We start from the raw sequence: 57,671 nt of genomic DNA, 5'->3' as shown, positions 1-57,671 counted from the left end.
AAGAAATCCGCGTCGTATGCGCCCTGAATGCTGATGAACGATGAGGTGTTGACCAGCGTCAGGAGCATGCCGAGGTAGAAGCGCGGTTGCACCGTCAGGGTGCCGACACAGATGAACGGAATCGCAAACGCCAGCACCAGCATCGGGAAGTCGTGCAGGTTCGGCAGAATCAGAAACAGATAGAGGCTGGCGAACAGCACCGACATCCCGGTCCAGAAAAAGAACCGGTATATCTGCGGCGCCGGGTCGTCCATCGAGGCGAAGAAACTGCAGGCCACCGCCGCCAGAATCACCGCACTGCCGCCGTCCGGCCAACCGAGCAGAATCCACAGCACCGAGGCGACGATGATCGCCAGAATGGTCGATGTCACCGAATACAGCATCATCCCCCGGTCGAGAAATGGCGTCAGCCGTCCAAGGCGCCAGTGCCGGTAGACCGCGCGCCAGCTGTCCTGACGATCGCAGAGAATCGCATCCTGCAGGCTGCGGCAGTCCTGCCACAGATCGATGAATTCGCCGAGGCGATAAATCGCGTTGGAGAACAGCAATTGCTTGCGATCTTCCAGCGCCTCGCAGCTCGGCTGCAAGGCCTGAAGCTGATCCTTGAGGGCCTGCCAACGCGCCAGGTCGGCGTCGTTATGGCCCAGCCATTGCTGGGTCGCGGTCAGCAGCGGGGCAAACTTTTCCACCAGCTCCGGCGTGCGCCGTTCAAGGGCGTAGAGCGAGTCTTCAAGGGCGTCGATCACCGGCAACAGGTGGATCATCCGCCCGCGCAATTCCTTGGTGTTGCGCACGGTTTGCGGCCGGGCGCCTTCGTGAGGCAGCTGGCCGATCATCAATTCGAGACTGTTGAAATTCGCAACCATGGCCATGCGCAGGGCCGTGACCTGTTCCGGCTGCACATCGCGGCTGAGAAATTTCAGGCTGTAAGTCGTGGCGTCGGCGAACCATTTGCCCACCGCGTCGTTGAACACTGGCGCCAGGCGACGCGGCCAGAACATCGCGCCGATCACCGCCGCGACGGCAATGCCGAGAAAAATCTCTTCGGTCCGTGCTTCCGCCACGTCCCACACCGCCAGCGGGTTATCCACCGTCGGCAAGGCAATCAGCGGCAGGGTGTAGCCGGCCAGCATCAGCGCGTAGTTATTGGCGGTACGCAGGTGCAGCGAGAGGAACAGCAAAATCCCCGTCCACAAGGCAATCACCACCACCAGCACATACGGACTCTGCACGAACATCGGCACGAACAGCACCGCCGCCGCGGCCCCGAGGAAGGTGCCGATGGCGCGGTACAACGCCTTGGAACTGGTCGGCCCGAGAAACGGGCTGGAGACGATATACACCGTAGCCATCGCCCAATACGGACGCGGCATTTGCATGAGCAAGGCGATGTACAGCGCAATCATCGACGCTGCAAAGGTACGGACCCCGTAGAACCAGTCCCGGGCCGGGGGAATGCCAGAGAAAAAACCGTTCAAGAATTGATCACCACAGGTGGATTGGCCGCCTCAAAAGCTCTCAGTACCCGAAGCGTAGCTTCCAGATCACTCTGGTCGATGCCTTCGAGCACTTCATGACGCAGACGTACCAGTTCGATTTCCACCGCTTGCACCAGCTCGCGGCCGGTGTCGGTCAGGCTCAGGCATTTGGCCCGGCGGTCCTGCGCATCTTCGGTGCGACAGACATACCCGGCGTGGCACAACTGATCGAGCAGACGCACCAGCGACGGACTTTCCATCCCGGCCGCCTGCGCCACCTGCACCTGCCGCACGCCCTCGCCCAGCCGCCCGATCATCAAGAGCGGAACGGCGCAGGCTTCAGAGATGCCGTAGTTGACAAGCGTGGTCTGGCAGATCTTCCGCCAATGCCTGGCGGCCACCACCATGGCACTGCTGATGTTCATCTGGAGAGCGTCGAGGGAGTTCGGCACGGGAAAATGCACACTGTTAGTTTGCTAACTATCAATATCGCATTGGCGGGGAATTTCAGTCAAGTTTTGAAACAAATATCCCCGTTGGTCGCCCCGTGAGTCAGCGGGTTCCTCTTGAAGGAATTACGATGTATATACCTCGTAAGTACATCGCCTGTTAAAGGAACACGACAATGTCAAAACAAGCTGTTTTTACAATGAAGCTTGAACCGGAGTTGCGTGAGCAGTTCATGGCCGAAGCTGAAGCCTCGCATCGTCCTGCATCACAGATCGTCCGCGAGATGATGCGACAGTTTGTTCAGACTCAACGGGAAGCCCGTGAGTACGAGATGTTTTTGCAACGAAAGGTCGATCTTGCACGGATATCAATAGCCGCCGGTGACGGGTTGTCCAACGAGGAAGTTGAAGCACGGTTCGCCGCAAGGCGCAGGCGGGCAGACAATCAAGGATGAAGATTATCTGGACTAAAAATGCTGTACATGATCGTGAGAAAATTTGGGACTACCTGCACGACGTAAATCCAAAAGCGGCCATCGAAATGGATAGCCGCTTCACTGAAGCGGTTTCCCGAATATCCCAACATCCCGAAGTCGGCCCCATCGGCATGATCGCGGGCACTCGAGAGATTATTCCGCACCCCAGTTATCGTCTTGTTTACCAACTGGAACAAGATGTGGTGTGGATCATGGCGATTGTTCATACAGCACGGATGTGGCCTTTCCCAAAATAGCAGTTACCCCTCCCGCCCCTTTCGCAACAACACATTCAACTGATCCACCACCTCCGCCCAATCCGCATCATCAAGAATCTCGCCGCGCAAGAAATCCGCCTGACTTTTGCTCCAGAAGAACGCATCCGCCAGGTGCAGCTCGGGCTTGAGCGGTGAATGGGCGGCGATGAATTGGTCGATGCTGGTCGGGTCGTTATCCAGACCCAGTTGTTTGAACAAGGACGGGAGACTGTGGGTTGGCTGTTCCATGAAGCACTCCTTCGTTGTACCTGCTCTGCTGAGTCTAGTTCGGCACGCTGCCGGCAAAGGGAAATCCGCTCACCGGACACATCTGTTCATTGATCAAAATTCATCCAGCGTCAGGCTCAACTAGACTCAAAGAACCACCTCATGACTCTCCCGGAGGGTCACGTGAACAGCCGATGTTGTGTGTATGTCTTTTTACTGCTGCTCAGCGGCTCGGCCTTCGCGGCTGATGTGCCGCTGACAGCGGTCAGTCCGGTCGGCCTGTGGCTGATCACGCTCGGCATTGCCTTTCTGATCGCTGAAGCCGCGTTGCCCAACTACGGGGTGATCGGCCTCGGCGGGATCATCATGTTCGTGATCGGCGCGCTGATTCTGGGCAACGCCGAGTTGCCGGTGCCGATGATCATCGGCCTTGGCCTGCTAAGCGCCCTGCTGCTGATCGGATTAATCGTCCGCGCCTTGAAAACCCGGCCACGCCACGCCGTCAGCGGCGAGGCCGGGCTGGTTGGCAGTGTGACGGCGGTGACCACCGTGCAAGCGGAAAACACCCACAACGGCTGGGTGCAATTGCAGGGCGAACATTGGCAGGTGCACAGCACGACACCGCTGCACACCGGGCAATCGGTGCGCGTGGTCGGGCGTAAAGGCTTATTGCTGAAAGTCGCCGCGACTGACGCGGTGCGACACGGAGAGTGATCATGGGTCTGCAAATCGGTTTTGTTGCACTGCTGCTGTTGGTGATCGCCCTGGCCGGGTCGACGTTCCGCATTCTGCGCGAGTACGAGCGCGGCGTGGTGTTCCAGCTCGGGCGTTTCTGGCAGGTCAAAGGCCCGGGGCTGATCCTGCTGATCCCGGTGGTGCAGCAAATGGTCCGGGTCGATCTGCGCACCGTCGTCCTCGATGTGCCGCCGCAGGATGTGATCACCCGCGACAACGTCTCGGTGAAGGTCAATGCGGTGCTGTACTTCCGCGTCCTCGATCCGCAGAAGGCGATCATTCAGGTTGAAGACTTTCTCTCGGCCACCAGCCAGCTGGCGCAGACCACCTTGCGCGCGGTGCTCGGCAAACATGAACTGGATGAGCTGCTGGCCGAGCGCGAGCAGTTGAACATCGACATCCAGCAAGTGCTCGATGCCCAGACCGACGCCTGGGGCATCAAGGTCGCCAACGTCGAGATCAAGCACGTCGACCTCAACGAATCGATGGTCCGCGCCATCGCCAAGCAGGCCGAAGCCGAACGCGAGCGCCGGGCCAAGGTGATTCACGCCGAAGGCGAACTGCAGGCCTCGGAAAAACTCATGCAGGCCGCAGAAATGCTGGGCCGCCAGCCCGGCGCCATGCAACTGCGCTACATGCAGACCTTGAGTTCGATTGCCGGCGACAAGAGCTCGACGATTGTCTTTCCGCTACCGATTGAGTTGCTTAAAGGGATGGCGGATTTGTCGGGCAAGTCTTGAACCTGCGCAAGCTGGTGATCATTCGCCCGGTTTGTCGGCGCCTGGCCCCCTGACATACAGGCGTGCAAAGGCTTCGCCTGCATGGACATCGCTGTGCCGCTGCCAGCCTTCGGGCAACGCCGCAAATTCATTGGGCTCATCCAGCGTCCCGATCAGCCACGCCCGCGTGCTGCCCTTGGACAAATCGCCAAGCCGATCGAGGTACACCTCTTCATTGACCAGTGTGCCGAAACCGTAAGCGTTGGGACGCGTGGAACGCCCGTCCGCCGCCGGTGGCGTGTACAGGCGAATCTGTGCGTCGGTACGGTTGTAGTAGATGTAACTGAGGTACCACATCATGTCGCTGGTGACGATCCGGTCTCCCTCGACGAAGTGCCGGTTGACGTAGTCGACCAACACGCTGAACTGATCATTGCTGTCGACCGTGGCATTGTTCTTCACACCCACCAGCTCGACCCCGACAAACAGCACCAGAATCGCCAGCGCCAGCACGCGAGAGCCTGCGTACAAGCGATCAACCGCCAGCGCCACCAGCATCGGCAAACCCAGCGCATAAGCCGTCACGTAACGCTCGATGAACACCGGCGAGATGAACGACACGCCATACACCAGCAGGATCGGCAGCACGCTGTAGAACAGCAACAGCACGCTGCCGCGAAACACACTGCGATCACGGCGCAGGGCAACGCCGATCACTGCCACCAACGCCACCGGCAGGAGCAAAAACAGCCAACCCGGCAAGGTCATGCCGTCGTCCTGAATCAGCAACGACCAGACCATCGACGGCAAGGAGCTGAGGCTGACCGGGTCTTCCCAGCCAATATCGTTACTGGCCTTGAGTTCCGGCAGGTGCTGCAACAGATCAAGCAGATTGGGCACCCACGGCAGGTACAGCAACGCGATACCCAGGTTGGCCAGCCACCAGGCCGGGCGCTGGATATGCCGCAACCGATACCCCGGCTGCAGGCGGACGGCCGCCAGATAGAACCAGTGACTGATCACGCACAGCGCAGTGAAGTAATGGGTATAGAACGCCGCCGTCATCAGCAGCGCATAGGCCACCAGGTAGCGATGGCGCCGGGGTTGCCTGACCCAGTAGACCAGCGCAATGGTCGCGCCGATCAGCCACATGCCGAGCAACGAATACATGCGCACTTCCTGGCTGTAGCGCACCGCCGTGGGCAACAACGCCAGCAACAGCCCGGCCAGCAGCGCGGCGCGGCGGGTGGCGAGCAGATCCACCAGCCATACCCCGAGCCCGACGGTGATGATCCCCGGCACGGCGCTCATCAGGCGAATCGACAGCATGCCGTCACCGAACAGGCCGATCCAGCCGTGCAGCAACATGAAATACAGCGGCGGATGCACGTCATGGGCCGCGTGCCTCCAGATCTCAGACAGCGAAAACTGGCTGAGCAGGACACTGGACCCTTCATCGAACCAGATCGACGCCGCCGTCAGATCGTAAAAACGCACCACCGCCGCCAGCAGCATGATCGGTAACAGCCAGTGTTCCCGGGCCCAACGAATCAGGCGCAAGGCAACGAACCATGCCCCGGGGGCCGCGCGTGGATCCTGCGTGTCGCCAACTGGCGTTTCTCTGTGTGCCGCCATTGCGTCCTCTTGTTGCGGATTTTCTCGAACGGAAGGTCCCGTACCTGCCCATCACTTTAGGTCAGCCATGGGAGGGCCGTCGATGACGGTGTGCGGTTTCACGACATCCGGCAATCCGCTCGGCACGCCCCCTGCAATCTGCAATTGGATTATTTCAAATCACCTTCAACCGAAAATCCTGCGTTTCCACGGCTCGGTTAATGTGTATCTGCAATTTGGGAAGCGTCTGACATCATTTCTTCGGCGGCCTTGTTAGCGTTGCACGAAACTGGCTCCGAGACGTTTGTTTCGCGCAAGACCACGGAAGGTCGGCGCGCAAGCGTTGCATCGACGTCCGAGAGCCTGTGCCCCGTCACAGGACAAGGAATAAAGGATGTCGACCACCCGTGCCCGCTTCAGCCTTTCGCTCACCGACGTTAAACACGACCTGCAAGTCCTCTCCTTCACCGGCCACGAATCCATCAGCCAGCCCTACAGGTTCGAGGTCGAGCTGGTCAGCGAGCGCGCGAACCTGCGCCTTGAAAGCCTCATGCACCAACAGGCGTTCCTGGCATTCGACCTCGAAGGCCGTGGCATCCATGGCGTGGTCAATCGCGTCGCCCGCGGTGATAGCGGCAAACGCCTGACGCGCTACAGCCTGACACTGGTTCCGCGCCTTGCGTATCTGCAGCATCGTTTCAATCAGCGAATGTTCCAGCAGATGAGCGTGCCGCAGATCATCACCCGGATTCTGGGGAACAACGGCATTCAACCTGACCTGCACCGGTTTCATCTCGGTGCCGACTATCCGCCGCGCGAATACTGCGTCCAGGCGGAGTCGGACCTGCACTTCATCCAGCGCCTGTGTCAGGAAGAAGGCATTCACTACCACTTCCAGCACAGCCGGGAAAAACACCTGCTGGTGCTGGGCGACGACCAGACGGTCTTCCCGTGTCTGGACCGCCCCACACCCTACCGTCAGGACAACGGCATGGTCGCCGAAACGCCCGCGATCCAACAATTGCAGGTACGTGTAGAAACCCGCCCCACGGCGACCGCGCGCCGCGATCATGATTTTCGCAAGGCCCGCTTCATGCTGGAGGCGACCCACCAGCCCGACAGCGACGCGGCACGGCCGGTGCTTGAGGACTATCGCTATCCGGGGCGCTTCACCGATGGCGCGCGGGGCAAGCAACTGACCCACCGCGCCCTGGAACGTCATCGCGCCGACTATCTGCAGGCCCGTGGCCACAGCAATCAGCCAAGCCTGGTGACCGGGCATTTCCTGTCGATCACCGAGCACGCCTGCGAGGAAAACAACGGACTGTGGCTGCTGACCGCAGTCAATCACCGCGGCAAACAGCCCGCGGTACTGGAAGAAACGCTGGGCGAGGCGACCGCCGCCGCTGACGACGGCTTCGTTGAAGGCTACCGGAACGACTTTGTCGCCACGCCATGGGACGTGATCTACCGCCCGCCGCAATCATTCGTGAAGCCGCGAATTTTCGGCAGCCAGACTGCCGTGGTTACCGGGCCGGTCGGCGAAGAGATCCACTGCGACGCGTTCGGGCGGGTCAAGGTCCACTTCTACTGGGATCGCGAGAGCAGCCACGACGACCACAGCAGTTGCTGGCTGCGGCTGGCCTCGAATTGGGCCGGCAACGCCCATGGCAGCGTGACGCTGCCCCGGGTCGGCATGGAAGTGCTGGTCAGTTTTCTCGACGGCGACCCGGACCACCCGGTCGTCAGCGGCTGCCTGATCAACAGCGCCAACCCGGCCCCTTACGAACTGCCGGAACACAAAACCCGCAGCGTGTTTCGCTCGCGCAGTTCACCGGACAACGGCGGCTTCAACGAATTGCACGTGGAAGATCGCGCCGGTCGCGAGCTGATTTACCTGCGCGCCCAGCGCGACCTTGAACACAAGGTGGAAAACGACAGCCGCCTGAACGTCGGCAACGAACGCCACGAGACCATCAAGGGCCACAGCATCAGCGTGTTGCACGCCGAAGAACACCGCACTGTACACGGCGACCGCAAAACCCGGCTCCACGCCAGCGACCACCTGCATGTCAGCGGTGACAGCCATAGCCGTGTCGATCAGTTGCAGACGATCGAAGCCGGTCGGCAAATCCACCTCAATGCCGGTGATCATCTGGTACTCAACGCCGGCAACAGCATCAGCCTCACGGTCGGCGGCGAGCATCTGGTGATCGGTCACGGCGGCATTTTCAGCAGCAGTGCCATCCAGGTCGGCGGCAGTCCCAAGGCGGTCGCGCCGGCGCGGGTCTCGATGCCCGATGGCGTCGACGACCTGGCGGCCCCACCTCCATTGCCACCCGTGCTGGCGTCCACGCAACTCGCACTGCTGGCGGACAACAACGCAATGGGAGCGACGTTCTGCGCGCTTTGCGAAGCCTGCCGTGATGGCGTCTGCCTGCCACGGGAGAACGTCGCATGAACGACGCATTCCCGCGCCACTGGATGAACCGCCAATTCGCATCAGGGCATGGCCTGTATGTGCTGCTCGATTCGCAACAACAGGACGTTCGTCGGCTATTGCTGCAGACCAGCGACTTCGAGCATTACCGCATCCTCTACAAAGACACGCCCGCCGCCGAACTGGCGGACAACGGGCCGTTTGTTTTCGCCCTTGAACGGTACGACGACAAGCGCATTGCGCCGCTGCTCGCCCGCCCGCAGGACAACTGGGGCTGGCTGTTCAGCCTGCCTCAAAATTCCCTGTCCGCGTGGGTCGAGCACTGGCAGCAACGGCTGATCATCGGTGCCCGCCCACATCAGGCGCTGTATCGCTTTCACGACAACCGCGTGCTGACCCGGACATTGGCGTATCTGCCCACCGAAGACATCCCGGCCTACCTCGGCCCGACCCTTAGCGTGTGCTATTGGCAGGGCGCGAGCTGGGAGAGCAGCGACAACCCGGCGCCCGGCCGCCACCCGTTGCCGGAGTCTCCACCGTGGCTACAAACACCCGCACCTGCGGCGCAAACCCGCGAGATTCGCCAGCTCAATGCTCACCGTTTTCTGCTGGCCGAACACGAACAGGCCTACGCCGACCTCGCGCGAACACAGCCACCGGATATCTGGCTGCGTGAACGTCTCGAGCAGGCAGATGAATGGGGTTGGCAGACAGCGCAGCAGTTGGAGTTTTTGCTGATCCACAGCTTGCGAAGGCCTGCTCGCGGCGTTGATGCGCAATGGCAAGTGCGCCCCGGGGAAACGCCGCAGGAGCATTTCGAACGGGTGAGCCATTGGGTGCAAACGATGGGTGGAGAGGGCGCGCAGTGAAACGATTTCTTCGACATGCCGGGTGGGTGGGCTGCATGGGGATGTTGTTGGGTTGTGTGGCGAGTGCTCCTGACAGCTTCACCTTCACGGCTGATTTGCCGCCGGGGTTTGTTTATCAGGCTGTCGCCAAATACGAACCCGACATAGGTGAAACCTGCAGCGTTCCGGACGGCCGGAATACCGCTGTGGGGTACAACCTGCAGTGGCGTGAGAACTATGTGGCCGCCTCCGAAATAGCTATTCGCAGAACCGTGCGCGGCTGCCCGTTGGTGATTCGCAAAATTGATCTGGAAATCTACTTCGCCTATGGGAAAGACCGGGGTGACTTCGCGTCGGACTATGCCGCCGTCGCCATACGCGGTGAGCTGGAAGAAAAGTACAAGGGCACTTTCAACGAAACCGGTGAAAGCCGCTTTTACGGCCAATGTCAGTGGCTTTTCCGCACTTCGGGCAAACCACGCATCCTGCGAAAACTCCTCGACTGCAAAAAAACCGATGAGCTTGGCACGCTTGCACGTGGTCGCCCGTTTGCCGCCTACACCCTCGACCAACTGCCGGGAAAAACCGTGCGGATGAAGATCGAGTTGGCGGCGGAAGAAAGACCTGGTTGGGGAGACACCTGGGTCAAGGTACCCAACGGCTGGAAGCGCTGCATGGGCGAAAGCTTTGAAGACCAGCGTGCTTACTGCAACGGCAATTACACCGATTTCAGCACCTTCCAGATGGTCGATGGCCGCATCTGCACCATCTATCCCGGCTGCACGGAATAAGGAGCGTTCCACATGACGTCACTTGAAAAGACTTTGCACAACGGCCCCACCGGACCTCGCTTGCGATGCATGGCGGTGCTGGGTGGTTGCTTCGCTCTTATGGTCGGCTGCAAGAGCAGTCCGCCCAACAGCTTCACCTTCACGGCTGATTTGCCGCCGGGGTTTGCTTATGAAGCCATCGCCAAATACGTGCCCGCGAAGGGCGAAACCTGCACCGTCCCGGACGGGCGGAATACTGCGGTTGGCTACAACTTGAAGTGGCGTGAGCACTACGAGCCTGTTTCAGAAATTGCCATCTACAGGACGGTCAAAGGGTGCCCGTTGGTGATCCGGAAGATCGATCTGGTTATCCGGACTGCCTACGGAAAAGACTGGGGGGACAAGAGTGGAGACTTTGCAGCGGTCGTTGTACGCGAAGAGCTGGAGGCTCGTTACAAGGGTGTCTTCAATGCTGAGGCTGAAAGCCGCTTTTACGGCCGGTGTCAGTGGCTTTTCCGCACGATGGGACCTTACCGCCGCATCGTAAAACTCCTCGACTGCAAAAAAACCGATGAGCTTGGCGCGCTCGCACGTGGTCGCCCGTTTGCCGCCTACACCCTCGACCAACTGCCGGGAAAAACCGTGCGGATGAAAATCGATTTGGCGGCGGAAGAAAGGCCTGCCATCGGCAAGACCTGGATCAAAGTTCCTAACGGCTGGAAGCGCTGCATGGGCGACAACTTCGAAGACCAGTACGCCTTCTGCTTCGGCAACCACACCGATTTCAGCACCTTCCAGATGGTCGATGGCCGTATCTGCACCATCTATCCCGGCTGCACGGAATAAGGAGTGTTCCACATGACGTCAATTGAAAAGGACCTGCAATCACCGCTCAACAGCCGCCTGCTGAGTTGCCCCGCACAAGGTAACTGGAGCAGTTTTCAACTGGTCGATGAGTTTGGCTCGGGGGAAGCTTATGGGGGATTGGCCTATGTTGCGGTCGACTCAGAGGGACAAACATTCAATGGGTATCTGGATATCAACGGGATCGGCAAAGTCGACAGCTATTGTGCCGGGCCGATTGCCTTATGTTTCGATCAAGCTTACGAAGGTCAAGACAAGTTCTATAACTATTTGCAGGCTAGAACCCACTACCCCCTGAAAATCACCGAACTCCAGGTTCGCGCCGAACAAACCCGTTACCGCAATCCGGACGCCACCCGTAACCGCGAACAACCCGTACCGGACGGCGACGAATACATCCAGGTGGAGGTGCGCCATCTGGTCCGGCATGTCGCTCATCTGCCACCCGAGGTCTACCGCCACTACCCCGCCAACAGCGGCCTGTCAGCGATCATGGGCAAGCACGCAGAAGTCGGCGTCGCCCTGGCGTCGCGCAAACACACGGTGCTGGAAGTGCGTGCGTTGCGAGCCTTGCGCCCGATGCTGTCGACGGCGCCGGAGTTCTGCGCACTCAACCTCTACCAACTGGCGTTGATGGCCACCCTGAGTTACTGCCCTTTTGGCCAGAAACCCGCTACCGCGCCGATCAAGGAACCCTGGGTGACCTTCCCCGAACAACCCAGCGTGGGCAACTGGTTCGCCGATGCCTTGGCCAAATCCGACGAGTTGTGGCGCGTCGACGCCGCGCAAAGCAAAGCCTATTACCCCTTGTATGAAGACGTGGCGTATTCCAGAAGGCTGGAAATCGTGCCGTTCGACCCGACGCTGTATGAGGTCAATGATCCGGCCCTTGGGGAGGATCAGGAGCACCCCGAGAAGGTCCACTTTCTCGACGACAGGCACCTCGGGAAAGAAGCGACCGACACCCAGGCATTCATCACTCACACTGATGAGCTGATCCTGATCGCAGTACGCGGAACCTTCGAGATCATTCCTGATGGTTTGCGCGATGCCGATGCTTTCCAAGTGCCCTTTGAAGAAGGTGATGGCAACGTCCATCGCGGCTTTTATGAAGCAGCCAAAAAAGCAGCCGCTTTCGCTACTGACTATTTGGACAGATTCTACGCCGGCCAAAAACTACTGATCTGCGGCCACAGCCTCGGCGGCGCAATCACCCTGCTGCTCGCGGAAATGCTGCGCCGCCGATCAAATTTCACTTACAACATCCAGCTCTACACCTACGGCGCCCCCCGCGCCGGCGACACCGTCTTCACCAAAGCCGCCGCCCCACTGGTGCATTACCGCATGGTCAACCACAACGACCCGGTGCCCAGCGTGCCGGGCAGCTGGATGAACACCAAGGCCGGGGTTTACGGGCCTGGCGCGGCGTTGATGTTTACCAATGTGCCGGTCGGGCTGTCGGTGTTCGTCGCGGGGATTACCAACTGGACGGGGGAAGCCTACGATCACCATGGCACCCTGCATCACGCCATGCCGGTGGATTTCGGGCGTCAGCAGTCGTCTTCGATTCTGTGGGAGCCGGGCTGCGACACCATCGCCCAGCACGCGGCGTGCACCGTCGCACTACAGCAGAAAAACGGCCTGCCGGATCGTCCGGGATTGTTGCGGCAGCTCTTCAATGCCGGGCATCACTCGATGGTCGGCGGCTATGTCCCGGCGTGCTGGGCAGCCTTGCGCCGCTGGCAACAGGCCCATGAGGCGAATCACACGCGGGTCACTGACCGCGAGTTTGAATGGGTGGAGCAAGCGCTGGTGCGCATCACCCGACAATTGCGCGCCGCCCGCCAGGATCTTCTGGCCCGGCCAGAGGCCTACGTGCGCACCCAGGAGCGCACGATCGAGGCGATCAGCCACGAAGTCAGCCGCATCGAGATCACCCATGCGCGCCTCAGTGTGCTGCGGCATAAACGGGTCAGGGCAACGGACGTCTATGGCCTGCTCGCCGAACAGCCGGAGCTGCTCGCCGAAAGCGTGCAACGCTGGCACGCGCACCCGGAAAACCTCAAGGAAGAACAACTGGCGCAGGCACCGGACAACGCCAGCAACGATGCGCTGATGACCTCACTTTACGGGCACCCGATCGGCGCGCCGCACACGCTCGATATCGACTCGATCATCTAGCACACCCTCGCCTTCAGCTGACTGCACATCACACCTGTGGGAGCGAGCCTGCTCGCGAACGCGCTGGTTCATCCAGCGTCGTTGTTGGCTGACAGGACGCCTTCGCGAGCAGGCTCGCTCCCACAGAACTTGAAATCATCGCGACCTTTACTGACGGACAAATCAAAATCGAACACTTCGCAGGTTGAACAGGTATTGCCTATTTCAACCTGTGAAACTTCCCATTGACTGAATAGCCGCTGCTGCAGCAAATCGAATTCGCTGATCTGCTCCCGCTCGTGCAATCTCAGCGTTGCGCCATCTCCCCCGCCGGATACACCGACTCCCATCCCCCACCCAATGCCTTGTACAACCCGACCATCGCCAGCGACACCCCGGTCGAACTCTCTACCCACTGCTCCTGCGTCGCCAGCAACGCGCTCTGGACGGTGAGGACGTTGACGAAATCGACCACGCCTTCGACGTATTGCTGTTGCGCGGTGCGCAGGGCGATCTGGTTCTGGCGTACGGCTTCGGCGAGGCTGTCACGGCGGCGCTGGCTGGCGTTGTAGGCCGTCAGTTGGTCGTCGATTTCATGCCAGGCGCGCAGCACGGTTTGCTGGTAGGCGATGGCCGCTTCCTGTTGCTGGGCTTCGCGCAGTTGCAACATGCCACGCAGGCGTCCGCCGTCGAACAACGGCAGGCTGAATTGCGGGCCGATACCGAACGCGCGTGAGCCCCAGGAGCCGAAATCGCTGAGTTGCAGCGCCTGCGATCCGAGGTTGCCGGACAGGGTGATGCGCGGATAGAAATCGCCCTTGGCCACGCCGATGTTGGCGGTGGCGGCATGCAAGTGCGCCTCGGCCTGACGGATATCCGGACGGCGTTCAGCCAGTTGCGACGGCAGGCCGATGGCGACTTGCAGCGGCGACTGCGGTACCGCGGCGTCTGTGGATAACTCGTTGGCCAAGGCTTGCGGCGGTTCGCCCATCAGCAGGCTGATCGCGTTGATCAGTTGCGACTGACGTTGTTCGAGCGCTGGCAGACGCGATTCAATGGCCGCGACTTGCGCGGCGGCCTCGGCGACGTCCAGATCGGTCGCCACACCATCGTTGAGGCGCAACTGCGACAGCTTGAGGCTGTGGCGGGCGACATCGAGGTTCTGCTCGGTGACCGCCCGCGTGTTCTGCACGCCGCGCAGTTGAATGTAGTTCTGCGCGGTGTCGGCCAGGACCGCCAGCAACACGCCGCGACGATCGTTTTCCGCGACTTCGAGGTTGGCGTCGGCGGCTTCGGTTTCCCGGCGCACACGGCCCCAGAAATCCAGTTCCCACGAGGCCGAGAAACCGGCGTCCCACAGGTTGAAGGCGGAATCGCCGTTGTGCCCGGACGGGTCGCTCAAGCCTTTGCCGCTGTTGCGTTGGCGGGCGTAGCTGCCGGTGGCGGCGGTGTTTGGATAGCGATCTGCGGTGATCACCTGGCGTGCCGCGCGACTTTGTTCCAAGCGGCTGCTGGCCCGTTGCAGGTCAAGGTTGCTCCTCATCGCCCGCTGGGTGAGGGCCGAGAGCTGCGCATCGTGGAACACGTCCCACCAGCGTTCGTTCAGGGGTTCACTGACCACTTGGCTGGGGGCGGACTTGGCGGGTTTGGCCCATTCGGCGATTTGCGTGGCTTCGGGCTTGTGGAAGTCCGGGCCGACGGTGCAGGCGCTGAGGCCAAACAAGCTCACCACAACAAGTGCATGAAACAGACTTTTGTGGCCAGGGAGCTTGCTCCCGCTCGAGTGCGTGGCGCTCGCGATTTTCAGGGTCGCTGCGCAACCCAGCGGCAGCCAGCGCCCTCGCCACAGGTTTTTACGCGGAATCATCGCTGCGTCACCTCACGCACCGCCGGCGCCGAGCGCCGGGTATCAATGCTCGCCTCCACCGACATGCCCACCCGCAGCCGCTCGGCCAAAGGCTGGCCCGGTTCAAGCAGGATCTTCACCGGAATCCGCTGCACGACCTTGGTGAAGTTACCGGTGGCGTTGTCCGGTTTCACGGCGGCGAAGGTCACCCCGGTCGCCGGCGCGATACTTTCGACGCGACCGCTCAAGGCTTCGCCGCCGAGGCTGTCGACCCGCACTTCGACGGCCTGGCCCGGCTGCACGTTGGTCAGCTGGGTTTCCTGAAAATTGGCGATTACATACGCCTGGCGCAACGGCACCACCGCCAGCAACTTGCTGCCCGGTGTGACATAGGCGCCGACGCGCACTGCACGCTCGCCGACCATGCCGTCCTGCGGCGCCGTGATGCGCGTATAGGACAGTTCGAAACTGGCGATTTCCAGCGCCGCCTGGGCGTGTTTCAAACTGCCTTCGGCGGCATCGCGCTGCGCCGTGAGAATGTCCACCTGCTTGCGCTCGGCCGCCAGTTTCGCGCCGGCCGTATCCAGCCGTGCGCTCGCCTGATCGATGCGGGTACGCGCCTGCTGCGCGTTCTGCACCGTGCCGGCGCCGACACCCGCCAAATGGTTGTAGCGATTGAGTTCCTGCTGGGCGAAAGCCATTTCCGCCTTGGCCGAGACTACCGAGGCCTGGGCCTGAGCGATCACCGACGTCTGCCGCTCCAGTGTCGCCTTGGCGTTCTGCAACTGCGCGCGGGCGACCAGGGTTTGCGCGTCAGCGGCTTGCGCGGCGGCGCGCAGATCGCGGTCATCGATCAGCGCCAGCAATTGTCCGGCCTTGACCTGCTGGTTGTCTTCCACCAGCACTTGCTTGATGAACCCGGCCACGCGCGGCACCACCAGGGTGTAGTCGGCCGAGACGAACGCATCATTGGTGTTTTGCTGAGTGCGTTTACCGAACAGGCCGGGCATCGCCAGGTACACCAGCACGCCGACCGCCAATGCGGCGGCCACGGCCACCGCGAGTTTCTGCTTTGTTTGAGTCGTCATAAAAACCTTCTGTTTCAGTACAGCGATCAGGTCGGAGCACGGGGCGGAAAGATCCGCGTCGGCAGCCAGAAAATCAGCAGGATCAGCGTCACCGCGACGCCGGCCATGCACACATAGAGATCCGAGGAGGTCAGCACCACGGCCTGTTCGTGCAGGCGATGGGCGAGGCCCGGATCGCTGCGATCAGCCAACGGTGAATTGCCGAGGTTGTCGATCAACATGGTCGAGTGGAAATGCAGACGTGCGGTGGTCAGCGCTTCGATCACCCCGGTGGCGACCACGGCCGCCAAGCCTTTCACCGTGTTGAACCAGGCGGAGGCGAACGGCCCGTCCTGCGGCTGGATGCTGCCAGTGGACAACATCAACAGCGGCAGCACCGACATCGGCTGACCGAAGATCTGCAACCATTGCAGGACGTAGAAATTGTCGCGAATCCATTCCGATGTCAGCAGCGAGCCGCCCAGACAGGACAGCGTCAACATGCTCAAACCGATGCCAAGCACCCAGCGGCAATCGACCCAGCGCAGGTTGCACAGCGCCGCCACCAGCGGCAGCGCAATCAGCTGCGGCAATGCGGCGATCAGCATGATCGGCGCGGTCTGCACCGGGCGATAGCCCTGCACCTGCGCCAGATAGCTCGACGGAATCAGCACCACCGCCTGCAACACCACCAGCACCCCGGCGAGGCTCAGCAGCGCGAACGACAGGTTGCGGATGCCGAGCATCTGCAGCTTGAAAAACGGTATCGGCTGCGACCACTCGTTGATCAGAAACGCCACCAGCAACAGCGAACCGGCGCCGAGCAAGCCGCAGATCAGGTCCGACTCGAACCAGTCCAGCCGATTGCCCTGCAGCAAGCCGATCACCAGCATGCAGATCGCCGGAAAGCCCAGCAGCAGGCCCTTCCAGTTGAAGGTCTTGAGACGTTCCAGGCGCAGCGGATCCTGCGGAATGCCCCAGGCGACCATTGCCATCGCAATCAGGCACGGCACGATGATTTGCCAGAACGTCCATTGCCAGCCGACGTATTCGCTCCACAAACCGGCCAGCGGCGTGCCAAGGCCCGGGCCGAAAGTGGCCGTCAGCGCGTAACCGGCCAGGCCATAGAGCTTGAAATTGGCCGGCAGGAAACGCAGGGCCACGGTCATCAGCATCGGCGGCAACGCGCCGCCGGCCAGCCCTTGGAGGGTGCGCATCAGCAACAGGCTTTCGTAGTTCGGGGCGAACGGGCACAGCACGCCGAGCAGCGTGAACAGGCTGATCGCGCAGAGGGTGAAACGGCGCAGCGAGAACGTCACCGAGCACCACGGCGCGAACGCCATCGCCGCCACCGAGGTCGCGGCGTAACAGGCAACCAGCCAGGTGCCTTCGTCGTAACCGATGTTCAGCGCGCCACGGATGTCGGCGAGCGCGACTTTGGTCACCATCTCGTTGAGACCGGAAACCAGCACCGCCAGCAGTACACCGACCAGGCCCGTGATGATCCGCGCCCCGAACACCGGTGGCGTGGCCGCAGTCGCCGGACTGGCCGCAGCGATGGGCGCCGGGACCGTCAGGGATGTCATGAATACACACTCCGGTGGAAAAATACCGGAGCATCTTAGTCGGGCTTACTGCTGACGAAAATTGACTTATTGGCAGCTTATAAGTGCGTCAGACACAATTGTTAAAAGCAAAAGATCGCAGCCTTCGGCAGCTCCAACAGATAAATGCATTCCCTGCAGGAGCTGCCGAAGGCTGCGATCTTTTGACTTTCAGGGTTGGGCGGCCAACCAGGTTTCATCGCAACAGGCCTTGAGCGTTTCGCGCAGCCAGCGGTGCGCCGGGTCCTTGTCGAAGCGCGGGTGCCAGGCCTGGGTCAGCATCAGCGTCGGCAACGGAATTGGCAGGTCAAACGAGCGCAGCTTGAGGCCCAGTCGGCGCACGCTGAGCAGCGCTTCCTTGGGCACCGGCAGGATCAGGTCGGAATCGGGCAAGGCAAACATCGCCGCATGGAAGCTTGGCGCGATCACCGCCACCCGCCGCTCCAGGCCCAGAGCATTCAGCGCAGTATCGATGGGGCCACGAGCAATACCACGGCGCGACATGCTGATATGGGAAAAACCGGCATAACGCTCTGCAGTGATTTCGCCGTCGAGCAACGGATGATCCTCGCGCACCAGACCGACAAAATGCGTGGAAAACAGGTTTTGCACTTTGACTTCCGGGGTCACCGGGCGAGTGTTGCTGACGCTCAGGTCGATGCGCCCTTCGCGCAGCGCCTCATCGTCGCCATCGCCTTCCGGGACGAAGCGCAACTCGCAGTGCGGCGCCACCTGGTCGAGGGTGTCGAACAGCTTGCCGCCGTAGACGCCGATGAAAAAATCGTTGGCGCGGATGCTGAAACGTCGGCGCAGGGTACCGAGTTCCACCGTGTCAGCGGAGCGGAACAACAGCGCCGCCTGCTCGACCACATCGCGCACCTGCTCGCGCAACGCCAGCGCTTTGGGGGTTGGCACCAGGCCGCGACCGGCACGCACCAGGATCGGATCGCCGATGGCTTCGCGGATGCGTGTCAGGGTGCGGCTCATGGCGGCGGGGCTGAGGTTCATCCGCCGTGCAGCGCCTACCACACTGCCCTCGTCGAGCAAGGCGTCGAGGGCAACCAGCAGGTTCATGTCCGGAAGTTGCATGCAGAGCACTCGTGATTGATCAGGATTGATCTGCACGCAATGCTAGCAAACATTCAGCTAATGAGGCGGTGGCCGGAACGACGCTTTCGCGAGCAGGCTCGCTCCCACATGGGAATGCATTTCAAATGTGGGAGCGAGCCTGCTCGCGAAGAGGATGGTCGGCGCGCGACAAATCAGCGCTGCATGCCCCAACGCTTCACCGTCACCCGCTCCAACGTATCAAACACCAGGTTCTCCACCAGCAAGCCAATCAGGATCACCACCGCCAACCCGGCAAAGACCTTGTCGGTGTACAGCTCATTACGATTCTGGAAGATGTACCAGCCCAGGCCACCCTTGCCACTGGTCGCGCCAAACACCAGTTCAGCGGCGATCAGCGTGCGCCAGGCAAACGCCCAGCCGATTTTCAGCCCGGCAAGAATCGACGGCAGCGCCGCCGGGATCAGGATGAACAGCACGAACCGCATGCCCTTCAATCCATAGTTGCGCCCGGCCATGCGCAGGGTTTCCGAGACGCCGAGGAAACCGGCGTAGGTATTCAGCGCCAGCGCCCACAGCACCGAATGCACCAGCACGAAAATCAGACTGTTCTGCCCCAACCCGAACCAGAGCAAGGCCAATGGCAGCAAGGCAATCGCCGGCAGCGGGTTGAACATCGAGGTCAACGTACTCAGTAGATCGCGGCCAAACTGGGTCGATACCGCCAGCGTGGTCAGGGCAAACGCCAGCACGATGCCGATCAGGTAGCCCTTGATCAGCACCACCAAAGAGATCCACACCTTGCCCAGCAACTCGCCGCTGAGCAGGCCGCCGTACAACGCGTGACCGGTCTGCAGGAAACTCGGCAGCAGCAAGTCGTTGTTCTGCACCCTTGCGATCACTTCCCAGAGGATCGCCAGCAGGATCAGGATCAGGCTTTTGCGCAGCCAGCCCTGTTGCCACAGGCGTTGGCCCAGCGGCAATTCGCGCTCGAGGGGCACGCTGGTCAGCGGTTCAAGGACGGTTTCGAATTCTTGTCGTACAGACGATGGTTGGCTCATCGGGCAATCCTCCAGCGCTCAATAAGCGATGCGAATGTCGTTGAAGTGGTGGTCGCGCTCGGTTTCCGGCGACTGGCCTTCATCGAACAGCAAACGATGAATGCGCCGCGCCGATTCCTGAAACGCCACGCCACCGAGGCTTTGCAGATCGTATTGATGGCTGTGCACTTCAGCGCGCACCCGCCCCGGGTGGGGCGACAGCAGCAGGATGCGATTGCCGACCACCAGCGCCTCTTCGATCGAGTGCGTGACGAACAGCAAGGTGAAGCGCACTTCTTCCCAGAGCAGCAGCAATTCTTCCTGCATCTTGCGCCGGGTCAGCGCATCCAGTGCGGCAAACGGCTCGTCCATCAGAAGGATTTTCGGCTGCATCGCCAGCGCCCGGGCAATCGCCACCCGCGCCTTCATGCCGCCGGACAAGGTGTGTGGATAAGCGTCGGCGAACGCCGCCAGGCCGACCTTTTGCAGATAGTGCAGCGCGCGTTCCTCGGCGTCTTTTTTGTTCAAGGTGCGCGAGGCCAGCAGCGGAAACATCACGTTCTGTTTGACGGTTTTCCAAGGTGGCAGTTGATCGAATTCCTGGAACACCACGATCCGGTCCGGACCCGGCCCCTCGACCCGCTGACCTTGCAGGCGGATCTCGCCTTCACTCGGCGCGATGAAACCGGCGGCCGCTTTCAACAAAGTGGACTTGCCACAGCCGGACGGGCCGAGCAGCACAAAGCGGTCCGCCGGATCGATCTCGAAACTGACCTGATGGGTGGCTCGCACCACCCGTTGCGGGGTGCGGTATTCAAGGCTGACGTTGTCCACCGCCAGCAGCGCTTGCGTACTGGCGATCGGGTTGCTGGCCGCGTGGCCTTGCAAGGGGGCGTTCATCTCGATCAGCTCCCTTGCAGCGGTTTGGCGTCCTGGAAGAAGTAGTCCTTCCACGATTGCGGTTTGTTCTTGATCGCACCGACGCGGTAGAGGAATTCAGCCAGTGGATACGTATTTTTCGGCGTGACGCTGAATTCGAACTGCGGGTTGTCGATGATTTTCAGCAACTCGGCGCGATCGATCTTGGCCTTGGTCACGCGGATGTAAGTGTCTGCCGCCGCGCCTTTATCGTTCTGGGCGAATTGCGCTGCTTCGGTCAGCGCTTCGACGAAGGCCTTGTAGGTCTTCGGATTGTCGTTGCGGAATTTCTCGGTGGCGAACAGCACCGTCGGCGAGTTCGGGCCGAGGATGTCGTAGGAGTTGAGCACCACGTGCACGTTCGGATTCTGCAGCGCCTGATCCTGGAACGGCGGGTTGGAGAAGTGCCCGGTCAGCTCGGTGCCGCCGGCGATCAACGCAGCGGTGGCGTCCGGGTGCGGGACGGCGATGGTGTATTTGTCGAGGCGATTGAATTCCTTGTCCCCCCACTGCTTGGCCGCCGCGTATTGCAGGAAGCGCGACTGCACCGAAACACCCACCGCCGGCACCGCAATGCGGTCCTTCTCGGTGAAGTCGGCAATGGTTTTGACTTTGGGATTGTTGCTCACCAGGTAGTAAGGAAAGTTGCCCAGCGAGGCCACGGCCTTGACGTTCTGTTTGCCGTGGGTGCGATCCCAGATGGTCAACAGCGGCCCGACGCCGGCACCGGCAATGTCGATGGAACCGGACAACAGCGCATCGTTGACCGCCGCGCCGCCCGAGAGCTGCGTCCAGTCAACCTTGATGTCGATGCCCTCTTGCTTGCCGTACTTTTCGATCAGGCCCTGATCCCGCACCACGTTGAGCAATAAATAGACAATGCCGAACTGTTCGGCGATGCGGATTTCACCTTCGGCGTGGGCCACGGTCGGCGCCACGAGGCTGCCGGCAATCAGGCTGAAACCCAGACCGATGGCGGCGGCCAGCGGTGCAAATGGAAGACGTTTGGACATGATCGAATCTCCGGCAAATCAGAAAGGCGCGTCGCCCTGGATGGTGGTGCGATACAGCTTGCGGCGCAGGTGCGCAGGGCAGCCGGCGGCGAGGTGGATCAGCGAACGGTTGTCCCAGAACACCATGTCGTGGGGCTGCCACTGGTGGCGGTAAATGTTTTGCGGCAGCACGCTGTGGGCGTAGAGCTCGGCGAGCAGTTGTTTGCTCTCGTCCTCGGGCAAACCGACGATGCGTGTGGTGAAGCCTTCGCTGACGAACAACGCCTTGCGGCCGTTTTCCGGGTGGGTACGGACGATCGGGTGCACCACTTCGGCGACCTGCGCCAGTTGCTCCGGGGTCAGCGTCGGACGCCAGTTGCCTTCGAATTTGGTCTCGCTGTAACGCGCGGTATAGGAATGCGCAGCAGAGCGCCCTTCTACGGCTTTACGCAGCGCTTCGGGCAGGTTTTCCCAGGCTTTGTGCATGTCGGCAAACAACGTGTCGCCACCCTCGGACGGCAACTCCTGGGCATGCAGCATCGAGCCGAGACTCGGCAGCTCTTTGTAGGAGAGGTCGGAGTGCCAGAACTTGCCGGCATCGCCGAGGCCGATGTTCTGGCCGTTTTCGACGATATTGGAAACGATGAGGATTTCCGGGTGATTGGCCAGCAGGAATTGCTTGAGCACGTGGATCTGCAACACGCCGAAACGGCGGCTGAAGTCGATCTGCTGTTGCGGGGTGATGCGCTGGTCGCGGAACACCACAACGTGGTGATCCAGATGCGCGCGATGGATGCGGGCGAAGTCCTGGTCGTTGACCGGGCGGGTCAAGTCCAGGCCGATGATTTCGGCACCGACGGCACCACTGAACGGACGAATTTCGAAGGTTTGCGGCGCGGCAGTCGCGGCGCTTGGGGTGGCAGTAGCTGCGGACATCTTTCAATCTCCCACGCACGGCGCGCTCACGGGCGCGCACGTCGATCAGACACTCACGCTGGATTGCGTGTCGGTTCAGGTCGTGCGGCGCGCCGATTGGTCGGCAGGTACGCAGGGGATTGACTTTAAAGCTATAAGAACTGGAAATTAAATACCGTTAATGAATAACGATATGGCGGTTGGTGAGGAATGTACGGGATGGTGAGTGACGGTTTTTGTCACTTCCAGGCGTAATGTGGCAATTTCAATGACGGCATCGCTGGCAAGCCAGTTCCCACAGTTTCCGATGTCGAGCACACAATCGTGTTCCAACCGAAAACTCTGTGGGAGCTGGCTTGCCAGCGATGAGGCCATAAAGACCGCTAGAGCATTAACGCTCGTGCAACGCCTCGGCCCGTGCACGAATGATCGGCTTGAGCAGATAGCTCAATACCGATTTCTTGCCGGTGATGATGTCCACCGATGCGACCATCCCCGGGATGATCAGCAATGGCTTCTCATCGGTGCCCAAGTGGCTGCGCTCGGTGCGCACCTTGATGATGTAGTAGGTGGTTTTTTTGTCTTCGTCGGTGATGGTGTCGGCACCGATCTGCTCGAGCTTGGCTTTCAGTCCACCATAAATGGTGTAGTCATACGCGGTGAATTTGACGATCGCTTCCTGCCCCGGGTGGAGGAAGGCGATGTCCTGCGGTCGGATCTTGGCTTCGACCAGCAGGGTGTCGTCCAGTGGCACGATTTCCACCATGTCGCTGCCGGGCTGGATCACACCGCCAATGGTATTGACCAGCAACTTGTTGACGATGCCCCGCACGGGCGAGGTAACCAGTGTCCGGCTGACCCGGTCTTCCAGTGCCTTGCCGGTGGCCTGGGCCTTGTTCAGGTCAGTGCGCGCTTCATTGAGCTGCGTGAGCGCATCGCTGCGAAATTTGCCGCGAGTCTCGTCGATCTTGCGTTGTACTTCCTTGATGGCCGATTCCGCGCGCGGAATCGCCAGAGTGGTGGCATCGAGCTGACCACGGGTTTCGACTTCGGCACGCTTGAGCCGCAGCACTTCCACCGGTGATACCGCGCCCTGGGCTACCAGCGGCTCGGACATGTTGATTTCCTGGCGTTGCAGGCCCAGTTGCTGGCGATACTGCGCCTGCTTGGAGCTGAACTCGCGCAGCTCTTGCTGACGCTGGATCAATTGCTCCTGCAAACCACCGATCTCGTCGTGCAACTGCTGGCGGCGGCTGATGTACAGCGACTCTTCGCTTTTCGCCTGGCCCGGCACGGCTTTGAGCACGTCTTCAGGGAAATTCAGCGGGCGGTCATCGACCTCGGCGCTCAGACGCTCGACGCGCAGCAGCATCGACAGCCGATCAGCCTCGGTTTCGCCGACGTTGGAAGCAAATCGCGTGTCGTCCAGGCGAATCAGCGGTGCGCCAGCCTCGACGATCTGGCCTTCCTTGACGAACAGTTCGGAGACGATCCCGCCCTCGAGGTTCTGGATTTTCTGGATCTTCGACGACGGAATCGCCTTGCCGTCGCCCTTGGTCACTTCGTCGATCACGGCGAAATGCGCCCACAGCATCAGGAACACGAAGAAGCCGATGATCGCCCAGATGGTCAGGCGCACGACGCGCGGGGCGTCCTCGATCAGCGCCTTGTTGACCTCCGGCAGCGGCTGGCCCTGCAACGAGGCAGAACCCTTGAAGTAGCGACGGATCGACTCTTTGACACCCGACTTAAGCAACACTGATCTGCCCCTTCTTCAACGCTTCCATCACGGCGGCTTTCGGGCCATCGGCGAGAATCTGTCCACGGTCGACCACCAGCAGCCGGTCGACCAGCGACAGCAGCGAGGCCCGGTGCGTCACCAGCACCACGGTCTTGTTTTCAACGACGGCGGCCAGACGTTGTTTGAGGCGTTCTTCGCCGGTGTTGTCCATGGCACTGGTCGGTTCGTCGAGCAGCAGGATCGGCGGATTGAGCAGCAGCGCCCGTGCCAGCGCGACGTTCTGCCGTTGGCCGCCGGACAGGTTCTGCCCGCGCTCGCCGACTTGCAGCTCGTAGCCTTGCGGGTGCAGGCGGGCGAATTCGTGGACGCCGGCCAGTTCGGCCGCCTGCAGCACCAGTTCGTCTTCGACATAACGCGCGCCGGAGACCAGGTTGTCACGCAGGGTGCCGGCCAGCAGCTGGATGTCCTGCGGCACGTAGCCGATGTTGTAGCGCAGCTCGCTGACGTCGATCTGGCGGATATCCACACCGTCCACCAGCAACGCGCCGTCGTCCGGCTGATACAGGCCCACCAGCAGTTTCGCCAGCGAACTCTTGCCCGAACCGCTGCGACCGATGATGCCGATCTTCTCGCCGGGACGGATCACCAGGTTGATGTTCTTCAGCGCCGGATTCTGTTGTTCCGGGTAGGTGAAGTTCAGCTGACGGCATTCGATCGCCCCCTGCAGCACCTTGCGGCTGAGCGGACGCTCTTCGAAATTGCGCTCCTGCGGCAGCTCCATCATCTGGTCGACCGAGGTCATGGTCACTCGTGCCTGCTGGTAGCGGGTCAACAGACCGGACAGCGAGGCCAGCGGGCTGAGTGCGCGGCCACTGAGCATGTAGCAGGCAATCAGGCCGCCCATGCTCAGGTTGCCGGCGATGATCTGGTACACGCCGAAGACGATCATGATCACCCCGGCCAGTTGCTGGATCAGCAGGGTGATGTTCATCGCCAGACCGGAAAGCATCTTCACTCGCAGCTCGAGGCGGCTGAGGGTGCCGATGGTCTGCTCCCACTGGTATTGGCGTTCGCTTTCGGCGTTGTTGACCTTGACCGCGTCGAGGCCGGCGAGGGTTTCGATCAGGCTCGACTGCCGCTCGGCGCCCAGGGCCATGGTGCGCTCCATGGTCGCGACCAGCGGCTTCTGCAACGCATAGCCGATCAACAGCGCAATCGGGAACGCCAGCACCGGAATCCACACCAGATGCCCGCCGAGAATGGCGATGACAATGAAGATCAGAATGGTGAACGGCAGGTCGATCAGGCTGGTCAGGGTCAGCGAGGCAAGGAAGTCGCGCAGGCTCTGGAACTCATGAATGTTCTGCGCAAAGCTGCCGACCCGCGCCGGGCGGTATTTCATGGCCATGCCGACGATGCGCTCGAACAGCGTCGCCGAGATGATCAGGTCGGTTTTCTTCCCGGCCAGATCCAGGCACAGACTGCGCAGGCTTTTGAGGATCAGGTCGAACAGGTAGGCGCCGGTGATGCCCAGTGCGAGCACCCACAGGGTCGCTTCGGCCTGGTTCGGCACCACACGGTCGTAGACGTTCATCACGAACAGCGGCGCGGCCATGGCGATGATGTTGATCAGGAAACTGGCGGCGATCGCATCGGCATACAGCCAGCGCGAACGCTTGAGGGTGTCGCGAAACCATGAGCGCGCGCGCGGGATCAGCGTACCGTGGTTGACGTCGAATTTGTGCTGCGGCTGGGCGAAGAACACTTTGCCGGTGTAGTCGTCGGCCAGCAGTTCGCGGCTGACCACCGATTCGCCGCCGTCGCTTTCGCTGAGCAGCACCCGGGCTTCGTTCTCGCCTTGCCAGCCGAGCAGGACGGCGCTGCGGCCTTCCTTGAGCAGCAACAGCGCCGGCATGGCAATCGCCGGAATTTCTTCCAGCTTGCGTTGCAGCACCCGACCCTGCAGGCCGGCGCGAGCCGCTGCGCGGGGCAGCAACTCGACACTCAGGCGCTGCTTGGGCAGCGGCAGACCGGTGGTCAGCATCGCCGCACTGGCGGGTTTCTGATGCAGCATGCACAGAGCAAGCAGACCATCCAGTAACGGATCGTCGTGCATCGCGCGCGGATCATGAATGAGTTGAACTCGACTGACTTCTGATTCCACGCTCGGCACTCTTGGCTAACAATTGAACAATGAAGGTTCTGCTCAATTCATACCGGGCAGTTGAACCTTCGGCTTCACATCGTTCTGCACGACGGATGCCAATGGCGCGACCACTCCCTGGCTCTTGAGCAACTCGCCCATGGTCGCCTTGATTCGATACTGAGTAAATAACTGAATGTTCTTGATTTCGGCCAAACGGCGCGAAGCGGTGAACAACTCGTTTTCACTGTCGAGCAAATCCAGCAGGGTCCGCTCGCCGAGGCTGAACTGACGCTGGTAGGCGGTGCGCACGGCGGTGCTGTGATCAACATATTGCTGAGCGATCGGCACCTGAGCGTTGGCGTTGTTCAGGGCGTTCCAGGCCAGACCCAGTTCTTCGTTCAACTGGCGCAGGGCGTTGTTGCGGATGTCCAGCGCCTGGTTCGACAGGTACGACTTGGACTCCAGATCCGCTTTGTTGCTGCCACCCGAGTACAGGTTGAAGCGCATGCGCAGCATGGCCTGCCACTCGTTGTTGTGACCGTTCTGGCCGTCCAGGTCGTTGTCGGCGGTGCGGCCCAGTTCGGCGTCGAAACGCGGGTAGAAGGTCGACTTGGCGGTTTCGTACTGTTTCTCGGCCGCAGCAATGTCGGACTCGGCCGAACGCAGGATCGGGCTGTTTTCCAGCATCTGCGTACGGGCTTCATTGAGGTTGGCCGGCATCATCGCCATGAACGGCGCCGGGCGCTCCAGCTGGTCAGGCATCTGGCCGACGGCGCTGAGGAAGTTGGTCTCGGAGTCGGCGAGGTTGGTTTGTTCGGTGATCAGGTTGTTACGGGCCTGGGCCATGCGCGCTTCGGCCTGGTCGAGGTCGGCGCCGCTGCCGACGCCGCGTTGGGTGCGCAGCTGGATCTGGTCGTAGATGCGTTGGTGGCTCTTGAGGTTTTCCTCGGCCAGGCGCACGAATTCGCGGCGGGTCAGCACATCCAGATAGACCTGGGCCACGGTCAGCGCGGTGCGCTCGGAAGTCCCCAGCAACGAGTAGGCGCGGGAGTTGACGGTGGCTTGTTGACGCCCGACTTCGCTGGAGGTCGCAAAACCGTCAAAAACCATTTGCGAGAGACGTAAACTTGACTCGCCACGGGTCAGGGTTTCGTAGTGATTGCTCCCGCCATTGGCGCGGGTGGTCACGCTGTCGGTGCCTTCACGGCCATAACCGCCCAGCAGGTCGACCTTGGGCAGGTATCCACCTTTGGCAGCCTTTAACTGATAATCCGCGGCCAAACGACTGTTGACCCCTGCCTGGATTTCCGGATGGACATCCAGTGCCTGTTGCATCGCTTCAGGCAAGGTTTGTGCTTGGACGAAAGAGGCGGCGAGGGCGAACGGTAGAGCCTTGAACAGATGCAAACGCATGGTAAAGATTTCCCAGGACTTCTTGTCTTGAATCACAGCTAAACGTGCTGCTGCGTCGGATGATTGGCAACCGGAATGACCGTATGTCGGAAAGTTCAAAATAGGAACTGGATCACACGCTGAGGGACAGGTCGCCGCGGAAATATCAATGTGACATTAGTGGGGCGATTGTTTAGGATGGCACCCAGAAGGTCAATAGTTTGGCATAAAGTTAATAGCGAAAGAATCTAGCCAAATTATTGACGAAAAGACGCGTCAAACTTGATTCGCAAATTTTTAAAGTACGTCCAGACTGAATCGGCGCCGAGCCATCAGGCTATGGAAGTCAACTGAACGTAACACCCGGAGAGTCTTCAATGAGCAGTGTTGTTGCCATCGTCAAAAGCATTGTCGGTCAGGTATTCGTGGTCTCCCCTGAGGGTGTACGCCGCGTGCTCGTTGAAGGCGATCGCCTGTTCGTCGGCGACCAGATCGACACCGGTCTGTCTGGCGCCGTGTCGCTGGAACTGGCGGATGGCCGCACCCTGGACCTGGGCCGCGAAACCCAGTGGAGCGCCAACGCGCCCGACTCCAGCACTGACCTGGCAGAAGCCACCGCGCAGGCCGCGCCTTCTGTAGCCGAGCTGCAGCAAGCCATCGCCGCCGGTGCCGACCCGACTACCGCGCTCGATGCCACCGCTGCCGGCCCGACCGCCGCAGGCACTGGCGGTGCTGCCGGTGGTGGCCATAGCTTCGTGATGCTCGATGCCACGGCGGGCCGCGTCGACCCGACCATCGGCTTCCCGACTGCGGGCATCAACTCCGGCGCCCAAGCGGCGCAGAACATCACCGGCGGCCAGACCACCGACACCACCACCAACGCCCTGCGTGAGTCGACCCTGAGCCTCAGCGCCACGCCGACCATCACCGAAGCCGGCGGCGTGCTGGTGTACACCGCGACCCTGACTCAGGCGCCGCTCACCGACCTGACCATCACCCTGTCCAACGGCTCGGTGATCGTGATTCCGGCCGGCTCCACCACCGGCACCGTCAACGTGCCGCTGGCACCGAACGACACCGTTTATAACGACCCGACCCAGATCGACGTGACCGTCACCGGCACTACCGGCGGCAACGGCATCACCGTGACTCCGCCGACCACCCCGGCGACGACCCAGGTCACCGACACCATCGACACCACCACCGTCACCCTGACCGCTGGCAACAGCGTCACCGAAGGCGGCCAGATCACCTACACCGCGACGCTGACCAACCCGGCGCAGACGCCGGTGACCGTCACCCTGTCCAACGGCTCGACCATCACCATCGAAGCCGGCCAGACCACCGGCACCGTCAACGTGCCGACCCCGGCCAATGACGTTTATAACAATGGCAGCACTGTCACCACGACCATCACCGGAGCCACCGGCGGCAACTTCGAAAACCTGGTGCCGAACCCGACACCGGCGGTGACCACCATCACCGATTCGATCGACACCACCAACCTGACCCTGACCGCTACCGGCACGGTGGTCGAAGGTGGCCAGATCACCTACACCGCCACCCTGACCAACCCGGCGCAGACGCCGGTGACCGTCACCCTGTCCAATGGCTCGACCATCACCATCGAAGCCGGCCAGACCACCGGCACCGTCAACGTGCCGACCGCGCCGAACGACGTCTACAACAATGGCGGCACCGTCAGCACCACGATTACCGGTGCGACCGGCGGCAACTTCGAGAGCCTGGTGCCGAACACGACGCCAGCAACCACCACCGTCACCGACTCCATCGACACCACCAACCTGTCGCTGAGCGCCACCGGCACCGTGGCTGAAGGCGGTTCAATCGTTTACACCGCGACCCTGACCAACCCGGCTGGCACCCCGGTGACCGTGACGTTGAGCAACGGCTCCGTCATCACCATCGAAGCCGGCAAAACCACTGGCACCGTGACCGTTCCAGCCCCTGCCGATGACGTCTACAAAGACGCCGGCAAGGTTGAAGTCAGCATCACCGGTACCAACGGCGGCAATTTCGAAAACCTGGTGCCGAGCACCGTGCCGGCCGTGACCGAAGTCACCGACACCATCGACACCTCGACCGTCAAACTGACCGCCGATACCTCGGTGGCCGAAGGCGGCACCGTCACTTACACCGCTACCGTCGGTGCACCCGTGACCGGTTCGCCGGTGGTCGTGACCCTGACCAACGGCCAGACCATCACCATCGAAGTGGGCAAGACCACCGGCACCGTGACCACCACCGCGCCGAACGATGCGTTGACCGACAACCCACCACTGACCAACGCCATCAGCAACGTCAGTGGCGGTAACTACGAGAACCTCGTTGCCGACAAGACCCCGGTTTCCACCACCGTTACCGATACCGTCGACACCACCAACCTGTCGCTGAGCGCCAGCGGTACCGTGGCTGAAGGCGGTTCGATCGTTTACACCGCGACCCTGACCAACGCGGCTGGCTCGCCAGTCACCGTGACTCTGAGTAACGGCGCAGTGATCACCATCGAGGCCGGTAAAACCACCGGCACCGTGACCGTTCCAGCGCCAGCCGATGACGTCTACAAAGACGCCGGCAAAGTCGAAGTGACCATCAACGGTGCAACCGGCGGCGACTTCGAAAATCTGGTGCCAAGCACCGTTCCAGCCGTCACCGAAGTCACTGACACCATCGATACTTCGACCGTCAAACTGTCCGCTGACACCTCGGTCGCCGAGGGTGGCACCGTCACTTACACCGCGACTGTCGATGCCCCAGTGACCGGTTCGCCGGTGCTGGTGACCCTGGCCAACGGTCAGACCATCACCATCGAAGTCGGCAAGACCACTGGCACCGTCACCACCACCGCACCGAACGACGTGCTGAACGGCCAGGCGCCGCTGAGCAACTCGATCACTGGCGTGACCGGTGGCAACTACGAAAACCTCGTAGCGGACAAAACCCCGGTCAGCACCACCGTTACCGATACCGTCGACACCACCAACCTGACGTTGAGCGCCACTGGCTCCGTCGCTGAAGGTGGTTCGATTGTTTACACCGCGACCCTTACCAACCCGGCCGGTACTCCGGTGACCGTGACCCTGAGCAACGGCTCGGTGATCACCATCGAGGCCGGCAAAACCACTGGCACCGTGACCGTTCCGGCCCCTGCCGATGACGTCTACAAAGACGCCGGCAAAGTTGAAGTCAGCATCACCGGCACCACCGGCGGCAATTTCGAAAACCTGGTGCCGAGCACCGTGCCGGCCGTGACCGAAGTCACTGACACCATCGATACGTCGACCGTGAAGCTGAGCGCCGATACTTCGGTGGCTGAAGGCGGCACCGTCACCTACACCGCCACCGTGGGCGCGCCGGTCACCGGTTCGCCAGTCGTGGTGACCCTGGCCAATGGTCAGAACATCACCATCGAAGTCGGTAAGACCACCGGCACCGTGACCACCACCGCGCCGAACGATGCGCTGACCGGACATGCGCCGCTGACCAACTCGATCACTGATGTGAGCGGCGGCAACTACGAAAACCTCGTAGCGGACAAAACCCCGGTCAGCACCACCGTGACCGACACTGTCGACACCACCAACCTGACGTTGAGCGCCACTGGCACCGTCGCTGAAGGCGGTTCGATCGTCTACACCGCGACCCTGACCAATCCGGCCGGCACCCCGGTGACCGTGACCCTGAGCAACGGCTCGGTGATCACCATCGAAGCCGGCAAAACCACTGGCACCGTAACGGTTCCAGCACCAGCCGATGACGTCTACAAGGATGCCGGCAAGGTTGAAGTGACCATCAAGGATGCGTCCGGCGGCAACTTCGAGAATCTCGTTCCGAGCACTGTTCCAGCCGTTACCGAAGTGACCGATACCATCGACACTTCGACCGTCAAACTGACCGCCGATACCTCGGTGGCCGAGGGCGGCACAGTCACTTATACCGCCACAGTGGGCGCGCCTGTCACCGGTTCGCCAGTGACCGTAACCTTGGCCAACGGTCAGACCATCACCATCGAAGTGGGCAAAACCACCGGCACCGTCACCACCACCGCGCCAAACGATGCGTTGAATGGTCATGAACCGCTGACCAACGCGATCACTGACGTTACTGGCGGCAACTACGAAAACCTCGTAGCGGACAAAACCCCGGTCAGCACCACCGTGACTGATACCGTCGACACCACCAACCTGACGTTGAGCGCCACTGGCTCCGTCGCTGAAGGTGGTTCGATTGTTTACACCGCGACCTTGACCAATCCGGCTGGCACCCCGGTGACCGTGACCTTGAGCAACGGCTCCGTCATCACCATCGAAGCCGGCAAAACCACTGGCACCGTGACCGTTCCGGCCCCGGCTGATGACGTCTACAAAGATGCCGGCAAGGTTGAAGTCAGCATCACCGGTACCACCGGCGGTAACTTCGAAAACCTGGTGCCGAGCACCGTGCCGGCCGTGACCGAAGTCACCGACACCATCGACACCTCGACCGTCAAACTGACCGCCGATACCTCGGTGGCCGAGGGCGGCACCGTCACTTACACCGCTACCGTCGGTGCACCCGTGACCGGTTCGCCGGTCGTCGTGACCCTGACCAACGGCCAGACCATCACCATCGAAGTGGGCAAAACCACCGGCACCGTGACCACCACCGCGCCGAACGATGCGTTGAATGGTCATGAGCCACTGACCAACGCGATCACTGACGTGAGCGGCGGCAACTACGAAAACCTCGTCGCCGACAAAACTCCGGTCAGCACCACCGTCACCGACACCGTCGACACCACCAACCTGTCGCTCACTGCGACCGGCACCGTGGCCGAAGGCGGTTCGATCGTCTACACCGCGACCCTGACCAATCCTGCCGGCACCCCGGTGACCGTGACCTTGAGCAACGGCTCGGTGATCACCATCGAAGCCGGTAAAACCACTGGCACCGTAACCGTTCCAGCCCCTGCCGATGACGTCTACAAAGACGCTGGGAAAGTCGAAGTCAGCATCACCGGTACCGCTGGCGGCAATTTCGAGAACCTGGTGCCGAGCACCGTTCCGGCCGTGACCGAAGTCACCGATACCATCGACACCACGTCGGTGAAACTGACCGCGACCGAAACCGCTGCGGAAGGTGGCACGGTCACCTACACCGCGACCGTGGGCGCGCCAGTCACCGGTTCGCCAGTTGTGGTGACCCTGGCCAACGGTCAGAACATCACCATCGAAGTCGGTAAAACCACCGGCACCGTGACCACTACCGCGCCGAACGATGCGCTGAATGGTCACGAACCACTGACCAACTCGATCACTGGCGTGACGGGCGGCAACTACGAAAACCTCGTGGCCGACAAAACGCCGGTCAGCACCACCGTGACCGACACCGTCGACACGACCAATCTGTCCCTGAGCGCCACCGACTCGGTCGCCGAGGGCGGCTCGATCACCTACACCGCGACCCTGACCAATGCGGCCGGCACCCCGGTGACCGTGACCCTGAGCAACGGCTCGGTGATCACCATCGAAGCCGGTAAAACCACTGGCACCGTAACCGTTCCAGCCCCTGCCGATGACGTCTACAAAGACGCGGGCAAGGTTGAAGTGACCATCAAGGATGCGTCCGGTGGCAACTTCGAAAACCTCGTTCCGAGCACTGTTCCGGCGGTGACTGAAGTCACTGACACCATCGATACATCGACCGTCAAACTGACCGCGACCGAGTCGGCCGCTGAAGGTGGCACCGTCACCTACACCGCCACCGTGGGCGCGCCGGTCACCGGTTCGCCAGTCGTGGTGACCCTGGCCAATGGTCAGAACATCACCATCGAAGTCGGCAAGACCACCGGCACCGTGACCACCACCGCACCGAACGACGCGCTGAACGGTCATGCGCCGCTGACCAACTCGATCACTGATGTGAGCGGCGGCAACTACGAGAATCTGGTGGCCGACAAGACCCCGGTTTCGACCACGGTCACGGACACCGTCGACACCACTAACCTGTCGCTGACTGCAACCGGCACCGTGGCCGAAGGCGGTTCGATCGTCTACACCGCGACCCTGACCAACCCGGCCGGTACTCCGGTGACCGTGACGTTGAGCAACGGCTCGGTGATCACCATCGAAGCCGGTAAAACCACTGGCACCGTGACTGTTCCAGCTCCGGCGGACGACGTTTACAAAGATGCCGGCAAAGTCGAAGTCACGATCAAGGATGCTGCGGGCGGCAATTTCGAGAACCTGGTGCCAAGCACCGTTCCGGCCGTGACCGAAGTCACCGACACCATCGATACCTCGACCGTCAAACTGACCGCCGATACCTCGGTCGCCGAGGGCGGCACGGTTACCTATACCGCGACTGTCGGCGCGCCAGTCACCGGTTCGCCTGTGGTCGTGACCCTGGCCAACGGCCAGACCATTACCATCGACATCGGCAAGACCACCGGCACCGTCACCACCACCGCACCGAACGACGCGCTGAACGGTCATGCGCCGCTGACCAACTCGATCACTGATGTGAGCGGCGGCAACTACGAGAATCTGGTGGCCGACAAGACCCCGGTTTCGACCACGGTCACGGACACCGTCGACACCACCAACCTGTCGCTGAGCGCGACCCCGGCGGTGAACGAAGGCGGCCAGATCACCTACACCGCCACCCTGACCAACGCCGCCGGCACTCCGGTGACCGTGACGTTGAGCAATGGCGCGGTGATCACCATCGAAGCCGGCAAAACCACCGGCACCGTGACCGTCGATGCACCGAAGGATGACGTCTACAAGGACGCCGGCACCGTTGAAGCGACCATCAAGGGCGCGACCGGTGGCGACTTCGAAAACCTGGTCACCAGCAACACCCCGGCCGTGACCACCGTCAACGACACCATCGACACTTCCACCGTGTCGCTGACCGCCACCGCCAACGTCGCCGAAGGCGAGACCGTGGTCTACACCGCGAGCGTGACCGCGCCGGTAACCGGCGCGCCTGTCGTCGTGACCTTGTCCAACGGCCAGACCATCACCATCGCCGTCGGTGAGACCACCGGCAGCGTGAACTTCGTTGCACCGAACAGCCCATTGGCGGGCGGCAGCTCCCTGAGCGTCGCCATCGACAAGGTTGCCGGCGGCAACTATGAAAACCTGGTAGCCGACAAGACACCCGTAAACACCTCGGTTTCGGACACCGTCGACACCACCAACCTGAACCTGACCGCCAGCGACTCGGTGGCCGAGGGTGGATCGATTGTTTACACCGCAACCCTGACCAACCCGGCTGGCACTCCGGTGACCGTGACCCTGAGCAACGGCGCGGTGATCACCATCGAGGCCGGTAAAACTACGGGCACTGTGACCGTTCCTGCTCCGGCAGACGACGTGTATAAAGACGCGGGCAAAGTCGAGGCGACCATTTCGAGCGCCACCGGTGGCAACTTCGAGAACCTGGTGCCAAGCACCGTTCCTGCGGTCACCAACGTTACCGACACCATCGACACCACCACGGTCAAACTGACCGCAACCGAGTCCGCTGCCGAAGGTGGCACCGTCACCTACACCGCGACTGTCGGTGCGCCGGTCACCGGTTCGCCTGTGGTCGTGACCCTGGCTAACGGCCAGAACATCACCATCGAAGTCGGCAAGACCACCGGCACCGTGACCACCACCGCGCCGAACGATGCGTTGAACGGTCATGAGCCGCTGACCAACGCGATTACTGGCGTGACCGGTGGCAATTACGAGAATCTGGTGGCTGACAAGACGCCGGTCAGCACCACTGTTACTGATACCGTCGACACCACCAATCTGTCGCTGAGTGCCACTGGCACCGTCGCTGAAGGCGGTTCGATCGTTTACACCGCAACCTTGACCAACCCGGCCGGCACGCCAGTCACTGTGACCTTGTCCAACGGCGCGGTGATCACCATCGAGGCCGGCAAAACCACCGGCACCGTGACTGTTCCAGCTCCGGCGGACGACGTTTACAAAGATGCCGGTAAAGTCGAAGCGACCATTTCCACCGCTACCGGTGGCAACTTCGAAAACCTGGTGCCAAGCACCGTTCCTGCGGTCACCAACGTCACTGACACCATCGACACCTCCACGGTCAAACTGACCGCCACTGAGTCTGCTGCAGAAGGTGGCACCGTCACCTATACCGCGACCGTCGGCGCGCCGGTCACCGGTTCGCCGGTTGTGGTAACCCTGGCCAACGGTCAGAACATCACCATCGAAGTCGGCAAGACCACCGGCACCGTGACCACCACCGCGCCGAACGATGCGTTGACTGGTCACGCGCCGTTGACCAACGCCATCACCGATGTCAGCGGCGGCAACTACGAAAATCTGGTGGCTGACAAAACGCCGGTTTCGACCAATGTCACCGACACCGTCGACACCACTAACCTGTCGCTGTCCGCGACCGGCACCGTGGCCGAAGGTGGCTCGATCGTTTACACCGCGACTCTGACCAACGCTGCCGGTTCGCCGGTTACCGTGACGTTGAGCAACGGCGCCGTGATCACCATCGACGCCGGCAAAACCACCGGCACCGTGACCGTTCCAGCTCCGGCGGACGACGTTTACAAAGATGCCGGTAAAGTCGAAGCGACCATTTCCACCGCTACCGGTGGCAACTTCGAAAACCTGGTGCCGAGCACCGTGCCGGCCGTAACCGAAGTCACCGACACCATCGACACCTCTACCGTCAAACTGACCGCCGATACCTCGGTGGCCGAAGGCGGTACTGTGACCTACACCGCTACTGTGGGTGCGCCGGTCACCGGTTCGCCTGTGGTCGTGACCCTGGCCAACGGCCAGAACATCACCATCGAAGTCGGCAAGACCACTGGCAGCGTGACCACCACCGCGCCAAACGACGCGCTGACCGGTCATGCGCCGCTGACCAACGCGATTACTGGCGTGACCGGTGGCAATTACGAGAATCTGGTGGCTGACAAGACGCCGGTTTCGACCACCGTTACTGATACCGTCGACACCACCAATCTGTCGCTGAGTGCCACTGGCACCGTCGCTGAAGGTGGCTCGATCGTCTACACCGCAACCCTGACCAACGCCGCTGGCTCACCCGTCACCGTGACGTTGAGCAACGGCGCGGTGATTACCATCGAAGCCGGCAAAACCACCGGCACCGTGACCGTTCCGGCGCCAGCCGATGACGTGTACAAAGATGCGGGCAAAGTCGAAGCAACCATTTCCACCGCTACCGGTGGCAACTTCGAAAACCTGGTGCCGAGCACTGTTCCTGCCGTCACCAGCGTTACCGATACCATCGACACCACCACGGTCAAACTGACCGCAACCGAGTCCGCTGCTGAAGGTGGCACCGTCACCTATACCGCGACCGTCGGCGCGCCGGTCACCGGTTCGCCTGTGGTGGTGACCCTGGCTAACGGTCAGAACATCACTATCGAAGTCGGCAAGACCACCGGCACCGTGACCACCACCGCACCGAATGATGCGTTGACCGGTCATGCGCCGTTGACCAACGCCATCACCGACGTCAGCGGCGGCAACTACGAGAATCTGGTGGCTGACAAGACGCCAGTTTCGACCACGGTTACTGACACCGTCGACACCACCAACCTGTCCCTGAGCGCTACCAACTCGGTTGCCGAGGGTGGTTCGATCATCTACACCGCGACCTTGACCAACGCTGCGGGCTCGCCCGTCACCGTGACCCTGTCCAACGGCGCCGTGATCACCATCGACGCCGGCAAAACCACGGGCACCGTGACCGTGCCGGCTCCGGCTGACGACGTCTACAAAGACGCCGGCACCGTCCAGGCCACCATCACCAATGCCAGCGGTGGCAACTTCGAAAACCTGGTACCGAGCACCGTACCGGCCGTGACTCAGGTCACCGACACCATCGACACCACCACCGTGAAGCTGACGGCTTCCGAAACGGCGGCCGAGGGTGGCACCGTCACCTACACCGCGACTGTCGGCGCGCCAGTGACCGGTTCGCCTGTAGTCGTGACGCTGGCCAATGGTCAGAACATCACCATCGAAGTGGGTAAAACCACCGGCACCGTGACCACTACCGCGCCGAACGACGTGTTGACCGGCCACGCGCCGCTGACCAACGCGATCACCAACGTCAGCGGCGGCAACTACGAGAACCTCGTTGCCGACAAGACCCCGGTAAACACCACCGTCACCGATACCGTCGACACCACCAATCTGTCGCTGTCCGCGACCGGTACCGTGGCCGAAGGTGGCTCGATCGTTTACACCGCGACCTTGACCAACGCCGCTGGCTCGCCCGTCACCGTGACGTTGAGCAACGGCGCCGTGATCACCATCGACGCCGGCAAAACCACCGGCACCGTGACCGTTCCGGCTCCGGCTGACGACGTTTACAAAGACGCCGGCACCGTCCAGGCCACCATCACCAATGCCAGCGGTGGCAACTTCGAAAACCTGGTGCCGAGCACGACGCCAGCCGTGACCAGCGTCACCGATACCATCGACACCACCACCGTGAAGCTGAGCGCCACCGGCACCGCAGCGGAAGGCGGCAACGTTGTCTACACCGCCACCGTCGGTGCGCCAGTCACTGGTTCGCCAGTTGTGGTGAGCCTGTCCAACGGCCAGACGATCACCATCGATATCGGCAAGACCACCGGTACCGTGACCACCACCGCACCGAACGATGCGTTGACCGGCCACGCGCCGCTGACCAACGCGATCACCAACGTCAGCGGCGGCAACTACGAGAACCTCGTGGCCGACAAAACGCCGGTCAGCACCACCGTGACCGACACTGTCGACACGACCAACCTGTCGCTGAGCGCGACCGGCACCGTGGCCGAGGGTGGCTCGATCGTTTACACCGCAACGCTGACCAACGCCGCTGGCTCGCCAGTGACCGTGACCCTGTCGAACGGCGCCGTGATCACTATCGACGCCGGTAAAACTACCGGCACCGTGACCGTTCCGGCTCCGGCTGACGACGTTTACAAAGACGCCGGCACCGTGCAGGCAACCATCAAGTCGGCGACAGGTGGCAACTTCGAAAGTCTGGTGCCGAGCACCACGCCAGCCGTGACCAGCGTCACCGACACCATCGACACCACGGGCGTGAAACTCACCGCCACGGGTACCGTGGCCGAAGGTGGCACGGTCACCTATACCGCCACTGTCGGTGCACCAGTCACTGGTTCGCCAGTTGTGGTGAGCTTGTCCAACGGCCAGACCATCACCATCGACATCGGTAAAACCACCGGTACCGTGACCACCATCGCGCCAAATGACGTGTTGACCGGCCACGCGCCGCTGACCAACTCGATCACTAACGTCAGCGGCGGCAACTACGAAAACCTCGTGGCCGACAAGACCCCGGTCAGCACCACCGTGACTGACACTGTCGACACGACCAACCTGTCCCTGAGCGCCACCAACACGGTTGCCGAAGGCGGCTCGATCATCTACACAGCGACCCTGACCAACGCGGCTGGCTCGCCAGTCACCGTGACCCTGTCGAACGGCGCCGTGATCACCATCGACGCCGGTAAAACCACCGGCACCGTGACCGTTCCGGCTCCGGCTGACGACGTCTACAAAGACGCGGGCACCGTGCAGGCGACTATCAAGTCGGCGACAGGCGGCAACTTCGAAAGTCTGGTGCCAAGCACCGCGCCAGCCGTGACCAGCGTCACCGACACCATCGACACCACCACGGTGAAACTCACCGCGACCGAGTCGGCGGCCGAAGGCGGCACTGTGACTTACACCGCGACTGTCGGTGCGCCGGTAACCGGCTCGCCAGTGACCGTCACTCTGGCCAACGGTCAGAACATCACCATCGAGGTGGGTAAAACCACCGGCACCGTGACCACTACCGCGCCGAACGACGTGTTGACCGGTCATGCACCGTTGACCAACGCGATCACCAACGTCAGCGGCGGCAACTACGAGAACCTGGTGGCCGACAAGACCCCGGTCAGCACCACCGTGACCGACACTGTCGACACGACAAACCTGTCCCTGAGCGCCACCAACACGGTTGCCGAGGGCGGCTCGATCATCTACACCGCGACACTGACCAACGCCGCTGGCTCGCCAGTCACTGTGACCCTGAGCAACGGCGCCGTGATCACCATCGACGCCGGTAAAACCACCGGCACCGTGACCGTTCCGGCTCCGGCTGACGACGTCTACAAGGACGCCGGCACCGTGCAGGCGACTATCAAGTCGGCGACAGGCGGCAACTTCGAAAGCCTGGTGCCGAGCACCACACCAGCCGTGACCAGCGTCACCGACACCATCGACACCACGGGCGTGAAACTCACCGCCACGGGTACCGTGGCCGAAGGTGGCACGGTCACCTATACCGCCACCGTCGGTGCGCCAGTCACTGGTTCGCCAGTTGTGGTGAGCCTGTCCAACGGCCAGACCATCACCATCGACATCGGTAAAACCACCGGTACCGTGACCACCATCGCGCCAAATGACGTGTTGACCGGCCACGCGCCGCTGACCAACTCGATCACTAACGTCAGCGGCGGCAACTACGAAAACCTCGTCGCCGACAAGACCCCGGTCAGCACCACCGTGACCGACACCATCGATACCACCACCCTGTCGCTGACCGCGACCGGCACCGTGGCTGAAGGTGGTCAGATCACGTACACCGCAACCCTGAGCAACGCCGCCGGCTCGCCGGTCACCGTGACCCTGAGCAACGGTTCGGTGATCACCATCGACGCTGGCAAGACCACGGGCACCGTGACTGTTCCTGCGCCAGCCGACGACGTATACAAAGACGCCGGCAGCGTGCAGGCCACCATCACCAACGCCAGCGGTGGCAACTTCGAAAACCTGGTACCGAGCACGACACCGGCGGTGACCAGCGTTACCGATACCATCGACACCACCACCGTCAGCATCACCGGCAGCACCTCGGTGACCGAAGGCCAGACCGCCAGCTACACCGTCAGCCTGACGCACCCGGCGCAAACCGACGTGACCCTGAAGATCGTCTACAGCGGCACCGCTGCCGACGGATCGGATTTCACCGGCGTGTACACCGTGAAGATCCCGGCGGGCGCCAGCAGCGCGCAGTTCAACGTCGCGACCATCGATGACAAGATCACCGAAGGCACCGAGAACTTCGTGGTCAAGATCGACTCGGCTACCGGCGGCAACTTCGAGAACCTGGCCGTCAGCAGCACCAACGGCAGCGTCAGCACCTCGATCATCGACAACGATGCGCCACCGGTCATCGACCTCGACGCCAACAACTCCAGCGGCGCCACCGGTGCCGACTACAAGGTGACTTTCACCGAAAACACCCCGGGCGCCGGCGTGTCGATTGCCGACACTGACCTGACGATCACCGACCCGGACAGCACCATGCTGACCGGTGCGACCATCGTCCTGACCAACCGTCAGGACGGCGATGCGCTGAACCTGGGCAACAGCGTCAATGGCATCACCATCAATGCCAACAGTACCAACGGCACCGTGACCCTGACCCTGTCGGGTAACGCGACGCTGGCCGACTACATGCAGGCGATCAAGAACATCAGCTTCACCAACAGCAGCGAAAACCCGAGCACCGTGCCACGGATCATCACTGTGACCGTGACCGACGGTGGCAACTACTCCAACACCGCGACCACCACGGTCAACGTGGTGGCAGTCAACGATGCCCCGGTTGCTGCGCCAGTCAACGTCACCGGCACCGAAGACACGCCGCTGATCCTCGGCTGGTCGACCTTCGGGGTGACCGACGTCGACAGCCCGGCCAGCAGCCTGGGCATCAAAATCACCCAGCTGCCGGGCGAAGGCAAACTGCAGTACCTGGACGGTTCGACCTGGAAAGACGTCGCCAACAACCAGACCTTCAGCAAGGCTGACATCGACGCCGGCAAACTGCGCTTCATGCCGGATGCCAATGAGTCGGGCGTCAACGGTTACGGCGGCACCGGCATGGGCAACAACCAGGCCGACTACGCGCAGATCAAGTTCCAGCCAACCGACGGCCAACTGCTGGGCAACACCGGCACCGTGAAGATCGACATCACGCCTGTGGCGGATGCACCGACCGTGAGCGTGGCCGACAACAGCGTGAAATCCACCGGGCTGGTCAAGGAAGTCTGGACCGGCCTGCCGGGCCTGGGCACCAACGGCAACGGCGCGGATCCGGCCACCCTGAAAAACGTGGTCGACGGCGCCGGCACCCCGAACTCCAGCACCAACGTGAACAATGTGCAGTCCGACGGCAGCGTGACCGCCGGCACCGCCTCGAAAACCTCGGGCCTGATCTACCTGGAAGCCGGCAAGACCTACAGCTTCAGTGGTGTGGCCGACGACAGCCTGCTGATCACCATCGGCGGCAAGAGCGTGGCGTCGGGTACCTGGGGCGCGGGCGGCGCGATCAGTGGTTCGTTCACCCCGACCACCAGCGGCTACTACACCCTGGACATCTACCACCACAACCAGAGCGGCCCGGGCAGCTATGACGTGAACCTGTCGGTCAACGGCAGCACGCCAATCGACCTGAGCAGCGCCGGCGTGCCGATCTACACCGGCGTACAGGATCTGGTGAACGCAGGCGTGACCGTCTCCGACCTGCACGGGACCAACGGCGAAGGTTATTACGACGGCTACAAGCTCAACACCGGCGCCGAAGGCACCACGGTGAAACTGTCGGCGATCAACACCGCGCTGACCGACACCGACGGCTCGGAAACCCTGAGCGTGAAGATCAGCGGTGCGCCGGTCGGCTCGGTACTTTCCGACGGCCATGGCCACAGCTTCACCGTGACCGCGAGCAACGGCGAAGCCAACGTCACCGGCTGGAACCTCGGCAGCCTGACCGTGACCCCGCCGACCTACTACAACGGCCAGTTCAACCTGACCGTGACCTCGACTTCCACCGAGATGGTCGGCGGTTCGGCCAGCAGCACCGCGACCATTCCGGTCACCGTGGTGCCGGCGGTGTACAACGCCGTGGTCGGTACTTCTGGCGATGACACCTTCAGCGGCACCGATGGCAACGACATCATGGTCGCCGACATCGGCGGCCTGACCGTGGTGCCGGGCACCAACTACAACATCGCGTTCATGGTCGACAGCTCGGGCAGCATGAGCACCTCGTCGATCAACGCGGCCAAGGACTCGCTGACGTCGGTGTTCAACACCCTCAAGCAGAGCCTGGGTGGCAGCAACTCGGGCACGGTGAACATCTTCCTGGTGGACTTCGATACCCAGGTCAACAAGTCGGTGTCGGTGAACCTCAACGACCCGAACGCGCTGACCCAACTCAAAGCGGTGCTCGATTCGATGTCGTCCGGCGGCGGCACCAACTACGAGGACGTGTTCAAGACCACGGCCAACTTCTTCCAGAGCGCGGAAGCCGTGGCCAACACCGGGGCGAAGAACCTCACGTACTTCATCACCGACGGCCAGCCGACCTACTACCAGAGCGGCGAGCAGACCAACCCGACGCTCTACGGCAACGTGAAGTTCGACAGTGTGGTGACGACCAGCAACTACAAGCTGGGCGACACTTTCAGCACCTACATCGACAACACGCATTACCTGAGCATCAATGCCAACGGCAGTGCGCAGTTGCAGGTCTACACCAGCCGTTACGGCTGGACCGCGACCAACCTGGGCACCGTTCACGCCCAAGGTGATGGCACCTACGAGTTGTCGAGCCTGGCCGGTACCGGTAACAGCACCACATCGGCCACCACCGATAACGCCAACAGCAGTTTCGCCTTGCTCAGCGGTCTGTCGAACGTCGAAGCCATCGGCATCAACAGCGGTGTCAGCCTCAACGATCTGAAACCTTATGACTCGGATCACTCGCCACAGACCAACATCGATCCGAAGGATCTGGCCAACTCGATCATCGGCCACACCGAAGCGACGCTGCCGGGCAATGACACCGTCAGCGGTGGCGACGGCAACGACATCCTGTTCGGCGACCTGGTGAGCTTCAACGGCATTGCCGGCGAGGGTTACCAGGCGATGCAGGCGTTCGTGGCGCAGCAGACCGGTGTCGACGTCAGCAAGGTCACCACCAGCAACGTGCACCAGTACATCACCGAGCACTATCAGGCGTTCGATGTCTCCGGTGCGCACGATGGCAACGACACCCTGCTGGGTGGTGCGGGCAATGACATCCTGTTCGGCTCGGGCGGCAACGACCTGCTCGATGGCGGCAAGGGCAATGACATCCTGCTCGGCGGCACCGGCAACGACACGCTGATCGGCGGCCAGGGCAACGACATCCTGATCGGTGGTTCCGGTGCCGACACCTTCGTCTGGAAAGCAGGCGACACCGGCAACGACGTGATCAAGGACTTCAATGCCAACGAAGGCGACCGTATCGATCTGCGTGATCTGCTGCAGGGCGAGACCGGCAGCACCATCGACAACTTCCTGAAGATCACCACGGTCGACGGCGTGTCGTCGCTGCAAGTCAGCTCCGCCGGCAAGTTCAACTCTGCCGACGCGGCAGCTGCCACCCCGGACGTGACGATCAAACTGGAAGGCAACAACTGGTCGAGCGCCAACATTCACAACCTGATTGCCGGCAGCGACCCGACCATCAAGGTCGACCACAACAACAGCTGATGCGTGGACAAAACGGCCGCCCCCATGGGGCGGCCGTTGCGTTTGCGTCTATCGGACCGGTGACGATTTCGTCGCCGCACCGCATACTTGCGCGCAGTTGGCTATGCTGCTGACAGCATGACGCTGGTTCATTTCCGAGGGATGCTCAATGTTTTACGTGCAACGCGATGCGCAAGGCCAGTTGATTCGCGTGGAAGCTGCGGCGTACGCCGAGGCCACGGAAACGCTGCCGGCCGACCACCATGAAATCCAGGCCTGGTTCGCCAACGCAGCCGTGGAAAACAGCCTCAAACAGCTCAAGCAGAGCGACTTTGAAATGATTCGGGTACTCGACGACCTGATTCAGGTGCTGACCCAGAAAGGCGTGATCCGGGTCACCGACCTGCCGCCGGCGGCGCAGGCCAAGTTGATGGATCGGACCCAGGCACGTGAAGCGCTGGGCGGGTTGAGCCACTTGATCGATGAAGATGAGAGCGGGTTGATCTGATCCCGGATCTTCACCGACTGCACTGGCCCTTTCGCGAGCAGGCTCGCTCCCACATTGGAATGCATTTCAAATGTGGGAGCGAGCCCGCTCGCGAAGACGGCATCACCAAGACCAACGCTCCAAGGATTACTTCCAGGGCTTGGGCTCACCAAACAACTGCCCCTGCACCCCATACAAGCCCATCTCGCGAATCACCGACAATTCCCCTTCCGTCTCGACCCGCTCGGCAATCAGCGGCAGATCAATGCTGTGCGCGGCGCGCTGGATCGCTTCGATGAACAAGCGCTTGTCACTCTCCTGATCGATCGCGCGAATGTAGCTGCCGTCGATCTTCAGGTACGCCAGGCCCAACCGTGCCAGGTTGCCGATCATGCTGAAGCGCCCGCCGAAGCGTTGCAGGCTCAGGGAGAAGCCCAACTCGCGCAGACGCCGGGTCAGTTGCTCGAGCACCGCTTGCTCCGGCAATTGCTCCTCGCCGATTTCCAGGGTCAGGCGCTCGCCGAGGTTGGAGTGCGCCCGCAGAATCTCGAACACTTTGTTCAGCGCCTGCGGATCAGCCAGGGTCGCCGAAGACAGGTTGAGCGCCAGCGAATCCTCATGCTCTTTCATTTGCTCGAGCACGCGTTCGAGCATCATCCGATCCAGGCGTGCAGTCCAGCCGAAGCGCTCGAGCCACGGCAGGAACCGTCCGGCCGGAATGGTCTGACCCTGATCATCCAGCAGCCGCGACAGCACTTTGTAATGCAGCACCAGTTGCGTGTCCTGGGCGGCCACCACCGGTTGGAAGTACAGCTCGAAACGCTGCTGATTCAACGCCTGATCGAGCAAGCGATGCCAGGCATGATGATCGTCGCCGACATCCGCCACCAGGCTCTGATCGATACACGCCCAATTCTGCTCGCCCTGCCCCTCGGCCTGCGCCAGCGCCTGGTCGCCGAGGGTCAGCACGGCTTGCGGTGAATCGCCGTGAGCGAACGGCGCAAGGCCGATGGAAGCCACGGCCGGCACGTCGGTGGCACCGGTGGCGTGCAGGCTGCTCAGCGCGCTGTCGAGGTTCTGCGCCAGTTGCAGTGCTTCTTCGCGCACCAGCCCCGGCGCCAGCACGGCGAACTCACCGCCGCGAATACGGGTCACGAGGTTCTGGGTTTCCGGGTATTTGGCGCACTCGCGGGACAACTGTTCGCCCACCGCCTTCAACAGCTCATCGGTGCGCTGCCCGCCGAGGCGCTGGTTGAGCCCGGCCAGATCCTTGACCCGCAACAACAGCAGGTAACCGGAGCTGGCCTGCTCCGGGTTGCTCACCCGGTTGTGCAGCTGCATCTCGAAATAGCGTCGGTTGGCCAGCCCCGTGAGGTTGTCCTGATAGGACTCGGCGCGCAGCTTTTCACTGCGCTCGGCCTGCTCCTGGAACAGCGCCTTGAGCTTCTCGACCATCTGGTTCATTGCCTGCACCACGCGCCGCAGTTCAGGGGTGCGCGGCAGCTCCGGCAGGCTGAGGAACTCGCGGCGGGCGATGGCGTGGGACTGCTTGACCATGTAATCCAGCGGGCGCAATTGCCGGCGCAGCAGCAACGCGCCGAGCACCGCACTGACCGCGCCGCACAGCAGCAGCCAGCCGAGACTGCCCAACGCGCTCTGCCACAACTTGGCCACGGCAAACATCGGGTGGCTGACCACCTCGACCCGCGCCGCCTGCTCCCAGCCACGGCTGACCAGTGCGTCGCCACCGGCCGGTTCGAGGCCGATCAGTTTGACGAACCAGTCGGGCACATTGCTCACCGCCGGAATTCCGCTGCGCTCGACGATGGTCTTGTCGGTTTTCAGATCGACCACACGGATGCTCGCGTAATAACCGCTGTCGAAAATCGAGCTGACCAGCAGCTCGACCATCGCCGGGTCATCGATATTCGGCGTCAGCGACAACGCCAGCGCCGTGGCGGCGTCCTGGGCGTGGGAACGCAGCTGGTTGACGTACTGGGTGCGCGAGCTTTCCAGACTGACCATGAAGCTGCCGGTGAAGGCAACCACCAGGAACAGACAGATAGCGATCAACAGCTGTTTGAACAAAGACATCTGAGCGCGTGCTCCTAGTTAGTCGTTTCGACCGGAAAACCTTCGGCCTGCATTTTCTTCAGCACATCCTGCCAGCGCGACAGGCGTTTGGTGTCACCGACCTTCTTGTTGCCCTTGGCCCCCGGCAGGTACAGACCTTCAGCATTGAAAGAGTAGACCGGCAACAGGTCGGTTCGCTGGGACGCCGGCTGGATCGGGTCGATCAGGCTGTCGAGCACCAGCGGCATGGCATCGGGGGTGGCGTAGTACGTCAGCACCATGTGCGCGCGGTTCTGGCGCAGAGCCTTGACGTAGGTGATGCGCAGCTTGTCACTGGAGACCCCCAGATGACGCAGGCTGAAATACTTGGCGATCGCATAGTCTTCGCAATCGCCGGCACCTTTCCACAGCGCCTCGATGGGCGTCTCCCAATAATCGACCTGACCCCACAGATCGATATCCTCTACATAACGCACCTGTTTGTTGAAAAACAGGTTCACCACCTTGAGCTTTTCCATCTCGCTGACCTGTTTCTGCGTAGCCAGCAGATTTTGCCAGGCATCGATCCGCTGCTGCCCGGCGCCCAATGGCCCGTAAAGCGCCGTGGCTTTGCGGCTGATCGCGGAAAAATCCCAATCGGCATGCAGACCGCCCAGCATGACGCCGGCCAGCAGCAGTGCGCAGCCTAGCCAGCGCAGAGTCCGGGGGATCGCGAAACGTACCGCCACAGCAGGTTTCCAGAGGGCAGGAAGGAAAGCGTTTGATGGTGAAGCTTAGCCCGGCAAAAAACAATGGCACCATGAGATCATCGTCATCGCGCTAAACTTCACGCAGCACGGCAATCCTCTACACGGTTTGACAACCTGTAGAGCAATCACTAGTGTCTTTGGATCCAAATTCCGTCGTCATTCAGGGTGAGTAGTTGTGACACAGAAGCCCAAACCACTGCACAGCATCAAGGTCGATGGGCCGATTCCAGCACACCTCGCCCGTTCGATCATCGAAGAGACGCTGCGCTCGGCGATCCTTGACGGCCGCTTGCCGTGCGGCACTGCCCTGCGCCAGCAGGACCTCGCCGACCTGTTCGGGGTCAGCCGCATGCCGGTGCGCGAGGCCTTGCGCCAGCTCGAAGCCCAGCAACTGCTGAGCGTCACTACCCACAAGGGGGCGGTCGTGGCACCGTTGATTCAGGGTGACGCGACGGAAACCTATGAGTTGCGGATCCTGCTCGAATCCGAGGCGCTGCGCCAGTCGATCCCACGGCTGACCAGCGCCGACCACGAGCTCGCCGCCGGTTACATTGCCGAACTTGAGACCGAACACAACTACGCCGAGATCGGCCGGCTCAATCGCCTGTTCCACATGGCGCTGTACAGCAAGGCGCCGAACAAGCGCCTGCTGCGCCTGGTGGAAGACGGGCTCAACGAAGAAGAACGCTTCCTGCGTTTCAACCTCGAGGCCATGGGCCTGGGCAAGCTGTCCCAGGACGACCACCGGGCCATGCTGCAAGCCGCCCGCGAAGGTGATGTCGAACACTCCGTGGAATTGCTCGAGCAGCACCTCAACCGTGGCGTCGAGGTCATCACCCGTTACCTCGCCACCCCGGCAGCGCAAGCGCGCAAATCGTCGCACTGAGTCTCTGCGCGTCGAATAACCTGCTTACAAATCCCCCGTCGGTCTGCCCCTGATCAAGGTGGCAGATCGACCTCCTCGCTCTAATCTCCCTGCGCCCGTCGGCCCGAAGCCTGCTCGCTGTCGATGATCAATCGGCCATAGCCGTGGCGACGATTTACCCGCACTCTTGGACGGCCAACCCCATATAGAACGGGCGATGCACCGCACGGTCGGTGCAATCCCCGCAACAGGAACCTACGGAAGGAGCCTTGTCACGGGAAAAAGGAAGTCTCGGCGCCGTTCCCGGCCAACTTTCGTCCCCCTCAAAACATTTAATTTCATTCGTTAAAAGTTACTTCGAGTGAGGCATTCACTCTGTTTATTCGATTTTGATCTTTATTGATCGAAAGGAGTAACTACGCCCAAATAAAACTTACCCAAAGAGTTTTATCAGAGCAACTCATACTTGAAAAAGATCAAACTAAAAATAATCAAATTAACCCTTGTTAATTAATTTTTCGACGTATAACTTTTTCTCCGCCGGGGATTAAACCCCAGCCATGGCAACCACCCTACCGCTACACACCGGGCCAACCGCCATTTCAACTACTGCAGTAACGTTCTTCGAAGTTAACTTTCAGGTTATGCAAAGAGGTCAACGCACGCCCAGATAAAGCCCGCCATTTATCGCCCCATTGATTGCGCAGTTAAAAGAGCCGTTCCATTTTATATCAATGATAAAGGACATCATGATGTCGACTAAGAACCAACTCGCCCAGAAGAAAGCCGAACTGAGTATTCATCCGATCTTTTCCGAGATCACTTCGTTACCGGTATTGCGTCGCTTTATGGAGACCCACGTGTTTGCCGTGTGGGACTTCATGTCGCTGACCAAGCGTCTGCAACAGGAGCTGACCTGCACCCGTCTGCCATGGTTGCCGCCGCGCGATCCGCATGCCGCGCGCCTGATCAATGAAATCGTACTCGGCGAAGAATCGGACGATCGCTTGATCGAGGGTCATTACAGCCATTTCGAGCTGTACCTCGACGCCATGCGTGAGATCGGGGCAAGCACAACCGCGGTGGAACGCTTTGTCGCGCTGCAACAGGAGGGCGTGAGTTATGACGTTGCGCTGCAAAGCGTGGAGGTCGATCCGGCGGCCGCGCAGTTTGTTCGCGACACCTTGCGTACAGCGCTGCATGCGCCAGGTCATAGCGTTGCCGCGGCATTTTTGCATGGCCGGGAGAGCGTTATTCCAACGATGTTTCAGCGCATCCTCGATGACTGGGGAATCGGCATCGAGCAGGCGCCGACCTTTCGCTATTACCTGGAGCGCCACATCGAGGTCGATTCCGAAGATCACGGCCCGGCGGCGGAGCAATTGCTGGAGCGTCTGGTCGATGGCGATCCGCAACGTGAAGCCGAGGTCTACGCCAGCGCCATCGCGGCGGTGGAAAGCCGCATCGCCCTGTGGGACGGCCTGCGCCTGAGCATGCGTGAACCCTTGGCGGAGGTGGCCCAATGAACGCCGCCGATTACCAATCCTTCGCCGACGCCTGGGAAACCCGCGCCACCATCCGCACCCGGCCACGGCGCGTGCTGGAAGACGATGAACGCCTGATTTACCCACTGAGCCGCCAGCCTCTGGTGCTCAGCGAAACCTTCCTGCGCGAGTGCCCGCAACAACGGGATTTTGCCCTGGTGCAGACGCTGTACAAGTTCATCAACGACGTGGTGATTTTCGAAACCGAGATCGTCGACAAGACCGCGCGCAGCATCGCCAAGAATCGCTTCGCCGTGGCCTTCCCGTTCGCCTGTCGCTATGACGCCATGACCGTGGTGGTGGACGAGGATTACCACGCGCTGGTGGCAATGGATTTCATGCAGCAGACCGTGGCCATGACCGGCATCGAGCCCATCGAACTGCCCGCTGAAATCGAACTCAGCCGGGCGATTCCTGCCGCTGTCAGCCTGGCACCCGAGCACCTGCGCAGCGCGGTGGAACTGATCTGCGTGGCGATCGCCGAGAACACCGTGACCGGCGACGTCGCGGCATTCGCCCGGGATGACACGGTCAAGCCATCGATCAAAGGGCTGATGGCCGATCACCTGCTCGACGAAGGCAGGCACTCCAGCTTCTGGGCGCGGATGGTGCGCATCTATTGGCACACCGCCAGTGACGCCGACCGGGAAACCATCGCGCAGATCCTGCCGGTGTTCATCGGCCATTACCTGACCAACGACATCCAGAAGTCCTTCGATCTGCGCCTGATCGACGCCTTGCCGGTCAGCGATGCGGTGCGCCGTTCGCTCAAGGACGAGATGGCCGGGCTGGCGTTCCCGATCAATCGCCACCATCCGCTGGTGGGCAACATCGTACGTTTTTTCCACAACAGCTCGCTGCTCGACACGCCCTGCGTGCAGCACGCCTTGCGTGATTATCTGGTTTGATGAGGAGGCCGACATGAGACGTCTCGACATTTTGCTGATTGGCGCCAGCCAGGCCATGACCGACCTGGCGCAGGAACTCGAACAACACGGTCACTCATTGCTGCGCAGCGGCGCGGCGCAACCGGCGGTGGATCTGATCATCGACGATGGCTTCATCGGCGCCGGCGATTTCTGCGCAATCCCGCACCTGCATTTGCGCCTGGGTCTCGGTGCGCCGAGCATTACCGGTTTGCCGACGCTCGACCTGCTGTGTTTCCTCGGCTCGTCACTGATCAGCCGCGTACCGATTGGCGATGAGCCGTCCGGCAACGGCCAGACACTGCGCCAGCGAGTGCTGACGCATGTGGTCGACGAAGTCGCGTTGCTGGTCAGCCGTTTCTCCCGCGATGCCGAGTATTTCCAGCAGGCAATGCCCGCCACGGCACCGGACTTCGAACAGGTGGAGGACCTGCTGTTTCTCGACCGCCTGGCCTACGTCCATCGCCTCAACGACACGGCCAATCCCGTGCTGCTGAAGCAGGCGAAAATCCCGCTGATCGAACGCCTGCAACGCAGCCTGATCGAACACGCCGAGCGACCGGCGCTGCACCTGGCCGAGCAGTCGATCAGCTATCGCCAGTTGCACGCACACAGCCGTGCGATCCAGCAGCGTCTGCAACCATTGCTCGAGCAACATCCGCAGCCGTGGATCGTCGGCATTTGCCAGCCGAAAAGCCCTGCGCTGTTCGCCTCGATTCTGGCGGTGCTCGGCAGTGGCGCGGTGTATCTGCCGCTGGAGCCGAGCCATCCGTTACAGCGCCAGCAATACATCCTGCAAAACGCCGGCGCGGTGTTGTTGCTGCACGACGGCGAGCATCCGCTGAGTGAGTCGATGCCAGGCCTGGATGTCAGTCGTATCGACGCCGCCGACGCCAATCTCAGCCAACCGCTGATGCGCCAGCGTCCCGAGCTCGACGCCCCGTGCATGGCGCTGTACACCTCGGGCACCACCGGCCATCCGAAGGGGGTGCTGCTGAGCCAGGCGAACCTTGCGCACTTCACGGCGTGGTACGCCGATTACGTGCAGTTGCGCGCCGAGAGTCGGGTGTTGCAGTTCTCTTCGCTGAGTTTCGATTCTTCGCTGATCGATATCTTTCCGACGCTGCTCGAAGGCGCCGAACTGGTTGTGCCCGATGACACTCAACGCCGCGACCCGCTGCAGCTGGTGGCGTTGATCCGTCGCCGGCAACTGACCCACGCGTTCCTGCCGCCGGCGCTGCTGAGCATCCTGCCGCTGGAGCAATTGCAAGGTGTGGAAGTGATGACCGGTGGCGATGTCTGCGAGCCCTTCGTCATCGAGCAACTGACCCGCCAGGGCACGCTGCACAACCTCTACGGTCCTACCGAAGCCACGGTGCTGATCACCGCCCGGCCACTCAAACCGGGTGACAGCAACCGCACCCTCGGCGCACCGATTGCCAACAGTCAGGTGCTGATTCTCGACGACGACCTGCAACCGGTGCCGGAGCACACCGTCGGCGAACTGTTCATCGTCGGCCCCGGCGTTTGCCTCGGCTATTTGAACAATCCGCAGCAGACCGCCGAGCGCTATCTGACCCTGCAACTGCCGCACGGCGAAACCTTGCGGGCCTATCGCAGCGGCGACATGGCCAAGTGGGGCGAACACGGTATCGAACTGTGCGGGCGGCGCGACAATCAGGTGAAGATTCGTGGTTTCCGGGTCGAGCCGGAAGAGATCGAGCGCTGCCTGCGCGAAAGCCAGCTGTACCGTCAGGTGGCGGTGGTGATCGACAGTCAGCGGCGGATTCTGGCGTTCCTCGCCCAACCACAATCGGACGCCGCTCGCGATGCGTTGAAGGCCCATGCCCAGCAGTTCCTGCCGGACTACATGCAACCGGTGGCGTGGACTGAGTTGCCGCACATGCCGTTCGCCAGCAATGGCAAGGTCGATCGCAAGGCCTTGCTGGAGCTGCCGGTGAGCGTGCTGGACAGCGGCCCGAAATGCCTGCCGGCGAACGCCGACGAAGCGCTGTTGCTGGAGATCTGGGCGGAATTGCTGGAACTGCCGAGCAGCGATATTTCCACCGACGAAAGCTTCTTCAACCTCGGTGGGCACTCGATTCTGCTGTCGCGCATGTTGCTGCGTTTGCGCGAGGAGTTCGGGCGCAGCATCTCGATCAACCGCTTCATCGAACTGCCGACCATCATCAAGCTCGCGACGCTGGTGCGCGGTACCGATGACAGTGCAGTGCTCAGCGCCCAGGCCATGGCCGATGCCGAGCGCCCACTGGACATCGAGCCGCTGCCGATCAGTCGTCTCGGCGATGTGCACAAGGTGATCGTCACTGGCGCCAATAGCTTTGTCGGCGTGCACATCGTTGAAGCGCTGCTCGGTTGGGGGGCTAGCGAAGTGGCGTGCCTGGTACGTGACGGGGGCGGACAGACGGCGGCGCAGCGCTTTGCCCAAGCATTGCGCGAAAACCGTCTGGAGCACCTGGACCTGAGCCGGGTGCGGATCTATTCGGCAGACATCACCCGCCCGCAACTGGGCTTGGCCGACGACGATTATCAGCGTCTCGATCGCGAGTTCGGCGCACTGGTGCACAACGCCGCCAACGTCAATCACGTACTCGATTACGAGTCGCTGGCCGCCGATAACGTCGAGCCGATCTTCGAGCTGTTGCGCCTGTGCGAAGGGCGCAGCAAGAAGGTCTTCAACTTCGTCTCGACGCTGTCGGCATCCAGCACCGTCGATGACGAAGGTCGCGTGCTCGAGTTGCCCGCCGCACCGACCCCGCCGATCTACATCCGCAACGGCTACAACCTGTCGAAATGGGTCGGCGAACGCATCCTCGAGCGGGCCCGCGAGCGCGGGGTGTGGGTCAACCTGTATCGCCCCGGGAATATCAGTTTCAACAGCCTGAGCGGCGTCTGCCAGCCGCACAAAAACCGTTTGATGCTGATGCTCAAGGGCTCGATCCAGCTCGGTCAGGTGCCAGCCTTCGCGCTGAACTTCGACCTGATGCCGGTGGACTTTCTCGCCCGCTTCATCGCCTTCCACGCCAGCCGTTATTCGAGCGAGCGTGCGGTGTTCAACCTGCACAACCCCGAGCCACTGAGTTGGGATGACTACGTCGCCTCGTTCCGCGAGACCGGCAGCGAGTTCTCGCTGGTCAGCGTGGCCGACTGGCAGCAGCAACTGGGCCGGGTGGACGCCGACAACGCGCTGTTCGGCGTGCTCGGTTTCTACCTCAACGGCTTCGAGGAAGACATCGGCGACATCTCCCTGATCGGGCACGCCAACGCCGAGGCCGGCGTGCAACAGATGGGCGCGCAGTACCCGGAAAAATCCCCGGCGCTGCTGCGTCGCGGCTGCGATTACCTGAAACAGATCAACTTCATCTAGTTCAACCACAAGGAGCAACACCATGAGCACTCTGCAACCCGACACCCTGATCAAAAACCCTCACGGCTGCCACGTTGTGTCTTCGGTGGAAGTGCCGGCAGACGCGGCGCAGGTCTGGGCGGTGGTCGGCAACTTCGGCGGCTTCGAGCGTTTCATCCCGGCGCTGTCGCACATCGAAATGACCGGCGAAGGCGTGTCTTCGCTGCGCAAGAAATTTTTCAAGGACGGCAACGTGGTGGTCGAGCAACTCAACTCTCGCAATGAGCAGTCGCGAAGCATGACCTGGACCACGATCTACAACACCCTGGGGGTGGCCAATCTGTGGGCGGCGATGAATGTGGAATCGTTGGGGGCGGAAAAGTCGCGGGCGACCTGGACGATCATTGCCGAACCGGCTTCGGGCGGCGAGGAGGCGCTGCCGGGGTTCAAGGACTTCGTGCAGGGGTTTGCCGATGATGCGATGGGGAATGTGCTGAAGCTGTTTGTTTAAGGCTGTCGTTGAGCGGTGATTGCAGGCTCGCTCCCACATTTTGATCACATTCCTTCAAGGGGAACGCGGTCAACCTGTGGGAGCGAGCCTGCTCGCGAAGAACGATAACGCGGTCAGATCTTGAAGCTGTCCACCAACTGCTTCAACCGGTTGGCCTGCTGCGACAACGCATCACAATCCTTCAACGTCTCGTTGAGGTTGGCGACACTCTGCTGGTTCAACAGGTTGATCTGGTTGACGTCGACGTTGAGGGTTTCCACCACAGCGGTCTGCTCTTCGGTCGCGGCAGCCACCGACTGGTTCATGCCGTCGATCTCGCCGATGCGCTGGGTCACGCTGACCAGTCGCAGACCGGCCTGGTTTGCCACTTCGACCGATTGTTCGCTGGAGGCCTGACTGGCGTTCATGGTGCTCACCGCTTCACGCGAACCGACCTGCAGCGAAGTGATCATCTTGTGGATCTCTTCTGCCGATTCCTGGGTGCGATGGGCGAGGTTGCGCACTTCGTCCGCCACCACCGCAAAGCCCCGTCCGGCTTCGCCGGCACGCGCCGCTTCAATGGCCGCATTGAGCGCCAACAGGTTGGTCTGCTGCGAGATGCCTTTGATCACATCGAGGATGTGGCCGATGTTGTCGGTGCTGGCGTTCAGGGTTTCGATCTGGGTGCACGACAGGCTGATCTTCTGCGACAGCTCGGTCATGGCCTGGATGGTCTGCTCCACCACCTGACGGCCGTCATCGGCCTGCTCGCTCGCGCCGCTGGCGTGTTGCGAAGCATCGGCGGCATTGCGGGCGATCTCCTGAGTGGCGGCGCCCAACTGGTTGATCGCGGCAGCGACGCTGTTGGTGCGTGCGCTTTGTTCGTCGGAACCGACGATCGAGGCGTTGGACGACGCCATTACCCGTTGCGACAGATCGTGCACGTGACGGGTGGCCGACGACACCTCGGAAATCGATGCGTGAATACGCTCGACGAACTGGTTGAACGAACTGCCCAGTTCCGCGAACTCATCCTTGCCTTCCACGACCAGACGCCGGGTCAGGTCGCCTTCGCCCTGGGCGATGTCCTGCATCGCACGGCCCATGGTGGTCAGCGGACGCATCAGGACATTGATCAGCAGGCTCAGCAGCAGGGCGATGGCGGCGACCGCAACGAACATGGCGATCAGCGCCGAGGTACGGAATTGGCTGAGAGCGGCGTAGGCCTTGTCGCGATCAATCGACAGACCGATGTACCACTCGGCATTCGGCAGACCGGTAACCGGGGTGAACGACAGGATGCGTTCCTGACCGTTGAGCACCACGTTCTGGTTGCCCTTCTCGATGCGCACGCTGGAATTCGGGTAGATGTCCTTCAGGTTCTTCATCACCTGATCCTTGTCCGGGCTGACGATCACCTGACCGTCACCGCTGACCAGGAACGCATGGCCCAAGCCACCGAAGTCCACCGAGTTGATGATCTTCACCAGGGTTTCCAGGCTCAGGTCACCACCAACCACACCGAGCAGCTCGCCGTCCTTTTTCACCGGCATGGCGATGGTCACCACCAGACCACCAACGGCTGCCATATAAGGCGGGGTCAACATGGTCTTGTCGGCGGCAACGGCTTGCTTGTACCAAGGGCGCTGACGCGGGTCGTAGCCGTCCGGCATCTTCGCGTCCGGGCGCTGGGTGAACACACCGTTGGCCTGGCCGACGTAGGTGAACTGGAAGTTCGAGGTAAAGGCCGGTTGATCGACCAGCCCCGGGAAGTCGGCGTTCTTGCCCTGATGAGCAACGTTTTGCGCGAGGTTTTCCAGCACCAGGATCCGCCCGCTCATCCAGTTCTGCACGCTGCTGGCGGTCAGATCGCCGGCCTGTTGCACGGAGGACTGGAGGTTCTGGCGAATGGTGTTTCGCTGCAGATAGTCGTTGTAGAGGGTGAACAAAGCGAAAGCCAGGACCACGACGCCCGAGGCGGCCAACAGGATTTTATGGCTGAACTTGAGATTCATTTCATGGGACTTCTTATGCAAAAGTGGGGATGCGTTCCGGGATGCAACATTCCATGTAGCTCCAAATATCCAATAGCTGGCAGGCAGCGTTCTAATGGCCGCTCTACTTTGGTGCACGCATGTCTCACCAGTCTGTCGGCACGATTCGGAGAAATCTTAGGGCTGAGTAGGAAATGGATGTTCTTTCTGACAGATTCCCGCCGAACGGCGTGCCAGAGCGTTCGCCACGAGGTTTTAAATGCGTTATTCGGGGCAAGGCGGCTTGAGGGGCGCCGACGTGCGCCTGCACGCGAATACCTGACCGATCAGTCCTATATCGCCTGCTGAACGAGTCTGAACGTCTTCTAGATGGGCGAAGAGCGCAACGTCGCCGCCACGGTCAGCTATCAGTGCTGATCGCGATCAGCAGTGTCGTGAACCTGGATTTTTTAGCTGGCCCTGAAACGACAAAACCCCTGTCTGCGTTAGCAGACAGGGGTTCTGGAATTTAATCTTGACGATGACCTACTCTCACATGGGGAAACCCCACACTACCATCGGCGATGCATCGTTTCACTTCTGAGTTCGGGATGGGATCAGGTGGTTCCAACGCTCTATGGTCGTCAAGAAATTCTGTATCTGGCCCGTCAACACGGTAACGTGCCAGCAAAAATAGGAACTTCTACTAAAACAAAACCCCAACTGCTTTCGCAATTGGGGTTTCGGAATTTAATCTTGACGATGACCTACTCTCACATGGGGAAACCCCACACTACCATCGGCGATGCATCGTTTCACTTCTGAGTTCGGGCTG

34 protein-coding genes, 2 rRNA genes and 1 pseudogene (1 of these 37 running past the window's edge) are annotated in these 57,671 nt (G+C 61.4%); 16 read left to right on the top strand and 21 right to left on the bottom strand.

Annotation, left to right across the window (positions count from 1 at the left end):
- Together HBN98_RS16195 and HBN98_RS16190 are read right to left on the bottom strand one after the other, a co-directional pair.
- On the bottom strand, positions 1–1,478 hold the 5' portion of the coding sequence (locus tag HBN98_RS16195) for an FUSC family protein (RefSeq protein WP_083367380.1). It extends 586 nt beyond the left edge of the window; the window shows 1,478 of its 2,064 coding nt (coding positions 1–1,478); it begins with the start codon at positions 1,476–1,478; its stop codon lies beyond the left edge, outside the window.
- Positions 1,475–1,903, bottom strand: a complete 429-nt coding sequence (locus HBN98_RS16190) for a MarR family winged helix-turn-helix transcriptional regulator (RefSeq protein WP_007961473.1) — start codon at positions 1,901–1,903, stop codon at positions 1,475–1,477. Before HBN98_RS16190 ends, HBN98_RS16195 begins: the two co-directional genes overlap by 4 nt.
- A 200-nt stretch (positions 1,904–2,103) precedes the next feature.
- On the opposite strand from HBN98_RS16190, the gene HBN98_RS16185 reads away from it, so the two are divergent.
- Both HBN98_RS16185 and HBN98_RS16180 read left to right on the top strand, forming a co-directional pair.
- On the top strand, positions 2,104–2,382 hold the full coding sequence (locus tag HBN98_RS16185; protein WP_083367381.1) for an antitoxin of toxin-antitoxin stability system: 279 nt from the start codon (positions 2,104–2,106) through the stop codon (positions 2,380–2,382).
- Positions 2,379–2,660: a type II toxin-antitoxin system RelE/ParE family toxin gene (locus HBN98_RS16180; protein ID WP_064585402.1), complete on the top strand. Its 282-nt coding sequence runs from the start codon at positions 2,379–2,381 to the stop codon at positions 2,658–2,660. Before HBN98_RS16185 ends, HBN98_RS16180 begins: the two co-directional genes overlap by 4 nt.
- 3 nt (positions 2,661–2,663) lie before the next feature.
- Here HBN98_RS16180 and HBN98_RS16175 read toward each other — a convergent pair whose 3' ends face one another.
- Entirely contained in the window at positions 2,664–2,909 is a 246-nt protein-coding gene (locus HBN98_RS16175) for a DUF2789 domain-containing protein (protein ID WP_064585401.1), read from the bottom strand.
- A gap of 162 nt (positions 2,910–3,071) precedes the next feature.
- On the opposite strand from HBN98_RS16175, the gene HBN98_RS16170 reads away from it, so the two are divergent.
- A complete protein-coding gene (locus HBN98_RS16170) occupies positions 3,072–3,602 on the top strand; it encodes an NfeD family protein (protein WP_170289020.1) in 531 nt (176 codons plus the stop codon).
- A 2-nt stretch (positions 3,603–3,604) separates the two neighbouring features.
- Complete coding sequence (locus HBN98_RS16165; protein ID WP_003220464.1) at positions 3,605–4,363, top strand: slipin family protein; 759 nt, start codon at positions 3,605–3,607, stop codon at positions 4,361–4,363.
- Between the two features lie 18 nt (positions 4,364–4,381).
- Here the strand turns inward: HBN98_RS16165 and HBN98_RS16160 are convergent, their stop codons facing one another.
- Positions 4,382–5,977, bottom strand: a complete 1,596-nt coding sequence (locus HBN98_RS16160; protein WP_083367383.1) for a glycosyltransferase family 39 protein — start codon at positions 5,975–5,977, stop codon at positions 4,382–4,384.
- A 373-nt stretch (positions 5,978–6,350) separates the two neighbouring features.
- Between HBN98_RS16160 and HBN98_RS16155 the strand changes: the two genes are divergently transcribed.
- The 5 genes from HBN98_RS16155 to HBN98_RS16135 all read left to right on the top strand — a co-directional run bounded on the left by HBN98_RS16155 (position 6,351) and on the right by HBN98_RS16135 (position 13,059).
- On the top strand, positions 6,351–8,417 hold the full coding sequence (locus tag HBN98_RS16155; protein ID WP_083367384.1) for a type VI secretion system Vgr family protein: 2,067 nt from the start codon (positions 6,351–6,353) through the stop codon (positions 8,415–8,417).
- On the top strand, positions 8,414–9,265 hold the full coding sequence (locus HBN98_RS16150; protein WP_083367385.1) for a DUF4123 domain-containing protein: 852 nt from the start codon (positions 8,414–8,416) through the stop codon (positions 9,263–9,265). The genes HBN98_RS16155 and HBN98_RS16150 overlap by 4 nt, the downstream gene beginning before the upstream one ends.
- Positions 9,262–10,035: a hypothetical protein gene (locus tag HBN98_RS16145; RefSeq protein ID WP_373292953.1), complete on the top strand. Its 774-nt coding sequence runs from the start codon at positions 9,262–9,264 to the stop codon at positions 10,033–10,035. Before HBN98_RS16150 ends, HBN98_RS16145 begins: the two co-directional genes overlap by 4 nt.
- A 69-nt stretch (positions 10,036–10,104) precedes the next feature.
- A complete protein-coding gene (locus tag HBN98_RS16140) occupies positions 10,105–10,860 on the top strand; it encodes a hypothetical protein (RefSeq protein ID WP_083369381.1) in 756 nt (251 codons plus the stop codon).
- Positions 10,861–10,872: 12 nt separating this feature from the next.
- Positions 10,873–13,059, top strand: coding sequence for a lipase family protein (locus tag HBN98_RS16135; protein ID WP_083367387.1), 2,187 nt, complete (start codon positions 10,873–10,875; stop codon positions 13,057–13,059).
- 286 nt (positions 13,060–13,345) lie between these two features.
- On the opposite strand, the gene HBN98_RS16130 is transcribed toward HBN98_RS16135, so the two are convergent.
- From HBN98_RS16130 to HBN98_RS16080, 11 genes are all read right to left on the bottom strand, one after another.
- The gene (locus HBN98_RS16130; protein ID WP_169844062.1) at positions 13,346–14,905 is read right to left on the bottom strand and encodes an efflux transporter outer membrane subunit; all 1,560 of its coding nucleotides are present in this window, start codon (positions 14,903–14,905) and stop codon (positions 13,346–13,348) included.
- Positions 14,902–15,972: an HlyD family secretion protein gene (locus HBN98_RS16125; RefSeq protein ID WP_083367389.1), complete on the bottom strand. Its 1,071-nt coding sequence runs from the start codon at positions 15,970–15,972 to the stop codon at positions 14,902–14,904. The genes HBN98_RS16130 and HBN98_RS16125 overlap by 4 nt, the downstream gene beginning before the upstream one ends.
- A 26-nt stretch (positions 15,973–15,998) precedes the next feature.
- Positions 15,999–17,537 carry an MFS transporter gene (locus tag HBN98_RS16120; RefSeq protein ID WP_083367390.1) on the bottom strand — a complete coding sequence of 513 codons (1,539 nt, stop codon included), beginning with the start codon at positions 17,535–17,537 and terminating at the stop codon, positions 15,999–16,001.
- A gap of 189 nt (positions 17,538–17,726) precedes the next feature.
- Positions 17,727–18,644, bottom strand: a complete 918-nt coding sequence (locus HBN98_RS16115; protein ID WP_083367391.1) for a LysR family transcriptional regulator — start codon at positions 18,642–18,644, stop codon at positions 17,727–17,729.
- A gap of 173 nt (positions 18,645–18,817) precedes the next feature.
- Entirely contained in the window at positions 18,818–19,684 is an 867-nt protein-coding gene (locus HBN98_RS16110) for an ABC transporter permease (RefSeq protein WP_083367392.1), read from the bottom strand.
- A gap of 18 nt (positions 19,685–19,702) precedes the next feature.
- A complete protein-coding gene (locus tag HBN98_RS16105; protein ID WP_083367393.1) occupies positions 19,703–20,563 on the bottom strand; it encodes an ABC transporter ATP-binding protein in 861 nt (286 codons plus the stop codon).
- Positions 20,564–20,568: 5 nt separating this feature from the next.
- Positions 20,569–21,594, bottom strand: a complete 1,026-nt coding sequence (locus tag HBN98_RS16100) for an ABC transporter substrate-binding protein (protein ID WP_064585374.1) — start codon at positions 21,592–21,594, stop codon at positions 20,569–20,571.
- 18 nt (positions 21,595–21,612) lie between these two features.
- The gene (locus tag HBN98_RS16095) at positions 21,613–22,509 is read right to left on the bottom strand and encodes a TauD/TfdA dioxygenase family protein (RefSeq protein WP_083367394.1); all 897 of its coding nucleotides are present in this window, start codon (positions 22,507–22,509) and stop codon (positions 21,613–21,615) included.
- Between the two features lie 370 nt (positions 22,510–22,879).
- Positions 22,880–24,247, bottom strand: coding sequence for an HlyD family type I secretion periplasmic adaptor subunit (locus tag HBN98_RS16090; RefSeq protein ID WP_064585370.1), 1,368 nt, complete (start codon positions 24,245–24,247; stop codon positions 22,880–22,882).
- The gene (locus HBN98_RS16085; protein WP_083367395.1) at positions 24,237–26,393 is read right to left on the bottom strand and encodes a type I secretion system permease/ATPase; all 2,157 of its coding nucleotides are present in this window, start codon (positions 26,391–26,393) and stop codon (positions 24,237–24,239) included. The genes HBN98_RS16090 and HBN98_RS16085 overlap by 11 nt, the downstream gene beginning before the upstream one ends.
- Positions 26,394–26,435: 42 nt before the next feature.
- The gene (locus HBN98_RS16080) at positions 26,436–27,788 is read right to left on the bottom strand and encodes a TolC family outer membrane protein (RefSeq protein ID WP_083367396.1); all 1,353 of its coding nucleotides are present in this window, start codon (positions 27,786–27,788) and stop codon (positions 26,436–26,438) included.
- Between the two features lie 356 nt (positions 27,789–28,144).
- Between HBN98_RS16080 and HBN98_RS16075 the strand changes: the two genes are divergently transcribed.
- Positions 28,145–44,383 carry a LapA family giant adhesin gene (locus HBN98_RS16075; RefSeq protein ID WP_169844061.1) on the top strand — a complete coding sequence of 5,413 codons (16,239 nt, stop codon included), beginning with the start codon at positions 28,145–28,147 and terminating at the stop codon, positions 44,381–44,383.
- A 148-nt stretch (positions 44,384–44,531) separates the two neighbouring features.
- Positions 44,532–44,870, top strand: coding sequence for a hypothetical protein (locus tag HBN98_RS16070; RefSeq protein WP_064585362.1), 339 nt, complete (start codon positions 44,532–44,534; stop codon positions 44,868–44,870).
- Between the two features lie 126 nt (positions 44,871–44,996).
- Here the strand turns inward: HBN98_RS16070 and lapD are convergent, their stop codons facing one another.
- Together lapD and lapG are read right to left on the bottom strand one after the other, a co-directional pair.
- The gene (lapD, locus tag HBN98_RS16065) at positions 44,997–46,943 is read right to left on the bottom strand and encodes a cyclic di-GMP receptor LapD (RefSeq protein WP_083367398.1); all 1,947 of its coding nucleotides are present in this window, start codon (positions 46,941–46,943) and stop codon (positions 44,997–44,999) included.
- Positions 46,944–46,957: 14 nt separating this feature from the next.
- Positions 46,958–47,650, bottom strand: coding sequence for a cysteine protease LapG (gene lapG, locus HBN98_RS16060; RefSeq protein ID WP_007962016.1), 693 nt, complete (start codon positions 47,648–47,650; stop codon positions 46,958–46,960).
- Between the two features lie 196 nt (positions 47,651–47,846).
- On the opposite strand from lapG, the gene HBN98_RS16055 reads away from it, so the two are divergent.
- The 5 genes from HBN98_RS16055 (at position 47,847) to HBN98_RS16035 (ending at position 54,884) form a co-directional block, all read left to right on the top strand.
- Positions 47,847–48,557: a GntR family transcriptional regulator gene (locus tag HBN98_RS16055; RefSeq protein ID WP_064585356.1), complete on the top strand. Its 711-nt coding sequence runs from the start codon at positions 47,847–47,849 to the stop codon at positions 48,555–48,557.
- 728 nt (positions 48,558–49,285) lie between these two features.
- A complete protein-coding gene (locus HBN98_RS16050) occupies positions 49,286–50,062 on the top strand; it encodes a DUF3050 domain-containing protein (protein WP_064585354.1) in 777 nt (258 codons plus the stop codon).
- Positions 50,059–50,988, top strand: a complete 930-nt coding sequence (locus tag HBN98_RS16045) for a diiron oxygenase (RefSeq protein ID WP_083367399.1) — start codon at positions 50,059–50,061, stop codon at positions 50,986–50,988. Before HBN98_RS16050 ends, HBN98_RS16045 begins: the two co-directional genes overlap by 4 nt.
- Before the next feature lie 13 nt (positions 50,989–51,001).
- Complete coding sequence (locus HBN98_RS16040; RefSeq protein ID WP_083367400.1) at positions 51,002–54,394, top strand: non-ribosomal peptide synthetase; 3,393 nt, start codon at positions 51,002–51,004, stop codon at positions 54,392–54,394.
- Positions 54,395–54,416: 22 nt separating this feature from the next.
- On the top strand, positions 54,417–54,884 hold the full coding sequence (locus tag HBN98_RS16035; RefSeq protein WP_083367401.1) for an SRPBCC family protein: 468 nt from the start codon (positions 54,417–54,419) through the stop codon (positions 54,882–54,884).
- Between the two features lie 113 nt (positions 54,885–54,997).
- Here the strand turns inward: HBN98_RS16035 and HBN98_RS28285 are convergent, their stop codons facing one another.
- From HBN98_RS28285 to rrf (HBN98_RS28410), 4 genes and pseudogenes are all read right to left on the bottom strand, one after another.
- Positions 54,998–55,783, bottom strand: a complete 786-nt coding sequence (locus HBN98_RS28285; RefSeq protein WP_370593577.1) for a methyl-accepting chemotaxis protein — start codon at positions 55,781–55,783, stop codon at positions 54,998–55,000.
- Positions 55,784–55,852: 69 nt separating this feature from the next.
- A pseudogene (locus tag HBN98_RS28280) lies at positions 55,853–56,878 on the bottom strand (HAMP domain-containing protein); the annotation flags it as partial.
- Between the two features lie 491 nt (positions 56,879–57,369).
- Positions 57,370–57,485 (bottom strand): 5S ribosomal RNA (gene rrf, locus HBN98_RS16025).
- Positions 57,486–57,590: 105 nt separating this feature from the next.
- Positions 57,591–57,671, bottom strand: a 5S ribosomal RNA gene (gene rrf, locus HBN98_RS28410); the annotation flags it as partial.

Source organism: Pseudomonas koreensis, from assembly GCF_012986595.1.
In the GTDB taxonomy this organism is placed as follows: domain Bacteria; phylum Pseudomonadota; class Gammaproteobacteria; order Pseudomonadales; family Pseudomonadaceae; genus Aquipseudomonas; species Aquipseudomonas koreensis.
This window is presented reverse-complemented; position numbering and strand designations above follow the sequence as displayed.

Excerpts from the sequence above, each read along its gene's own strand:
- HBN98_RS16180 (WP_064585402.1), top strand. The coding sequence starts at position 2,379 with ATGAAGATTATCTGGACTAAAAATGCTGTACATGATCGTGAGAAAATT.
- HBN98_RS16185 (WP_083367381.1), top strand. The coding sequence starts at position 2,104 with ATGTCAAAACAAGCTGTTTTTACAATGAAGCTTGAACCGGAGTTGCGT.
- HBN98_RS16050 (WP_064585354.1), top strand. The coding sequence starts at position 49,286 with ATGATGTCGACTAAGAACCAACTCGCCCAGAAGAAAGCCGAACTGAGT.
- HBN98_RS16070 (WP_064585362.1), top strand. The coding sequence starts at position 44,532 with ATGTTTTACGTGCAACGCGATGCGCAAGGCCAGTTGATTCGCGTGGAA.
- HBN98_RS16040 (WP_083367400.1), top strand. The coding sequence starts at position 51,002 with ATGAGACGTCTCGACATTTTGCTGATTGGCGCCAGCCAGGCCATGACC.
- HBN98_RS16155 (WP_083367384.1), top strand. The coding sequence starts at position 6,351 with ATGTCGACCACCCGTGCCCGCTTCAGCCTTTCGCTCACCGACGTTAAA.
- HBN98_RS16115 (WP_083367391.1), bottom strand. The coding sequence starts at position 18,644 with ATGCAACTTCCGGACATGAACCTGCTGGTTGCCCTCGACGCCTTGCTC.
- HBN98_RS28285 (WP_370593577.1), bottom strand. The coding sequence starts at position 55,783 with ATGGCGTCGTCCAACGCCTCGATCGTCGGTTCCGACGAACAAAGCGCA.
- HBN98_RS16100 (WP_064585374.1), bottom strand. The coding sequence starts at position 21,594 with ATGTCCAAACGTCTTCCATTTGCACCGCTGGCCGCCGCCATCGGTCTG.
- HBN98_RS16080 (WP_083367396.1), bottom strand. The coding sequence starts at position 27,788 with ATGCGTTTGCATCTGTTCAAGGCTCTACCGTTCGCCCTCGCCGCCTCT.
- HBN98_RS16135 (WP_083367387.1), top strand. The coding sequence starts at position 10,873 with ATGACGTCAATTGAAAAGGACCTGCAATCACCGCTCAACAGCCGCCTG.
- HBN98_RS16140 (WP_083369381.1), top strand. The coding sequence starts at position 10,105 with ATGGCGGTGCTGGGTGGTTGCTTCGCTCTTATGGTCGGCTGCAAGAGC.
- HBN98_RS16175 (WP_064585401.1), bottom strand. The coding sequence starts at position 2,909 with ATGGAACAGCCAACCCACAGTCTCCCGTCCTTGTTCAAACAACTGGGT.
- HBN98_RS16105 (WP_083367393.1), bottom strand. The coding sequence starts at position 20,563 with ATGAACGCCCCCTTGCAAGGCCACGCGGCCAGCAACCCGATCGCCAGT.
- HBN98_RS16110 (WP_083367392.1), bottom strand. The coding sequence starts at position 19,684 with ATGAGCCAACCATCGTCTGTACGACAAGAATTCGAAACCGTCCTTGAA.
- HBN98_RS16095 (WP_083367394.1), bottom strand. The coding sequence starts at position 22,509 with ATGTCCGCAGCTACTGCCACCCCAAGCGCCGCGACTGCCGCGCCGCAA.
- HBN98_RS16035 (WP_083367401.1), top strand. The coding sequence starts at position 54,417 with ATGAGCACTCTGCAACCCGACACCCTGATCAAAAACCCTCACGGCTGC.
- HBN98_RS16130 (WP_169844062.1), bottom strand. The coding sequence starts at position 14,905 with ATGATTCCGCGTAAAAACCTGTGGCGAGGGCGCTGGCTGCCGCTGGGT.
- HBN98_RS16125 (WP_083367389.1), bottom strand. The coding sequence starts at position 15,972 with ATGACGACTCAAACAAAGCAGAAACTCGCGGTGGCCGTGGCCGCCGCA.
- HBN98_RS16160 (WP_083367383.1), bottom strand. The coding sequence starts at position 5,977 with ATGGCGGCACACAGAGAAACGCCAGTTGGCGACACGCAGGATCCACGC.
- HBN98_RS16045 (WP_083367399.1), top strand. The coding sequence starts at position 50,059 with ATGAACGCCGCCGATTACCAATCCTTCGCCGACGCCTGGGAAACCCGC.
- lapD (WP_083367398.1), bottom strand. The coding sequence starts at position 46,943 with ATGTCTTTGTTCAAACAGCTGTTGATCGCTATCTGTCTGTTCCTGGTG.
- HBN98_RS16120 (WP_083367390.1), bottom strand. The coding sequence starts at position 17,537 with ATGACATCCCTGACGGTCCCGGCGCCCATCGCTGCGGCCAGTCCGGCG.
- HBN98_RS16190 (WP_007961473.1), bottom strand. The coding sequence starts at position 1,903 with ATGAACATCAGCAGTGCCATGGTGGTGGCCGCCAGGCATTGGCGGAAG.
- HBN98_RS16075 (WP_169844061.1), top strand. The coding sequence starts at position 28,145 with ATGAGCAGTGTTGTTGCCATCGTCAAAAGCATTGTCGGTCAGGTATTC.
- HBN98_RS16165 (WP_003220464.1), top strand. The coding sequence starts at position 3,605 with ATGGGTCTGCAAATCGGTTTTGTTGCACTGCTGCTGTTGGTGATCGCC.
- HBN98_RS16150 (WP_083367385.1), top strand. The coding sequence starts at position 8,414 with ATGAACGACGCATTCCCGCGCCACTGGATGAACCGCCAATTCGCATCA.